At 42.0% G+C, this 57,671-nt stretch carries 49 protein-coding genes and 4 tRNA genes (1 of these 53 cut by a window edge); 38 read left to right on the top strand and 15 right to left on the bottom strand.

Features of this window, described 5'->3' with window-relative positions; genetic code table 11:
* Positions 1-1,398, bottom strand: the 5' portion of a protein-coding gene (locus ACU696_RS01460; protein WP_209102691.1) for a YifB family Mg chelatase-like AAA ATPase. The gene continues 129 nt to the left of window position 1, outside the view; the window shows 1,398 of its 1,527 coding nt (coding positions 1-1,398); it begins with the start codon at positions 1,396-1,398; the stop codon falls past the left edge of the window.
* Positions 1,399-1,877: 479 nt separating this feature from the next.
* Here ACU696_RS01460 and ilvL point away from each other — a divergent pair, with 479 nt between their 5' ends.
* The 6 genes from ilvL (at position 1,878) to ilvA (ending at position 8,457) form a co-directional block, all read left to right on the top strand.
* Positions 1,878-1,979 (top strand): ilv operon leader peptide, encoded by a 102-nt coding sequence (gene ilvL, locus ACU696_RS01455; RefSeq protein ID WP_071524553.1) that lies wholly within the window; start codon positions 1,878-1,880, stop codon positions 1,977-1,979.
* Positions 1,980-2,111: 132 nt separating this feature from the next.
* Positions 2,112-3,758, top strand: coding sequence for an acetolactate synthase 2 catalytic subunit (ilvG, locus tag ACU696_RS01450; protein ID WP_004907245.1), 1,647 nt, complete (start codon positions 2,112-2,114; stop codon positions 3,756-3,758).
* The gene (ilvM, locus tag ACU696_RS01445; RefSeq protein ID WP_004907250.1) at positions 3,755-4,024 is read left to right on the top strand and encodes an acetolactate synthase 2 small subunit; all 270 of its coding nucleotides are present in this window, start codon (positions 3,755-3,757) and stop codon (positions 4,022-4,024) included. The genes ilvG and ilvM overlap by 4 nt, the downstream gene beginning before the upstream one ends.
* Before the next feature lie 11 nt (positions 4,025-4,035).
* A complete protein-coding gene (locus ACU696_RS01440; RefSeq protein WP_209102690.1) occupies positions 4,036-4,962 on the top strand; it encodes a branched-chain amino acid transaminase in 927 nt (308 codons plus the stop codon).
* Positions 4,963-5,029: 67 nt separating this feature from the next.
* Complete coding sequence (gene ilvD, locus ACU696_RS01435; protein WP_109912169.1) at positions 5,030-6,880, top strand: dihydroxy-acid dehydratase; 1,851 nt, start codon at positions 5,030-5,032, stop codon at positions 6,878-6,880.
* Between the two features lie 2 nt (positions 6,881-6,882).
* Complete coding sequence (ilvA, locus tag ACU696_RS01430) at positions 6,883-8,457, top strand: threonine ammonia-lyase, biosynthetic (protein WP_110731572.1); 1,575 nt, start codon at positions 6,883-6,885, stop codon at positions 8,455-8,457.
* Here the strand turns inward: ilvA and ilvY are convergent.
* A complete protein-coding gene (gene ilvY / locus ACU696_RS01425) occupies positions 8,449-9,345 on the bottom strand; it encodes an HTH-type transcriptional activator IlvY (RefSeq protein WP_004906122.1) in 897 nt (298 codons plus the stop codon). The two genes, ilvA and ilvY, sit on opposite strands and share 9 nt — an antisense overlap.
* A 173-nt stretch (positions 9,346-9,518) precedes the next feature.
* Here ilvY and ilvC point away from each other — a divergent pair, with 173 nt between their 5' ends.
* Entirely contained in the window at positions 9,519-10,991 is a 1,473-nt protein-coding gene (ilvC, locus tag ACU696_RS01420) for a ketol-acid reductoisomerase (RefSeq protein WP_004907263.1), read from the top strand.
* Between the two features lie 11 nt (positions 10,992-11,002).
* Here the strand turns inward: ilvC and ACU696_RS01415 are convergent, their stop codons facing one another.
* Entirely contained in the window at positions 11,003-11,140 is a 138-nt protein-coding gene (locus tag ACU696_RS01415) for a hypothetical protein (protein ID WP_155242194.1), read from the bottom strand.
* Between the two features lie 233 nt (positions 11,141-11,373).
* On the opposite strand from ACU696_RS01415, the gene rep reads away from it, so the two are divergent.
* Positions 11,374-13,398, top strand: coding sequence for a DNA helicase Rep (gene rep, locus ACU696_RS01410; protein ID WP_109912167.1), 2,025 nt, complete (start codon positions 11,374-11,376; stop codon positions 13,396-13,398).
* A gap of 52 nt (positions 13,399-13,450) precedes the next feature.
* On the opposite strand, the gene gppA is transcribed toward rep, so the two are convergent.
* A complete protein-coding gene (gppA, locus tag ACU696_RS01405) occupies positions 13,451-14,953 on the bottom strand; it encodes a guanosine-5'-triphosphate,3'-diphosphate diphosphatase (protein ID WP_004907271.1) in 1,503 nt (500 codons plus the stop codon).
* Between the two features lie 11 nt (positions 14,954-14,964).
* Positions 14,965-16,251 carry an ATP-dependent RNA helicase RhlB gene (gene rhlB, locus ACU696_RS01400; protein ID WP_004907274.1) on the bottom strand — a complete coding sequence of 429 codons (1,287 nt, stop codon included), beginning with the start codon at positions 16,249-16,251 and terminating at the stop codon, positions 14,965-14,967.
* 117 nt (positions 16,252-16,368) lie between these two features.
* Between rhlB and trxA the strand changes: the two genes are divergently transcribed.
* The 19 genes from trxA (at position 16,369) to ACU696_RS01305 (ending at position 34,506) form a co-directional block, all read left to right on the top strand.
* Complete coding sequence (gene trxA, locus ACU696_RS01395; protein WP_004907277.1) at positions 16,369-16,695, top strand: thioredoxin TrxA; 327 nt, start codon at positions 16,369-16,371, stop codon at positions 16,693-16,695.
* Positions 16,696-17,414: 719 nt separating this feature from the next.
* Positions 17,415-18,674 (top strand): transcription termination factor Rho, encoded by a 1,260-nt coding sequence (gene rho, locus ACU696_RS01390; protein ID WP_004906109.1) that lies wholly within the window; start codon positions 17,415-17,417, stop codon positions 18,672-18,674.
* A gap of 629 nt (positions 18,675-19,303) precedes the next feature.
* Positions 19,304-20,389: a UDP-N-acetylglucosamine--undecaprenyl-phosphate N-acetylglucosaminephosphotransferase gene (gene wecA, locus ACU696_RS01385; protein ID WP_004907283.1), complete on the top strand. Its 1,086-nt coding sequence runs from the start codon at positions 19,304-19,306 to the stop codon at positions 20,387-20,389.
* 29 nt (positions 20,390-20,418) lie between these two features.
* Positions 20,419-21,477 carry an ECA polysaccharide chain length modulation protein gene (gene wzzE / locus ACU696_RS01380; protein ID WP_004907286.1) on the top strand — a complete coding sequence of 353 codons (1,059 nt, stop codon included), beginning with the start codon at positions 20,419-20,421 and terminating at the stop codon, positions 21,475-21,477.
* A 97-nt stretch (positions 21,478-21,574) separates the two neighbouring features.
* Positions 21,575-22,705 carry a non-hydrolyzing UDP-N-acetylglucosamine 2-epimerase gene (wecB, locus tag ACU696_RS01375; protein WP_109912166.1) on the top strand — a complete coding sequence of 377 codons (1,131 nt, stop codon included), beginning with the start codon at positions 21,575-21,577 and terminating at the stop codon, positions 22,703-22,705.
* Complete coding sequence (gene wecC, locus ACU696_RS01370; protein ID WP_004907293.1) at positions 22,702-23,964, top strand: UDP-N-acetyl-D-mannosamine dehydrogenase; 1,263 nt, start codon at positions 22,702-22,704, stop codon at positions 23,962-23,964. Before wecB ends, wecC begins: the two co-directional genes overlap by 4 nt.
* On the top strand, positions 23,955-25,028 hold the full coding sequence (gene rffG / locus ACU696_RS01365; RefSeq protein ID WP_181937065.1) for a dTDP-glucose 4,6-dehydratase: 1,074 nt from the start codon (positions 23,955-23,957) through the stop codon (positions 25,026-25,028). The genes wecC and rffG overlap by 10 nt, the downstream gene beginning before the upstream one ends.
* Positions 25,029-25,036: 8 nt before the next feature.
* Entirely contained in the window at positions 25,037-25,918 is an 882-nt protein-coding gene (gene rfbA / locus ACU696_RS01360; protein WP_109912165.1) for a glucose-1-phosphate thymidylyltransferase RfbA, read from the top strand.
* Positions 25,896-26,636 (top strand): dTDP-4-amino-4,6-dideoxy-D-galactose acyltransferase, encoded by a 741-nt coding sequence (rffC, locus tag ACU696_RS01355; protein WP_209102689.1) that lies wholly within the window; start codon positions 25,896-25,898, stop codon positions 26,634-26,636. Before rfbA ends, rffC begins: the two co-directional genes overlap by 23 nt.
* The gene (gene rffA / locus ACU696_RS01350; RefSeq protein WP_004907307.1) at positions 26,623-27,753 is read left to right on the top strand and encodes a dTDP-4-amino-4,6-dideoxygalactose transaminase; all 1,131 of its coding nucleotides are present in this window, start codon (positions 26,623-26,625) and stop codon (positions 27,751-27,753) included. The genes rffC and rffA overlap by 14 nt, the downstream gene beginning before the upstream one ends.
* Positions 27,753-29,003 carry a lipid III flippase WzxE gene (gene wzxE / locus ACU696_RS01345; protein ID WP_109912163.1) on the top strand — a complete coding sequence of 417 codons (1,251 nt, stop codon included), beginning with the start codon at positions 27,753-27,755 and terminating at the stop codon, positions 29,001-29,003. The genes rffA and wzxE overlap by 1 nt, the downstream gene beginning before the upstream one ends.
* Positions 29,000-30,082 carry a TDP-N-acetylfucosamine:lipid II N-acetylfucosaminyltransferase gene (locus tag ACU696_RS01340; protein WP_004907311.1) on the top strand — a complete coding sequence of 361 codons (1,083 nt, stop codon included), beginning with the start codon at positions 29,000-29,002 and terminating at the stop codon, positions 30,080-30,082. Before wzxE ends, ACU696_RS01340 begins: the two co-directional genes overlap by 4 nt.
* Entirely contained in the window at positions 30,079-31,434 is a 1,356-nt protein-coding gene (wzyE, locus tag ACU696_RS01335; protein ID WP_004907313.1) for an ECA oligosaccharide polymerase, read from the top strand. The genes ACU696_RS01340 and wzyE overlap by 4 nt, the downstream gene beginning before the upstream one ends.
* A 9-nt stretch (positions 31,435-31,443) precedes the next feature.
* On the top strand, positions 31,444-32,211 hold the full coding sequence (wecG, locus tag ACU696_RS01330) for a lipopolysaccharide N-acetylmannosaminouronosyltransferase (protein WP_109912161.1): 768 nt from the start codon (positions 31,444-31,446) through the stop codon (positions 32,209-32,211).
* Positions 32,212-32,502: 291 nt separating this feature from the next.
* Positions 32,503-33,879, top strand: coding sequence for a bifunctional threonine/serine APC transporter ThrP (thrP, locus tag ACU696_RS01325; protein ID WP_109912160.1), 1,377 nt, complete (start codon positions 32,503-32,505; stop codon positions 33,877-33,879).
* A gap of 167 nt (positions 33,880-34,046) precedes the next feature.
* A tRNA-Arg gene (locus tag ACU696_RS01320) sits at positions 34,047-34,123 on the top strand.
* A 79-nt stretch (positions 34,124-34,202) separates the two neighbouring features.
* Positions 34,203-34,278, top strand: a tRNA-His gene (locus ACU696_RS01315).
* A gap of 15 nt (positions 34,279-34,293) precedes the next feature.
* Positions 34,294-34,379: transfer RNA gene (locus ACU696_RS01310), tRNA-Leu, on the top strand.
* A gap of 50 nt (positions 34,380-34,429) precedes the next feature.
* Positions 34,430-34,506, top strand: a tRNA-Pro gene (locus ACU696_RS01305).
* 809 nt (positions 34,507-35,315) lie between these two features.
* Here ACU696_RS01305 and ACU696_RS01300 read toward each other — a convergent pair.
* The 5 genes from ACU696_RS01300 to hemC all read right to left on the bottom strand — a co-directional run bounded on the left by ACU696_RS01300 (position 35,316) and on the right by hemC (position 40,026).
* Positions 35,316-35,543 (bottom strand): hypothetical protein, encoded by a 228-nt coding sequence (locus tag ACU696_RS01300; RefSeq protein ID WP_004906084.1) that lies wholly within the window; start codon positions 35,541-35,543, stop codon positions 35,316-35,318.
* Positions 35,544-35,861: 318 nt separating this feature from the next.
* The gene (hemY, locus tag ACU696_RS01295) at positions 35,862-37,055 is read right to left on the bottom strand and encodes a protoheme IX biogenesis protein HemY (RefSeq protein WP_004907317.1); all 1,194 of its coding nucleotides are present in this window, start codon (positions 37,053-37,055) and stop codon (positions 35,862-35,864) included.
* A 2-nt stretch (positions 37,056-37,057) separates the two neighbouring features.
* Complete coding sequence (hemX, locus tag ACU696_RS01290; protein ID WP_109912159.1) at positions 37,058-38,326, bottom strand: uroporphyrinogen-III C-methyltransferase; 1,269 nt, start codon at positions 38,324-38,326, stop codon at positions 37,058-37,060.
* A gap of 3 nt (positions 38,327-38,329) precedes the next feature.
* Positions 38,330-39,085, bottom strand: a complete 756-nt coding sequence (locus tag ACU696_RS01285; protein ID WP_109912158.1) for a uroporphyrinogen-III synthase — start codon at positions 39,083-39,085, stop codon at positions 38,330-38,332.
* Positions 39,082-40,026 (bottom strand): hydroxymethylbilane synthase, encoded by a 945-nt coding sequence (gene hemC, locus ACU696_RS01280; protein WP_004907329.1) that lies wholly within the window; start codon positions 40,024-40,026, stop codon positions 39,082-39,084. The genes ACU696_RS01285 and hemC overlap by 4 nt, the downstream gene beginning before the upstream one ends.
* A 592-nt stretch (positions 40,027-40,618) precedes the next feature.
* Here hemC and ACU696_RS01275 point away from each other — a divergent pair.
* Entirely contained in the window at positions 40,619-43,195 is a 2,577-nt protein-coding gene (locus tag ACU696_RS01275) for a class I adenylate cyclase (protein WP_004907332.1), read from the top strand.
* A 51-nt stretch (positions 43,196-43,246) separates the two neighbouring features.
* On the opposite strand, the gene cyaY is transcribed toward ACU696_RS01275, so the two are convergent.
* Positions 43,247-43,564: an iron donor protein CyaY gene (cyaY, locus tag ACU696_RS01270; protein WP_209102695.1), complete on the bottom strand. Its 318-nt coding sequence runs from the start codon at positions 43,562-43,564 to the stop codon at positions 43,247-43,249.
* Between the two features lie 235 nt (positions 43,565-43,799).
* Here cyaY and lptM point away from each other — a divergent pair, with 235 nt between their 5' ends.
* The 9 genes from lptM (at position 43,800) to ACU696_RS01225 (ending at position 51,678) form a co-directional block, all read left to right on the top strand.
* Positions 43,800-43,985 carry an LPS translocon maturation chaperone LptM gene (lptM, locus tag ACU696_RS01265; protein WP_004906065.1) on the top strand — a complete coding sequence of 62 codons (186 nt, stop codon included), beginning with the start codon at positions 43,800-43,802 and terminating at the stop codon, positions 43,983-43,985.
* A 21-nt stretch (positions 43,986-44,006) separates the two neighbouring features.
* Positions 44,007-44,831, top strand: a complete 825-nt coding sequence (gene dapF / locus ACU696_RS01260) for a diaminopimelate epimerase (protein ID WP_004907339.1) — start codon at positions 44,007-44,009, stop codon at positions 44,829-44,831.
* Between the two features lie 24 nt (positions 44,832-44,855).
* The gene (locus ACU696_RS01255) at positions 44,856-45,560 is read left to right on the top strand and encodes a DUF484 family protein (RefSeq protein WP_109912157.1); all 705 of its coding nucleotides are present in this window, start codon (positions 44,856-44,858) and stop codon (positions 45,558-45,560) included.
* Positions 45,542-46,471, top strand: a complete 930-nt coding sequence (gene xerC, locus ACU696_RS01250; RefSeq protein WP_042851726.1) for a tyrosine recombinase XerC — start codon at positions 45,542-45,544, stop codon at positions 46,469-46,471. Before ACU696_RS01255 ends, xerC begins: the two co-directional genes overlap by 19 nt.
* Complete coding sequence (yigB, locus tag ACU696_RS01245) at positions 46,471-47,187, top strand: 5-amino-6-(5-phospho-D-ribitylamino)uracil phosphatase YigB (RefSeq protein ID WP_004907349.1); 717 nt, start codon at positions 46,471-46,473, stop codon at positions 47,185-47,187. The genes xerC and yigB overlap by 1 nt, the downstream gene beginning before the upstream one ends.
* A gap of 87 nt (positions 47,188-47,274) precedes the next feature.
* The gene (gene uvrD, locus ACU696_RS01240; protein ID WP_196719588.1) at positions 47,275-49,437 is read left to right on the top strand and encodes a DNA helicase II; all 2,163 of its coding nucleotides are present in this window, start codon (positions 47,275-47,277) and stop codon (positions 49,435-49,437) included.
* A gap of 231 nt (positions 49,438-49,668) precedes the next feature.
* Positions 49,669-50,370, top strand: coding sequence for a hypothetical protein (locus ACU696_RS01235; RefSeq protein ID WP_209102693.1), 702 nt, complete (start codon positions 49,669-49,671; stop codon positions 50,368-50,370).
* A gap of 246 nt (positions 50,371-50,616) precedes the next feature.
* Complete coding sequence (locus ACU696_RS01230; RefSeq protein WP_196724021.1) at positions 50,617-51,201, top strand: 2OG-Fe(II) oxygenase; 585 nt, start codon at positions 50,617-50,619, stop codon at positions 51,199-51,201.
* 207 nt (positions 51,202-51,408) lie between these two features.
* The gene (locus ACU696_RS01225; RefSeq protein ID WP_109912154.1) at positions 51,409-51,678 is read left to right on the top strand and encodes a hypothetical protein; all 270 of its coding nucleotides are present in this window, start codon (positions 51,409-51,411) and stop codon (positions 51,676-51,678) included.
* An 83-nt stretch (positions 51,679-51,761) separates the two neighbouring features.
* Here the strand turns inward: ACU696_RS01225 and prfH are convergent, their stop codons facing one another.
* Together prfH and ACU696_RS01215 are read right to left on the bottom strand one after the other, a co-directional pair.
* On the bottom strand, positions 51,762-52,373 hold the full coding sequence (prfH, locus tag ACU696_RS01220) for a peptide chain release factor H (RefSeq protein ID WP_209102692.1): 612 nt from the start codon (positions 52,371-52,373) through the stop codon (positions 51,762-51,764).
* Positions 52,370-53,506, bottom strand: coding sequence for an RNA ligase RtcB family protein (locus ACU696_RS01215; protein ID WP_196724023.1), 1,137 nt, complete (start codon positions 53,504-53,506; stop codon positions 52,370-52,372). Before ACU696_RS01215 ends, prfH begins: the two co-directional genes overlap by 4 nt.
* A gap of 543 nt (positions 53,507-54,049) precedes the next feature.
* On the opposite strand from ACU696_RS01215, the gene ACU696_RS01210 reads away from it, so the two are divergent.
* Positions 54,050-54,193: a Hok/Gef family protein gene (locus ACU696_RS01210; RefSeq protein WP_109912151.1), complete on the top strand. Its 144-nt coding sequence runs from the start codon at positions 54,050-54,052 to the stop codon at positions 54,191-54,193.
* 151 nt (positions 54,194-54,344) lie between these two features.
* Here the strand turns inward: ACU696_RS01210 and ACU696_RS01205 are convergent, their stop codons facing one another.
* Positions 54,345-56,063, bottom strand: coding sequence for an amidohydrolase (locus tag ACU696_RS01205; RefSeq protein ID WP_004907365.1), 1,719 nt, complete (start codon positions 56,061-56,063; stop codon positions 54,345-54,347).
* A gap of 101 nt (positions 56,064-56,164) precedes the next feature.
* On the bottom strand, positions 56,165-57,517 hold the full coding sequence (locus ACU696_RS01200; RefSeq protein WP_004907367.1) for an APC family permease: 1,353 nt from the start codon (positions 57,515-57,517) through the stop codon (positions 56,165-56,167).
* Between the last annotated feature and the right edge of the window lie 154 nt (positions 57,518-57,671).

The following is a 57,671-nucleotide window of genomic DNA, read 5'->3' as shown; positions in this document are numbered from 1 at the left end:
TATTCTGTGCCAAGCTCGGATGGAAAGACCTAACTTATTTAATGCATGTTCTAAGAATAATGCATCTTTTGCGGTTAGTAGGCAAAATTGTGTGGTTTCTCTTGGCGTTAGTAAACTATTAATTTTTCCGGCTCGCCTAAGTTGCCTATTTCTGGCTTCGATAACTCTTTGTCTGACGTGTTCACTTGTTTCACCTTGATTGGTTTGGCTACTCAATGAACCGAGAGGTAACAATGGAATTTCTATAGAGAGATCAAACCGGTCAATAAAAGGCCCTGATATGCGTGAAAGGTAACGTAGGATACGGGAAGGAGTTGAACGACTCATTTCTCCTTGGTAATGACCTGTTGGGCTAGGGTTTAGAGCTGCAACTAACTGAAAACTAGCGGGATAGCAAACTTTTGCTTTTGCTCGAGAAATACTAATTTTTCGGGATTCTAGTGGTTCTCGTAAAGAATCGAGTACTGAGCGGCTAAATTCTGGTAATTCATCTAAAAATAAAACACCGTGATGTGCAAGTGAGATCTCGCCAGGCTTGGGAAGAGAGTCACCGCCAATTAAAGCTGCAATTGATGCGCTATGATGGGGCGCTCTAAAAGGCCTTATCGGCCAATTCATGTCTTCTTTTGTATTTTCACTCAAGCTATGTAATGAAGCAACTTCTAACGCTTCCTGAGAGGTTAATGGGGGAAGTAAAGTCATTAGCCGACTGGCTAACATCGTTTTTCCTGTTCCTGGCGGACCCAATAAGAGTAAATTATGCCCACCAGCGGCACAGATTTCTAATGCTCGTTTACCATGTTCTTGGCCAATGATATCGTTAATATCACCTTCTTGCTTGATTGAGAGAGGTGCTTGGTGAATTTGTTGATTACAAAGCAATGTTTTTTTGTTATGTAAAAAATGACAAAGCTCCAATAAGGATGTTGCGAAATAAACGCTATTATCTGGGAGTAGGCCTAATTGATGTTGATTCTCCATAGATAGTATTAAGGAGCGTTGTTGTTTTAATGCTGATTGGGCGGCAGGAATAGCACTGCTGACATAGCGAACATCGCCAGATAAAGCAAGTTCACCTAAAAATTCATACTGTTTTAATGGCTCGTGGGGGAGCTGTCCTGATGATGCGAGTATGGCAATCGCGATTGCAAGATCATACCGACCACTTTCTTTTGGTAAGTCAGCTGGAGCTAAATTAACCGTCATTTTTTTAGCTGGATATTCAAATCCGCTATTTAGTAGAGCGCTTCGAACTCTATCTCTTGCTTCTTTTACGGCCGTTTCTGGTAGCCCAACGAGTGTTAAACCTGGGAGCCCATTACTAATATGTGCTTCAACAGTAACAAGAGGTGCTTCTAACCCAATTGATGCTCTAGTGTAAACAATCGCTAATGTCATGAGCCCTCCAATATTATTTACAGAGTAATATTCTGCTAAAAATAATTTGATTTATCTTGAATAGATAACATGTTTGCGAAGCCGATCGATAATTTAATTACTTAGTTACTGAGTTGTTTCAATTTACTACGAGTGGCTTCGAAGCTAGGTTATAACTGGGATTGTGTTAGTTTTATGAAGCGAGGATACTGTGCCGAGCTTGGTTATGCATAAGAAAAAGTAATTAGTTATGTGGGGTGAGTTTTAATGGTGCCAAATGACTAATATGGATGATGTAGCTGATTATGCTATGTATTCTATTGAATTTTACTGAGGAATGGCTATTTAAGTAGTTTATAATGCTAATTTCATTGTTATTATATGATTTTAAAGTAATTTAATGTTTTGAAAATAAATAAATTAAATAAAAGTTGTCAAAACGCCTTTAAAATGATAACTCTAAATAATAGATGATTAAGAATATTGAAAAAGTAAAACACATGAACGCATTTATCCAAGCAGTTAGCCTAATTATTATTAGCGTGGTGGTGATTATTATCCCACCGTGCGGGGCTGCACTTGGACGACGAAGGCTAAAATAACAGCCAGATCTCACGAGAACCCCGCACCGAAAGGCGCGGGGTTTTTTTTGACATAAATGTTGATTGATGCAAGCACACTAAATAAAACATAACAAATACAAATAGATAAAGTAGACAGACAGGAGATAAAGCATGAACGGAGCACAATGGTTAGTTCAAGCATTGCGAACACAGGGAGTTGATACCGTATTTGGGTATCCTGGTGGCGCAATTATGCCAGTTTATGACGCATTGTATGATGGTGGAGTTGAGCATTTGTTGTGTCGACATGAGCAAGGAGCTGTAATCGCGGCAATTGGTTATGCACGATCAACAGGAAAGACAGGGGTGTGTATTGCAACATCTGGGCCTGGCGCAACAAATGTTATCACGGGGCTAGCGGATGCATTATTAGACTCTGTTCCTGTTGTCGCCATTACCGGTCAAGTCGCTTCTGAATTTATCGGAACCGATGCCTTTCAAGAAATCGATGTCTTAGGGTTATCTTTAGCTTGTACTAAGCACAGTTTTTTGGTTGAAGACATCGAGGATTTACCTCGCATTCTTGCTGAGGCTTTCGCAATCGCAAATAGTGGGCGACCAGGCCCTGTACTGATTGATATTCCGAAAGATATTCAGCTACAACACGCTGAGTTGTCTCCGTTTTTAATGCCGGTAGAGCAAGAAGTCACGTCACCTTTATCAGAAATCCAACAGGCAAGAATGCTATTAGAACAATCAGAAAAGCCTATGTTGTACGTTGGTGGCGGTGTTGGAATGTCAGGTGCCGTAAAAGAATTACGCGAATTTATTGAGTTTACAGGTATTCCTTCAGTTGCAACATTAAAAGGGCTTGGTGCTGTGAGCCCTTTAGATGAAAACTATTTAGGCATGTTAGGTATGCACGGTACTAAAGCGGCCAATATTTCTGTGCAGCGCTGTGACTTACTCATCGCTGTTGGTGCTCGTTTTGATGATAGGGTAACAGGTAAGTTAAATACTTTTGCACCGAACGCCAAAGTGATTCATATCGATATAGACCACGTAGAATTGGACAAATTACGTCAAACGCATGTTGCGTTGCATGGTGATGCAAAAGTATTACTACCTGAATTAATGCTTAAAAAATCAATAGCACCTTGGCAGCAGGAAGTTCAGCAACTTAAAAAAGAATTCGGTTGGCGTTATGACCATCCTGGTGAGCCTATTTATGCACCACTGTTACTGAAACAACTGTCGGATAAAATGCAGCCAAATACGGTTGTTACTACCGATGTAGGGCAACACCAAATGTGGTCAGCACAACATATCACCGTTGATGGCCCTGAAAATTTCTTAACCTCAAGTGGGCTTGGAACCATGGGGTTTGGTATCCCTGCGGCAATTGGAGCACAGGTTGCTAGGCCTGAAGATACGGTTGTTTGTGTATCAGGAGATGGCTCATTCATGATGAATGTCCAAGAGCTGGGAACCATCAAACGTAAGCAACTTCCTGTAAAAATTCTTTTAATCGATAACCAGCGCTTAGGCATGGTTCGCCAGTGGCAAGAACTGTTTTTCGAACAGCGTTATAGCGAAACTATTTTAACAGACAACCCTGATTTTGTGGCATTAGCCAGCGCGTTTGGTATTAAAGGCCAACGGATCACAGATAAGTCGGAAGTTAATGCGGCATTAGATGAATTACTTAATAGCGAAGGTGCCTATTTATTACAGGTATCAATTAATGAACTAGAAAACGTCTGGCCGTTGGTTCCGCCTGGGGCTAGTAATGAAAAAATGATGGAGAAACCATTATGATGCAACACCAAATCTCGATATTGGCCCGTTTCCGTCCTGAGGTTTTAGAGCGTATATTAAGGGTCACTCGCCATCGTGGATTTCGTATTAATGCCATGAATATGGGACAATCGACAGACGGCGACAATGTTAATATTGAACTTACTGTAAGTAGTCAAAGGCCATTAACCCAGCTTTGTGCACAGTTAACCAAGCTTTCGGACATTACAGAAGTTGAAGTACTACAACAAGAATCACGACTATTACGCACACAAAGTGCAATGTAAGGAATATACAAATGACTAAGAAAGCTGACTTTATTTGGTTTAACGGTGAAATGACGCTATGGGCTGATGCAAAGGTTCATGTTATGTCTCATGCTCTGCACTATGGTACATCAGTGTTTGAAGGTGTCCGTTGTTATGACTCGCACAAAGGTCCTGTGGTCTTCCGCCACCGTGAGCATATGCAACGTTTGCATGATTCAGCAAAAATTTACCGTATGCCTGTCAGCTACAGCGTGGAAGAGTTAATGGAAGCATGTCGTGCAACTCTGCGTAAAAATAACTTAGTCAGTGCGTATATTCGTCCATTAGTGTTTATTGGTGATGTTGGTATGGGTGTTAATCCTCCAGACGGTTATAACACCGATGTGATTTTAGCCGCTTTTCCATGGGGAGCGTATTTAGGTGAAGAAGCGTTAGACCAAGGTATTGATGCGATGGTCTCTTCTTGGAATCGTGTTGCACCAAACACCATTCCTACAGGGGCAAAAGCAGGTGGCAACTATTTATCTTCTCTACTAGTTGGTAGCGAAGCTCGTCGCCATGGTTACCAAGAAGGTATTGCATTAGATGTTCACGGATATCTCTCCGAAGGTGCTGGGGAAAATATTTTTGAGGTGAAAGATGGCATCCTGTATACACCTCCGTTCACATCATCTGCATTACCAGGTATTACGCGTGATGCAATTTTAACTTTAGCAAAAGATTTGGGTATCGAAGTACGTGAGCAAACACTATCACGTGAATCTCTCTATCTTGCTGATGAAGTCTTCATGACAGGAACCGCTGCAGAGATCACTCCGGTTCGTAGTGTTGATGGTATCCAAGTTGGCATTGGCCGTTGTGGCCCAGTAACCAAGCAAATTCAGCAGGCATTCTTTGGCTTATTTGATGGTACAACAGAAGATAAATGGGGCTGGTTAGATCCAGTAAACCCTTAATAATTAAATTTAAATAGATGTTACAGGCGGACGTTCCCCGCCTGTTTTAAACACGGGAGTTAAAGATATGCCTAAGTACCGTTCAGCAACAACAACTCATGGTCGTAATATGGCTGGGGCTCGTGCATTATGGCGTGCAACAGGCATGACCGATGCTGATTTTGGAAAGCCCATTATTGCTGTTGTTAACTCATTCACACAGTTTGTTCCAGGCCACGTACATTTACGTGATTTAGGCAAATTAGTTGCAGAGCAAATTGAAAATGCAGGTGGTGTTGCGAAAGAGTTTAATACAATCGCTGTTGATGATGGGATTGCCATGGGACATGGCGGAATGTTGTATTCCTTACCTTCCCGTGAATTAATTGCGGATTCTGTTGAATATATGGTGAACGCACACTGTGCGGATGCCATGGTGTGTATTTCAAACTGCGATAAAATCACCCCAGGCATGTTGATGGCGTCATTACGTCTGAATATTCCGGTTATTTTTGTTTCGGGCGGTCCAATGGAAGCAGGTAAAACCAAGCTTTCAGATCAAATCATCAAGCTCGATTTAGTTGATGCTATGATTCAAGGGGCTAACCCTAATGTGAGTGATGCAGATAGTGAGCAAATAGAACGTTCAGCATGCCCAACGTGTGGCTCTTGCTCAGGAATGTTTACTGCAAACTCAATGAACTGCTTAACTGAGGCGCTTGGGTTATCTCAGCCAGGAAATGGCTCATTGTTAGCGACTCACGCAGACCGCGAAACTTTATTTATCAATGCAGGTAAGCGCATTGTTGAATTAACCAAACGCTATTACGAACAAGATGATGAAAGTGCGTTACCACGCAATATCGCTAATAAATCTGCATTTGAAAATGCGATGACGTTGGATATTGCCATGGGTGGTTCAACTAACACAGTCCTGCATTTACTTGCAGCAGCTCAAGAAGCAGAGATCGATTTCACCATGGATGATATCGACCGTTTATCACGTAAAGTCCCACATTTGTGTAAGGTTGCACCGAGTACACAAAAATACCATATGGAAGATGTTCACCGTGCTGGTGGTGTCATCGGTATTTTAGGTGAACTGAGCCGTGCAGGTTTATTGCAAGAAAACGTGACGAATATTTTAGGTCTGAGCTTCCAAGAAACATTAGCGCAATATGATGTGATGTTAACAAAGGATGAGGCCGTTAAATCAATGTTTTCCGCGGGCCCTGCTGGTATCCGTACAACAAAAGCCTTTTCACAGAATTGCCGCTGGCCGTCATTGGATACTGACCGTGAGAATGGGTGTATCCGTAGTATTGAGCATGCGTATAGTTTGGATGGGGGACTGGCTGTCCTGTCTGGAAATATTGCAGAAGATGGTTGTATTGTTAAAACCGCTGGAGTTGATGAAGGCAGTTTAACATTCCGTGGCCCTGCCAAAGTCTTTGAAAGCCAAGATGACGCAGTAGAAGCTATTTTGGGTGGCAAAGTCGTTGAAGGCGATGTGGTTGTTATTCGCTATGAAGGGCCTAAGGGTGGTCCGGGCATGCAAGAAATGCTGTACCCAACCTCATACCTGAAATCAATGGGATTAGGCAAAAGCTGTGCGTTGATAACAGATGGTCGCTTCTCTGGCGGTAGCTCAGGGCTTTCTATTGGCCATATTTCACCAGAAGCAGCGAGTGGTGGTTTATTAGCATTAGTTCATGATGGCGATATTATTGATATCGATATTCCAAAAAGAACGATGGTACTGGATGTTAGTGAAAGTGAGCTGAATCAACGCCGTGAAGCGGAATTAGCTCGAGGTGATAAAGCTTATACCCCACGTAATCGTCAGCGTGAGGTTTCTTTTGCTCTGCGCGCTTATGCTTCTTTGGCGACGAGTGCAGACAAAGGTGCTGTTCGTGACAAGTCGAAATTAGGGGGCTGATTGTGGCAGCAGCAAAACCATTACCGGTTGCCCCAACCGGAGCAGATTACTTAAAAGCGGCGCTGAGTGCGCCGGTTTATGAAGCTGCGCAAGTAACGCCTCTTCAACAGATGGATAAAATATCTTCACGCTTGGGGAATACCATTTTAGTCAAGCGTGAAGATAGGCAGCCAGTACATAGCTTTAAGCTTCGTGGGGCTTACGCCATGATTGCGAGTTTAACCGAAGAGCAAAAAAGCAAAGGTGTGGTGACAGCTTCTGCGGGGAACCATGCTCAAGGCGTTGCGTTATCAGCAAATCGTGTTGGTGTGAAAGCAAAAATAGTCATGCCAGTTGCGACAGCGGATATCAAAGTGGATGCAGTACGTAGCTTCGGTGGCGAAGCTATTTTACATGGTGCTAATTTTGATGAAGCGAAAGCAAAAGCCATTGCAATGGCCGCAGAGGATGGCTATACCTTCGTTCCACCTTTTGACCACCCTTCAGTGATTGCGGGGCAAGCTACGATAGCTCTCGAGCTATTGCAACAGGATGTGCATTTAGATCGAATTTTTATTCCTGTAGGGGGCGGTGGGTTAATTGCGGGCGTTGCTGTGATTATTAAGCAGTTAATGCCTGAAATTAAAATCATTGGTGTGGAGTCTGAAGATGCCGCTTGTTTAAAAGCCGCGTTAGAGGCTGGGCATCCTGTTGATTTACCACGTGTTGGCCTATTCGCAGAAGGAGTGGCAGTAAAGCGTATTGGAGATGAAACCTTCAGGTTGTGCCAGCAGTATGTTGACGATGTTATCACTGTTGATAGTGATTCCATTTGTGCTGCATTGAAAGATATTTTTGAAGATGTTCGCGCGATAGCAGAGCCTTCAGGCGCTTTAGCATTGGCCGGATTAAAAAAATACGTACAGCAGCATAACATTAAAGGTGAACGTTTAGCGCATATTTTGTCCGGTGCGAATATGAATTTCCATGGGCTGCGTTATGTTTCTGAACGCTGTGAAATTGGTGAACAACGAGAAGCTTTACTCGCAGTAACCATTCCTGAGCAAAAAGGCAGTTTCTTACGTTTTTGCCAGTTATTAGGCCATCGAGCCATTACGGAGTTTAATTATCGCTATACGGATGCGGACCCTGAACGCGCATGTATTTTTGTTGGGGTGCGTTTAAGTGGCCGTGATGGCGAGCGCTCGGAGATTATCCAAGAGCTTAGAAGTCACGGCTATGAAGTCGATGATTTATCAGATGATGAAATGGCAAAACTTCATGTGCGTTATATGATTGGTGGGCGTCCATCAAAGCCATTAGACGAAAGGTTATATAGCTTTGAATTTCCAGAGTCTCCAGGTGCATTGTTGAGATTCCTAGAAACCCTAGGGACTCATTGGAATATAACGTTATTTCATTACCGTAGCCATGGTACAGATTATGGACGTGTGCTGGCGGCATTTGAACTGGCTGGGCCAGAAGTGCGTTTTGATAGGCATCTTGATGCGCTAGGTTATGAATATCATGATGAAACAGGAAACCCCTCTTTCCGTTTTTTCTTAGCACCACAAGATAACCAAAGAACTTTAGATTGAATTGTCTGGGAGTAACTCCCAAAACGCTTTAATTAATGGTTCACTCAGGCGTTTGCTTAATAGGCAAACGCCGAGCTCAAAAGGTTCTACCATTGAAATATTATCGAGCTGTGAAATACGGCTGCGTACGGGTTCTGGGCTGTTATCAACAACCACACTGGGAATTAAGGCGATACCGCACCCCAAAGCGACCATTGATACAATAGCTTCATGGCCTGAGACCGTCGCATAAATGACAGGGTTATTGATATTATGGCGACGGAACCAGAGCTCGATACGTTTACGGGATGGGCCGTGCTCAGGCAGGATAAAAGGGACGGTAGACCAATCAGGTTCAGCCTCTGTTACCATGCTTCGTACTGCACAGGGTAGTGATGGGGCAATCAAAACGAGAGGGATTTCGCCGATTTTTGCAAAACGGACGTTATCGGGTAAGCGCTCAGGTTTCCCTGCAATACCAAGATCAGCCTCATGAGTTTCCACTTTTTCAACGGCATCAGCTGCGTCACCTGTCGTGAGTTTAATTTCAACTAGTGGATGTAGCGCACGGAATTTGTCTAAAACTTCGGGTAAATGACTATAAGCTGCCGTAACTGAGCAAAAAAGATGCAGTTCTCCACTAAGTGATGGGCTTTGCTGATTGAGAGCATGTTGTAGTTGTTGATATTGCAATAATGTTTGTTGGGCAAATTGCTTAAGGTGCTCTCCTGCTTGGGTCAATTTAACTGAGCGGTTATCGCGCACAAATAGCGGATGACCAAGCTGTTCTTCGAGGCGTTGTATTTGGCGAGACAATGTGGAAGGGCTGACATGCATCGCTTTAGATGTGCGCCCGAAGTGGCAACTTTGTGCTAAATGCAAAAAAAGCTTGAGATCACGAATGTCCATTTTGCCCTCTAATAACATAATTAATGATGTTGCAGATATTGCAATATTGTATTGTTAATATATCAATTTAAGCAATGCTAAACATCGCATATAGTAAATCCATAAACGCTGAAAAATGAGCGACAGACAGACTGTCTGACATAACGAACACAACAGAACAATGGAGTATGACAATGGCGAATTATTTTAACACATTGAATTTACGTGAGCAGTTAGCTCAATTAGGTAAGTGCCGTTTTATGCAGCGCGAAGAATTTGCGGATGAAGCGGGTTTCCTGAAAGGTAAAAAAATCGTCATCGTTGGTTGTGGGGCACAAGGTTTGAACCAAGGCCTGAATATGCGTGATTCAGGTTTAGATATTGCTTATGCATTACGTGATGAAGCAATTGCAGAGAAACGTGCTTCATGGCGTAAAGCGACAGAAAATGGCTTCAAAGTTGGCACTTATGAAGAATTGATCCCTACCGCTGATTTGGTTGTTAACTTAACGCCGGACAAACAGCATTCAGCCGTTGTTCGCGCTGTTCAGCCTATGATGAAACAAGGTGCAGCACTGGGTTATTCACATGGATTCAACATTGTTGAAGTTGGTGAAGAAATTCGTAAAGACATTACTGTTGTGATGGTAGCGCCAAAATGCCCAGGTACCGAAGTTCGTGAAGAATACAAGCGTGGTTTTGGTGTTCCAACTCTGATTGCAGTACACCCAGAGAATGACCCGAAAGGTGAGGGGATGGCGATTGCTAAAGCATGGGCGGCAGCGACTGGTGGCCACCGTGCCGGTGTTCTGGAGTCTTCGTTTGTTGCAGAAGTTAAGTCTGACCTGATGGGTGAGCAAACTATTCTGTGTGGTATGTTACAAGCAGGCGCATTACTGAGCTATGACAAAATGGTTGCTGACGGTGTTGAGCCGGGCTATGCAGGTAAATTAATTCAGTTTGGTTGGGAAACTATCACCGAAGCGCTGAAACAAGGTGGTATCACGCTGATGATGGACCGTTTATCTAACCCTGCAAAAGTTCGTGCTTATGCATTATCTGAACAACTGAAAACTATCATGGCGCCATTGTTCCAAAAACATATGGATGACATCATTTCAGGCGAATTTTCTGCAACCATGATGGCAGACTGGGCAAATGATGATAAAAACTTGCTGACATGGCGTGAAGAGACAGGCAAAACGGCATTCGAAAATTACCCTGAATATGAAGGGAAAATTGCCGAACAAGAATACTTTGACCACGGTGTTTTGTTAGTTGCTATGGTTAAAGCGGGCGTTGAATTAGCGTTCGATACGATGTTAGAAGCGGGTATCTTAGAAGAATCAGCTTACTATGAGTCCCTGCATGAGTTACCACTGATTGCAAATACCATTGCTCGTAAGCGTTTATATGAAATGAACGTGGTTATTTCAGACACAGCAGAATACGGTAACTATCTGTTCTCATTTGCAGCTGTGCCAATGCTGAAAGAATTCATGACGAAATTACAAGCGGGCGATTTAGCGAAGCCAGTTGCAGATAATGGCACTGATAACGCACAGTTACGTGATATCAACGAAGCTATCCGTAACCATCCGATTGAGAAAATCGGTAAGACGTTACGAGGTTATATGACGGATATGAAGAAGATTGCGGTCGGCTAACTCATTTTTCGTCACTCTTCGCGTGATAGGCGCGTTGGCTGCACTCGGTTACCCAAGTCACATACTTGTGTATTCTCTTTGGGATAACCTAATTTTTCGTCGCTCTTCGCGTGATAGGTGCGTTGGCTACACTCGGTTACCCAAGTCACATACTCGTGTATGCTCCTTGGGATAGCCTCCTTTGCCGCCTTCCTCTAACGCGAATAGTTTAGAAAAATGTATTGGTGGTATAAAAGAAAAAGAACAAAACCACATCTTTCTGATGAATGATGTGGTTTTTTGTTTTTTATAAATAGAGAAGATCGTTGCTCAAGAGTTGGGTCGGTTTCTGCTACAATCTGTAGCGAATTCCTTTTTGAATAACTAAGTGATGTAGAAAACCATGCGATTAAACCCAAGCCAGCAGCAGGCAGTTGAATATGTAGAGGGTCCATGCCTTGTGTTAGCCGGGGCTGGGTCAGGTAAAACGCGTGTTATCACGAATAAAATTGCGCATTTAATTCGCCAATGCGGTTATCAGCCTCGACAAATTGCAGCGGTGACTTTCACCAATAAAGCGGCGCGGGAAATGAAAGAGCGCGTGGCTCAAACCTTGGGGAAAAAAGAAGCACGCGGTTTGATCATATCCACCTTCCATACATTAGGGTTGGAAATCATTAAGCGTGAATATAAAGCGCTGGGTATTAAAGCCAATTTTTCGCTATTTGACGACCAAGATCAGATGGCATTATTGAAAGAACTTACCTTTGATTTATTGGAAGAGGATAAAGACTTACTCAAACAATTGATCTCAGCGATCTCAAATTGGAAAAATGATCTTATCTCGCCACAACAAGTGATAGGCCAAGCACGGAGTGAGAAAGAGCATCACTTTGCGGAGTGTTATCGCCGCTATGAACTTCATCTGAAAAGTTGCAATGTGCTGGATTTTGACGATTTAATCAGCAAGCCTACCTTGTTGTTATACCAAAATGAAGAAGTTCGCGAGCGTTGGCAGCAAAAAATTCGTTACTTGCTGGTGGACGAGTACCAAGATACCAATACGAGTCAATATCAGTTGGTTAAATTGCTTGTGGGGCAGCGAGCAAGGTTTACGGTTGTGGGCGATGACGATCAGTCAATCTATTCATGGCGTGGAGCAAGGCCACAAAACTTGGTTTTATTGAATCAAGATTTCCCTAAATTAAATGTCATTAAGCTTGAGCAGAATTACCGCTCATCAGAACGAATTTTAAAAGCGGCGAATATTTTAATTGCCAATAATCCTCATGTATTTGAAAAAAAATTATTTTCTGAATTAGGGTATGGAGCGCCACTTAAAGTCCTGACCGCGAATAATGAAGATCATGAAGCTGAAAGAGTGATTGGGGAGCTTATCGCACATCACTTTATTAATAAGACGGAATATAAAGATTACGCCATTTTGTATCGTGGCAACCATCAATCACGTATTTTTGAAAAAATGTTGATGCAAAACCGTATTCCGTATCGGATTTCAGGGGGGACTTCATTTTTCTCTCGCCCTGAAATCAAAGACTTGTTAGCTTATTTGCGAGTGCTTACTAACCCCGAAGATGATAGTGCATTCTTGCGTATTGTTAATACTCCGCGTCGAGAAATTGGCCCTAAAACTATCCAAAAACTTGGGGAGTGGGCAAACCAGCGGGGTAAAAGTTTATATCAAGCCAGCTTTGATTTAGGGCTTGAACAAATCTTAAAAGGCAAAGGATTAGAAGCATTACAGCGTTTCACTCATTGGATGGACAGTATTGTACGAACGTCGGAGCGTGAGCCTTTAATTGCGGTGCGTGACTTACTGCGTGAAATGGATTATGAAAGCTGGCTATATGAAACGTCGACCAGTACTAAAGCTGCCGAAATGCGAATGAAAAACGTCAACCAACTATTCACATGGATGAGTGAAATGGTTGAAGGCGATGAGCTCAATGACCCAATGACATTGAGCCAAGTGGTTACACGTTTTACGCTGCGCGATATGATGGAGCGTGGTGAGGATGATGAAGAATCAGACCAAGTTCAGCTCATGACGTTACATGCCTCTAAAGGCCTTGAGTTTCCTTATGTTTTTTTGGTTGGCATGGAGGAAGGGCTGCTACCACATCAAAGTAGTATTGATGAAAACAATATTGATGAAGAACGCCGTTTAGCTTATGTAGGAATTACGCGGGCGCAAAGAGAGCTATTCTTTTCTCATTGTCGTGAGCGTCGCCAATATGGTGAATTGATCCGTCCTGAATTAAGCCGTTTTCTCCTTGAATTGCCTCAAGATGATTTACAATGGGAGCAGCAGCGTAAAGTGGTTAGTGCGCAGGAACGTATGCAGAAGGGGCAATCAGCTTTAGCCGATATTAAAGCGCGTTTAGGGTTAAATAAAAAAAGTGAGTAACCGCAACTAATTGAATTTCCACACTAGAGTAGGTCTAGTGTGGAAAATATTATCAATTTGAACTATTACGTTCTTCCAACTCTAAAGCCCAATTTACATAGCCCTGCCATTGAACTTCTTGCTGTAAATTTTCCGCTCGTAGAGGGTGATCGGATAACCAACGATAAGGCAGCGTGATGGTTAACCTTTGTGCATTCACATTAAGCCTTAGTGCTGGCAAGGTGTCATCACGTCTACGGCTCGCAAAAATAATGGCAAGGCGAAGTAAACGACATAAATTATATGCATGCTGCATAGGGAGCGCATTTTGTTGGCTTAATGGCGTTAAATCAACAGGGCCTTGCTGGTTTATCAATAATGCAGCAAGTAACCGCTTTTGAGCTGGGGTAAAACCAGGTAAATCAAGGTGTGTTATGAGGTAGCTAGCGTGCTCGGGGCCTTTACGGAAATCAACACTCAAGCCAATTTCATGTAACGCGCATGCACTGGATAGTAAATCACGACAACGTGTATCTAAGCCCCAATCTTTCGCGACTTGTAAATAAAAATATTCTGCAAGTTGACGAACTCGGCTTGCTTGTTCGATATCGACTTGGAAGCGCCGCTGAATATTGCGAACGGTACGAGCGCGAATATCCTGCTCAATAGGAAGCTGTAGCATGCCATAGACAAGCCCTTCACGAAGTGCTCCGCCAGCGAGTGTCATGTTATCAATTTCTAATGCTTCAAAGATAGCGATCAAAATAGATAATCCGCTTGGAAAAACAAGAGCACGTTCGAAGGTTAGGCCATCAATTTCAAGCTCTTCAAGTTTTTGGCATTGAATGGCTTTACGCTTAAGCTGTTGTAATTTAGAAAGTGTGATCAGTTCATCCATGCCTTGGGCAATCATGATTTCCTGAATCGCTTGTACGGTGCCGGATGCACCAACACAAATCTTCCACCCATGTGTCTTAAGTGCATCTGCAATAGGGGCGATGACATTATGGGCAGCGGCTTGAGCTGCTGAGAAGTTTTCTTCTGTTAAACTTCTATCGCCAAAGTAGCGCTCAAGCCAAGTTACACAACCCATTTCAAGACTATAGAGTTGCTCCGCTTTTGCGCCTGTACCTGTAACGAGCTCAGTACTTCCTCCGCCAATATCAACTACTAAACGTTGGTCTGGCCCGCCAGTTGTATGTGCAACACCTTGATAAATTAAGCGAGCTTCTTCTTCTCCTTGAATAACTTTTACAGGGTTTCCTAAAATTTGGCTGGCTTTTTCGATGAAAATATCGGCATTTTTAGCTAAACGCAAAGTCGCAGTTGCGACAACACGAATTTGTGTATTCGGAATATCTTGTAAGTGTTCCGAAAACAGGCGTAAACATTGCCAGCCTCGCTCCATTGCTTGCTCAGAAAGCAGGTTGTTGTTGTCTAAACCTGCGGCAAGACGAACTTTGCGCTTAACCCTAGAGATTACCTGAATGCTACCAGCAGTTTCACGTACGACTAGCATATGAAAACTGTTTGAGCCTAAATCGATGGCGGCATAAAGAGAAGAAGATTTCAGCATATCGTTTTTACTCAGCCTGGACGTTTATGGTTGTTACGTGGGCCATTGTGGCGACGCTGCGAATTCGAATTACGACGTGGGCCTCCAGGGCGTGGGCGATGGCGGCGTTTTGGCGCAGGTAAATCACTCAATAATGCATCACTGTTATATTTACTAACAGGGATTGAGTGTTGGATATACTCTTCAATAGCAGGCAGGTTAAGTGAATATTCTTCACACGCTAAGCTAATTGAGTTTCCACTTTCACCCGCACGACCCGTACGGCCAATACGGTGTACGTAATCTTCGCAGTCATCAGGTAAGTCGTAGTTAAATACATGAGTTACTGATGGAATATGTAAACCACGAGCTGCAACATCAGTTGCCACTAAAATATCTAAATGGCCTTGTGTGAATTGCTCTAATATACGCAGTCGTTTTTTCTGTGCGACATCGCCAGTTAATAAACCTACACGATGGCCATCGGCAGCTAAATGCGCCCAAATATCATCACAACGGTGTTTTGTATTGGCGAAAATAATACAACGCTCTGGCCACTCTTCTTCAAGAAGCGTTTGGAGCAGGCGCATTTTTTCTTCATTAGAAGGGTAAAATAGCTCTTCTTTGATACGGTGACCTGTTTTTTGCAAAGGTTCGACCTCAACATATTCAGGGTTGTTCATTTGTTCGAAGGCTAATTCTCTGACTCGGTAAGATAAAGTTGCAGAAAACAGCAAATTAAGCCTTTCTGCGGCACCTGGCATACGACGGAAAATCCAGCGGATATCTTTAATAAATCCAAGGTCATACATGCGGTCGGCTTCATCAAGTACCACAACCTGAATCGCACTTAGGTCGACATGGCCTTGTTTTGCGTAGTCGATTAAACGGCCAGTTGTACCAATGAGGATATCAACACCGTTTTGTAAAACCTTAAGTTGCTCATCATAGCCGTCACCACCGTATGCTAGCCCCATTTTCAGGCCAGTGTACTCAGCTAGCTCTTTAGCATCCGAATAAATTTGTACTGCGAGTTCGCGTGTCGGCGCCATGATTAGTGCACGAGGCTGGTTCGCTTTTTTACCCTCGATAGCTGGGTGAGTTAATAAATAATGAAATGTAGACGTTAAAAAAGCTAACGTTTTACCTGTACCTGTTTGCGCTTGACCCGCCACGTCTTTGCCTTCGACAGTAAAAGGCAAGGTGGACGCCTGTATAGGCGTGCAAAAATTGAAGCCTTTTTTATTCAGAGCTTCAATGACTTTAGGGTGCAATGCGAAGTCGGAAAACTTCTTTTCTGTCAAGTGTGCTTTACTCATAGTATGTTAGAATATCAGTTAACGGTTGGTTTACGAAAGTGTATCTTTTGAAATAAAGCATACTGCTGCCAATAATGTTACACTAAGTCTGCAAAAGATGATCCTTTGGAGTACAACATGAGCGATAAAATTATACATATAACTGATGCAAGTTTTGCAACTGAAGTTCTGAACGCAAGTTCACCTGTTCTCGTCGATTTTTGGGCAGCATGGTGTGGTCCTTGTAAAATGATCGCGCCTATTCTTGATGAAGTTGCTGAAGAATATACAGGCAAACTGACTATCGCAAAACTGAATATTGATGAAAACCCAGGTACCGCTCCAAAATATGGAATTCGTGGTATCCCGACCTTGCTTTTATTCAAAAATGGTGAAGTCGCAGCAACGAAAGTCGGTGCATTATCAAAAACGCAACTGAAAGAATTTTTAGACGAAAATCTGTAAGTTATCGTTATATGTAAGCTAAAACGTTTAGCGGTATATCTATTTTATCTAGAGAGCCGCTAGACGTCTTCACTTAAGCATGATAAGTTATCCTCATTCCTCGTATAGCACCCATATGAATTACCTTGTATTCCATTGCTCTTATCTTACATATATAGCTTGTTAGTTTAGTATTGTGATGATTGTTTCGTAATGATTGTTATTGATCAAAAACTGATGGCGTAATGATTTTAAATATGAAAATTGAAAGTTTAGACATTGAGTTATAGTCGTATTCAATATCTTTGATTTCAATGTATCTCTCATATGAATTAAAGATAGTGCGTAAACGAACATAATGAAATTCAATATTTTTATATCATAGGGATGTAAAAATGAAGTGGGAGAAGGTTGGCACTTAGCAGTTATGTGTTTTTTAATGCTAATCTGCCATTAAATTTGCGATATTGGGATGGATGTTGTCCTAAATGTACAAAAAACTATTGCTAATATTGCGTGTGTTTCTAATAATATGTCACACATCATCAAGATGAGATGCAGTCAGATGTTAGAGCAATCTTAGTAACGGCTAGCACAAGATTTTTTTGCATTGTTGTTTGCTTTTGGTAAAAATTAGTGAGCAACAGGGCAGTATAAAGTTAAACTGGCACTTAATAATAAGCTGCCGTCAATTTACGTTCATAGTTCGAGAATTACCCCGAGTTAAAGAACCCACCATTATGAATCTTACCGAATTAAAAAATACGCCAGTATCAGAATTGATTACGTTAGGCGAAAACATGGGGCTAGAGAACTTAGCCCGTATGAGAAAGCAGGATATTATTTTCTCTATCTTGAAGCAGCATGCGAAAAGTGGCGAAGATATTTTCGGCGATGGCGTACTGGAAATATTGCAGGATGGATTTGGTTTCCTCCGTTCAGCAGACAGTTCTTACCTCGCAGGTCCTGATGATATCTACGTTTCTCCTAGCCAAATCCGCCGTTTTAACCTACGCACAGGTGACACAATCTCAGGGAAAATTCGTCCACCTAAAGAAGGTGAACGTTACTTTGCTCTCCTGAAAGTCAATGAAGTTAACTACGACAAACCTGAAAATGCCCGCAGTAAAATTCTATTCGAAAACCTAACCCCATTACATGCAAACCGTCGTCTGCGTATGGAACGTGGTAATGGTTCAACTGAGGATTTAACTGCACGTGTATTGGACCTTGCGGCTCCAATCGGTCGTGGTCAACGTGGTTTGATTGTTGCTCCACCGAAAGCGGGTAAAACAATGTTACTGCAAAATATTGCAGCAAATATTGCACACAATTACCCTGATTGCGTTCTGATGGTTCTGCTAATTGATGAGCGCCCAGAGGAAGTGACAGAAATGCAACGTTTGGTCAAAGGTGAAGTTATTGCTTCAACATTTGATGAGCCTGCTGCACGTCACGTTCAAGTTGCTGAAATGGTAATTGAAAAAGCAAAACGTCTAGTTGAACATAAAAAAGACGTTATCATTTTACTCGACTCTATTACGCGTCTAGCCCGTGCATATAACACCGTAGTACCTTCGTCTGGTAAAGTATTAACCGGTGGTGTGGATGCGAATGCATTACACCGTCCAAAACGTTTCTTCGGTGCTGCTCGTAATGTTGAAGAAGGTGGAAGCCTGACAATCATTGCAACGGCACTGGTTGATACCGGTTCGAAAATGGATGAAGTTATTTACGAGGAATTTAAAGGTACAGGTAACATGGAACTGCACCTTTCTCGTAAAATTGCAGAAAAACGTGTGTTCCCTGCAATAGACTACAATCGTTCAGGTACGCGTAAAGAAGAGTTACTTACATCGCAAGATGAATTACAAAAAATGTGGATCTTACGTAAGATTATTCATCCAATGGGCGAAATCGATGCGATGGAGTTCCTCATTAGTAAGTTAGCGATGACGAAAACCAACGAAGAGTTCTTTGACTTTATGAAAAGAGCCTAGCCGTTAAGGTTCGCTGTGTTTTATAAATAGGTGCCAGTTATGGCACCTATTTTTTTGTTTTTATACACCGCGTTAGTTCATAAAAATTAAAACATATCATATTAAATCAGGCCTAATATTTTGCCGATTTAGTTTCAATAGATTAAGATGATGTTTTATTACTTTGTTTATAAATAACGTTAAATAAATAGGCGAAGTTTTTATTAAAAATTAATAATGCACTATAAAAATATCAGTAATATGGTGTTAACATTATGAATCAAAAGAAAAATGTTATGTTTATATTTGTTTTGTGACTAGTGTTAAATTTATTTTCATCACTTTATTATTTAATCATCGAGTGCTTATTTAAGCACCAGTCGATTAACTCGATTCTAGAGTGTTGTTTTTATGGCATGCATATTGCAGCTATTCAGTATAAAATTACGGGATGTTTCGTTATTAAATCAAACACCCTAATAAAGTGTAAGAACTAATAATGTTGCAGGAATTTCTTTATGAATAAAGATTCGTCTTATAGCAGATTTCAGTACCAAGATGATAATGCATTGGCTCCTGCTTGTTTATCGGCATTTGCCAAAAAAAATTTAGTTTTGAAAGTTAAATATAAAGATTAAGAGAGTCGAACAGTGGACACCATACACTTTGTAACCAATCTCTTCTACGTTTTCTTGTTTTCATTAGTTTTTATTTTTCTGGCTCGAGTTGTTGCAATAAAAATCGGGTTGGTTGATAAGCCTAATTTCAGAAAGAAACATGTAGGATTAGTTCCCCTTGTTGGGGGAATTTCCGTTTTCTTTGGGATCTGTTTTGCATTTTATATTACAGGTGAATACATTCCTCATAAGTGGCTATATATCGCTTGTGCGGGGTTATTGGTCTTTATTGGCGCATTAGATGATAGGTTTGATATCAGTGTGAAATTAAGGGCTGGTATTCAAGCAGTCGTTGCCGTTGTTATGATGACAGCGGCAGGATTGAAACTTGAGTCACTCGGTCATGCCTTTGGACCATGGGAACTCGTACTTGGCCCATTCGGTTATATCGTTACCTTATTTGCAGTATGGGCAGCAATCAATGCTTTTAACATGGTTGATGGTATTGACGGGTTACTCGGTGGTTTATCTTCTGTTTCTTTTGGTGCTCTCGGCTTTTTGCTATATCAAAACGGTAACTATGCGTTAGCATTTTGGTGTTTTGCCTTTATTGCAGCTATTCTTCCTTATATTCTTTTAAATTTAGGCGTGTTAGGTCGCCGTTTTAAAGTCTTCATGGGGGATGCGGGAAGTACACTGATTGGGTTCACGATTATTTGGATCCTTGTGGCTTCGACGCAAGAGGAAGTCCATCCGATTAACCCAGTTACGGCTTTATGGATTATTGCGATCCCTCTAATGGACATGGTTGCCATTATGTATCGCCGTATTCGTAAAGGTATGAGCCCATTTTCACCTGATCGCCAGCACATTCATCATTTAATTATGCGTTCTGGTTTTACACCAAAAGGGGCATTTGTGCTGATTACATTATCAGCGGCTGCTTTAGCGTGTGTTGGTATTATTGGTGAGCACTTAACATTTGTACCTGAATGGGTAATGTTGGCATTATTTTTGCTTGTATTTATGATGTATGGTTACTGCATCAAACGAGCTTGGAAAGTCGCCCGTTTTATTAAGCGAGTGAGACGTAGAGCACGTAGAGGAGCAGTACGGTAACGACAAAACGAAAATAGAGGTTCTGTGCAGTGAATAACTCAGAAACACAACCGAGTCAGCATCAATCGCCAATAGAGCCGGAATTGGATATCCGTGGTTTATGTCGCTCATTGTGGCAAGGTAAAATTTGGATCGTTGCATTTGCCGTTATTTTTGCTGCAATTGCCTTGGGAGCGTCCTATTTTATGCAGCCTAAGTGGAGTGCGACAGCAATTACGGATTTACCAACCGTCAATAATCTGGGAAGTTATTATTCTCAGCAGCAGTTTCTGCGCAACCTCGATTCCCGTATTAATAATACGGGACAAGAAGGGCAATTACCGACAATTGCAAAAGAAGCTTATCAAGAATTCACAAAGCAGCTCGGCTCTTATGATACACGTCGTCAGTTTTGGCTAACTACGGATTACTATAAGCAGCGCTTAGAGAATGACCCTAAAGCAGATGCCGCATTATTGGATGAGCTCATTAACGATATTGAGTTTACGCCAGCAGATGAAGTCAAAAATTTAACCGATAGCATTAAATTAGTGGCGGAAACATCCGCAGATGCGAACCAGCTATTACGTCAATACACTCAGTTTGCTAACCAACGTGCCACAACTAATCTTAACGATGAAATTAAAGGTACTTGGGCAACGAAGATGCAATCCATGAAAGCATTGGTTAAACGCGAAGATATGGTGGCAAAGGCCGCTTACGAACGACGTTTAAACGCGCTGGAGCAAGCACTAAAAGTTGCTGAAAAACAAGGTATTGTACGTAATCAAAGCGCAACACCTGTGGATGAAATTCCAGATTCTAAAATGTTTATGTTAGGTGCCCCTTTATTACAAGCACAGATTGAAACATTGAAAGCAACCGGGCCCGATCACGACAGTGATTACGACCAAAATATTGCCATGTTATCAACATTGAGCGTAGGGCCCACCCTCCAAGATAATTTTCAAGCATATCGCTATTTACGAACTCCAGAAGAGCCTGTTAAACGCGATAGTCCTCGTCGAGCCTTTATGATGGTTCTGTGGGGAGCCATAGGGATGTTAGTAGGTGCCGGAGTGGTACTTGCTCGCCGCCGCCCATCTTGATTTTGGGATAAGCCACTGGTGAATTCATCAGTGGCATATAAAGTTATTAAGATTACAAAAGCAGCTCACTGCGAAAGATAAATATAAGAGAGTCACTGTGAAAGTATTGACTGTATTCGGCACACGACCTGAAGCCATTAAAATGGCACCACTGGTTCATGCATTGGCTGGGGATGCAGACTTTGAAGCCAAAGTCTGTGTTACAGCGCAGCATCGTGAAATGCTAGATCAAGTACTGAAACTGTTTGAGATCACGCCAGATTACGATCTCAATATTATGAAACCAGGGCAAGATTTAACGGATATCACTTGTCGTATTCTAGAAGGGTTGAAAAGCGTTTTTGCTGATTTTCAACCGGATGTTGTTCTCGTTCATGGCGATACAGCGACAACGATGGCAACTAGCCTTGCGGCATTTTACCATCGTATACCCGTTGGGCACGTTGAAGCTGGGTTACGTACCGGAGACCTGTATTCTCCATGGCCTGAGGAAGCAAATCGTAAAATTGCAGGGCATTTAGCGATGTACCACTTTGCCCCAACCGAAAATTCACGCCAAAATTTGTTAAAAGAATCAATCCCTGACAGCCATATTTTTGTCACCGGTAATAGTGTGATTGATGCGTTATTGTGGGTACGTGATAAAGTCATGAGCGACCAGTATATGATGGAAAAACTGGCCGCAAATTATCCGTTTATCGACTCAAATAAAAAAATGATTTTAGTCACAGGCCACCGTCGTGAAAGTTTCGGTGGTGGCTTTGAACGTATTTGTCATGCTTTGGCAGAAATTGCACAAGCGCATCCAGACGTGCAAGTTGTCTACCCTGTTCACTTAAATCCAAATGTGAGTGAACCTGTTAAGCGTATATTGCATGATATTGATAATATTATTTTAATTAGCCCTCAAGACTACCTACCGTTTGTTTATTTGATGAACCATGCTTATTTGATTCTAACAGACTCAGGTGGTATTCAAGAGGAAGCGCCTTCTCTCGGTAAACCTGTTTTGGTGATGAGAGATACCACAGAACGACCTGAAGCTGTTGATGCAGGTACTGTTCGTCTTGTGGGAACAGATACACAAAAAATTGTGAAAGAAGTTAATCGGTTACTGACAGATGACGCGGAATATCACGAAATGAGCCGCGCACATAACCCATATGGGGATGGTCATGCTTGTCAGCGTATTCTTGCAGCATTGAAAAGTAATCAGGTGAAATTATGAGTTTTGAAACTATTTCTGTTATTGGCCTTGGTTATATCGGTTTACCAACAGCAGCCGCCTTTGCATCACGTAAAAAACAAGTGGTTGGTGTCGATGTGAACCAACATGCCGTTGATACTATTAATCAGGGAAAAATCCACATTGTGGAGCCAGAACTGGATATCGTGGTCAAAAAAGCGGTTGAAGAAGGCCACCTGAAAGCCTTTACTAAGCCACAACCTGCGGATGCTTATCTGATTGCTGTGCCTACGCCATTTAAAGGCGAGCACGAACCTGATCTCGCCTATGTGCGTGCAGCCGCAGAATCCGTTGCTCCCGTGCTGAAGAAAGGCGATTTAGTCATTCTTGAGTCGACATCGCCAGTAGGTACAACAGAGCAAATGGCCGAATGGATGGCCGCAGCTCGTCCTGATTTAACTTTCCCTCATCAAGCTGGCGAAGATGCAGATATCGATGTGGCATACTGCCCTGAGCGTGTGTTACCGGGCCAAGTGATGGTCGAATTAATTAAAAATGACCGTGTTGTTGGTGGTATGACGCCAAAATCCTCTTTGCGCGCAAGTGAGCTATACAATATTTTCCTTGAAGGTGAGTGTGTAATTACTAACTCAAGAACCGCGGAAATGTGTAAGTTAACGGAAAATAGCTTCCGTGATGTGAATATTGCTTTTGCGAATGAATTATCATTAATTTGTGCTGAGCAAGACATCAATGTGTGGGAATTAATCAGCCTCGCGAACCGCCATCCACGTGTTAACATTTTGCAGCCAGGTCCGGGTGTTGGTGGGCACTGCATCGCGGTTGACCCATGGTTTATCGTCGCACAAAATCCAAAACAATCACGCCTTATTCATACCGCTCGTTTAGTCAATGATGGCAAACCAATTTGGGTTGTTGATCAAGTAAAAGCGGCTGTAGCCGATTGCTTAGTGGAAACGGGTAAAAAAGCCAGTGAAGTGACAATCGCCTGTTTTGGCCTGTCATTTAAACCCAATATTGATGATTTACGTGAAAGCCCAGCGATGCACATCACCAAAATGGTGGCGAACTGGAACCCAGGTAAAACGTATGCAGTTGAGCCACACATTCACGAATTACCAACCTCTTTAAAAGGTATTTCTGAGCTAGTTTCGATTGAAAAAGCCGTTAATGAAGCGGATGTGATCTTAATGTTAGTTGACCACAATATGTTCAAAGGCATCCAAGGTTCTGCAATCCCACAAAAATGGGTTGTGGATACAAAAGGAGTATGGCGTTGAAACGCATTTTAATCACTGGAGGCGCCGGGTTTATCGGCTCTGCTGTTGTTCGTCATATTATTGAAAATACTGACGACAGCGCAGTGGTTCTGGATTGTTTAACCTATGCAGGTAACTTAGAGTCCCTCGCAACGGTTGCGAGCAACCCGCGCTATGCTTTTGAGCAGGTGAATATTTGTGATAGAGCTGCATTAGATGCGGTTTTTGAAAAATATCAACCCGATGCAGTGATGCATTTAGCGGCAGAAAGCCATGTTGACCGCTCTATCGATGGTCCAGCGGCATTTATCGAAACGAACATTGTGGGCACTTACACACTGTTAGAGGCGGCACGCCATTACTGGTCCGCATTGAATGATGAGAAAAAAGCAGCTTTCCGTTTTCATCATATCTCAACAGATGAAGTATATGGTGACTTAGAAGGACCTGATGGTTTCTTCACAGAAACAACGCCTTATGCACCAAGTAGCCCATATTCAGCATCGAAAGCATCGAGTGATCATTTAGTTCGTGCTTGGCAAAGAACTTATGGCCTGCCAACGATGATCACTAATTGTTCAAATAACTACGGGCCGTATCATTTTCCAGAGAAATTGATCCCATTAATTATTTTGAACGCCTTAGCGGGTAAGCCTCTGCCTGTTTATGGTAAAGGTGAGCAAATTCGTGACTGGTTGTTTGTTGAAGACCATGCACGAGCACTACATTTAGTTGCTACAACCGCGCAACCTGGCACCACCTATAATATCGGTGGCCATAATGAGCGCCGTAATATTGACGTTGTAGAAACGATTTGTGAACTGCTTGAAGAGCTACGTCCGCAAAAGCCTGAAGGTGTGGCGCACTACCGTGACTTAATCACGTATGTGAAAGACCGGCCGGGCCACGATATGCGTTATGCGATTGATGCTGCGAAAATTGAGCGCGAATTGGGGTGGACGCCACAAGAAACCTTCGAATCAGGTATTCGCAAAACGGTGCAGTGGTATTTGAACAATGAAACGTGGTGGCGTCGCGTACAAGACGGTTCCTATGCGGGCGAACGTTTAGGTCTAGGAAATTAGGTGACAGTATGAAAGGTATTATATTAGCTGGAGGGTCGGGAACGCGTTTGCATCCTATTACTCGCGGTATTTCTAAACAGTTATTGCCTATCTACGATAAGCCGATGATTTACTACCCGCTTTCAGTTTTGATGTTAGCGGGAGTTCGTGAGATTTTAATTATCTCTACCCCTGACGACTTGCCGATGTTTAAACGTTTATTAGGGGATGGCCATGAGTTTGGGATTGAGCTGAGCTATGCGGAACAGCCATCACCAGACGGCCTTGCGCAAGCGTTTATCATTGGTGAAGAGTTCATTAATGGTGATTCATGCTGCTTAGTATTGGGCGACAATATCTTTTTCGGCCATTCATTTAGCCCAAAATTAAAATCTGTTGCTAAACGAGTAAATGGCGCAACCGTTTTTGGTTACCAAGTGATGGACCCTGAGCGCTTTGGTGTTGTGGAATTTGACGATAATTTTAAAGTACTGTCTATTGAAGAAAAACCGCTTAAACCTAAATCCAATTGGGCGGTGACAGGGTTGTATTTCTATGATTCACAAGTGGTTGAATTTGCAAAACAAGTTAAACCTTCTGAACGCGGTGAATTAGAAATTACGTCAATTAACCAAATGTATTTAGAACGTGGTGAATTAAACGTTGAATTGCTCGGTCGTGGCTTTGCTTGGTTGGATACAGGCACTCACGATAGCCTCATTGAGGCGGGTACTTTTGTACAAACCGTTGAAAAACGCCAAGGCTTCAAAGTGGCTTGTTTAGAAGAAATAGCATGGCGTAATGGCTGGTTGACAGACGAACAAGTCGCTTTTTCAGCGCAACAGCTGAAAAAAACAGGTTATGGGCAATATTTAGAGGATTTATTACGTGTCCGTCCACGCCAGTATTGAGAGCTTGCCATGGGAGAGCGAATTTTTTCATCGCTCAACAGCAAAGTTGAATTTTACAGGGGATAACCTCGAAACTCTCCTTGCTTATCAAATGGATGAATACGATATCGTGCAAGCAAAAGTCGCAGCGTCTGAAACGCAGCTGATTGATGATTTAGCTGGTATGGGGTTTTCATTTGTTGAAGGTGAAATCGATTTCGCTCTTACTATTGGCACAGAAAATGCTTATTTAAAGTCTGGTTTAACAGCGGAAGACCACGTTATTGTTGCACAAGTGGATGATATCCCTACGTTGCGGCAAGCCGCTGAGTCTGTCTTTAGCAAAAGCCGCTTTAGAGCACCTTGGTACCGTGATGGTGATAGCGGGCAGTTTTATGCGTTGTGGATAGAAAAATCAGTTCTGGGTACGTTTGACCACACTTGTTTACTGGTTAAAGATGCGTCTGGTGCGGTATTGGGCTTCGTGAGTTTGCGGCACCTTGATGCAGAAACGGCACGGGTTGGCCTACTAGCGAAAATGCCAGAAGCGAAAGGGCAAGGTGTGGGGCGTAAGTTGATGTCAGCAGCATTTAATTGGTGTGTGGAACACCAAAAAAGACAGTTAAATGTGGCCACGCAAATCAGTAATGTTGCGGCATTAAATCTTTATTCACGTAGCGGTGCAGCAATTGCCAGTACCGCCTATTGGTTATACAGGGGACAACATGATTCCATTTAATAAACCACCCGTTGTAGGTACTGAATTAGAGTATATGAGACAAGCCATGGAAAGTGGCAAACTGTGTGGTGACGGTGGCTTCACGAAACGTTGTGAAGAATGGATGGAAAAACGATTTAATTGCCCAAAAGTGCAGTTAACGCCATCTTGTACGGCCTCATTAGAAATGGCAGCGATCCTGATTGATACTAAGCCAGGTGATGAAATTATCATGCCAAGCTTTACTTTTGTATCGACCTCTAACGCATTCGTATTACGTGGCGCTAAAATCGTGTTTGTTGATATCCGTCCGGATACCATGAATATCGATGAAACTAAAATTGAAGCTGCAATCACTGAGCGTACACGTGCCATCGTTCCTGTCCACTATGCAGGTGTTGCTTGCGAAATGGACACCATCATGGCTATCGCAAAAAAACACAATTTATTCGTGATTGAAGATGCGGCGCAAGGTGTGATGTCGACGTATAAAGGCAAAGCACTGGGGACTATCGGCCATATTGGCTGCTATAGCTTCCATGAAACTAAAAACTACTCTTCAGGCGGTGAAGGTGGAGCTACGCTTATCAATGATAAAGACCTGATTAGCCGTGCCGAAGTGATCCGTGAAAAAGGGACAAATCGTAGCCAATTTTTCCGTGGTCAAGTCGATAAATACACGTGGCGTGATATCGGCTCAAGCTACTTGTTGTCTGATTTGCAAGCGGCTTACTTATGGGCGCAGTTAGAAGAAGCAGACAAAATTAATGACCGCCGTTTACTACTATGGAAACGTTATGATGAAGCGTTGCAGCCACTGGTTGATGCAGGGCGTTTAGTCCTAGCAACTGTGCCGGAAGGCTTAAAACATAATGCTCATATGTTCTATATCAAACTCAAAGATATCGAAGAGCGTACTGAATTCAACGATTACATGAAATCTCATGGTATTTTGACGGTATTCCACTACGTTGCATTGCACACGAGCCCTGCAGGTATTGAGTTTGGCCGTTTCCATGGTGAAGATAAATACACGACATCAGAAAGTGACCGCTTAGTGCGTTTACCGATGTTCTACAACATGACTGATGACGAGCAGCAGACAGTCATTGAGCGAATCAAAGCGTTCTTTGCCTAATGTCTCTCGCTAAAGCATCGGTTTGGACTGCTGGGTCTACCCTGATTAAAATCGGGGTGGGCCTGTTAATTGTTAAATTATTTGCAGTCTCATTTGGCCCCAGCGGTGTGGGGCTGGCGGGTAACTTCCGCCAATTGATTACTGTACTAGGGGTATTATCAGGTGCAGGAATTTTCAATGGCGTCACAAAATATGTAGCAGAGCACCACCAAGACTCACAAAAATTACGTGCAGTACTGGGAACTTCATCGACGATTATTCTTGGGTTTTCAGCGCTACTTGCGCTTATCTTTTTGCTTTGCAGTGCGCCAATCAGCATGGCGTTATTTGATAGCGAAAAATACAGTTCGGTTATTCAAATTGTTGCCTTAATTCAAATGGGTATCGCGTATGCGAACTATTTTTTGGCTATTTTGAAGGGTTACCGAGACGCATCAGCAAACGCATTAGCCATTATTTTTGGTAGTGTAATTGGTGTAATTGCTTATTATTTATGCTATCTAGTTGGCGGGTATGAAGGTGCATTAGCAGGGTTAGCATTAGTCCCTGCGCTAGTGGTACTGCCTGCGGCTGGGATGATAATTAAACGCAAGCAATTTGCGTTATCGTCATTGAAGCCAGCATGGGACAAAGCGATTGCGACTAATTTAGGCAAATTTACGGTCATGGCGATGCTAACCGCAGTCACACTGCCAGTCGCTTATATCATGATGCGAAATCTGCTCGCCCAAACCTATAGTTGGGATGAAGTGGGGTTATGGACCGGTGTGACCACCATTTCAGATGCCTATTTGCAGTTTATTACCGCGACATTTTCAGTGTATTTATTGCCGACGCTATCGCGTTTGCAGCATAAAAATGAAATTTCCGCAGAGATTGTTAAGGTATTGAAATTTGTTTTACCTGCCGTTGCCGTTGTGAGTTTTACGGTTTGGTTACTACGTGATTTTGCGATTTGGTTGCTGTTCTCAAAAGAATTTACCGGAATGAGAGACCTGTTTGCATGGCAGCTAGTCGGTGATGTATTGAAAGTGGGGGCGTACGTATTTGGCTATTTGGTCATTGCCAAAGCCGCATTGCGTTTTTATGTCCTCACTGAAGTTAGTCAGTTTATATTATTAACGGGCTTTGCGCATTGGCTTATCCCTGAACATGGTGCAGTAGGCGCAACTCAGGCTTATATGGCCACTTATATTGTCTATTTTACTTTATGTTGTTGCGTATTTTTGATTTACCGTAGGCGAGCATGACAACCTTAATACATGTACTGGGATCGAATCTCCCACACCACAACCAGACGGTACTGACGTTTTTTAATGACGTCATTTGCCAAGAAATGGCTCCGTCATCAAAGCCGCATTTTATGGTGGTAAGCGATGATGCGCAGCTTGCTGACGCTTATCCTCAGCTAAAAATAGATGTTTTTGCGAATAAACAGGCCATTGCTAATAGTGTTATACAGCGTGCCAAGGCAGACCGCCGTACTCGCTTTTTCTTTCATGGGCAATTTAACGCCCCTATTTGGCTAGCACTATTATTTGGGCAAATTAAATCCCACCAGTTTTGGTGGCATATATGGGGAGCTGACCTCTATGAAGAGTCTAGCGCTCTAAAATTTAAGTTATTCTATATTTTGCGTCGTTTAGCGCAGAAAAAAGTAGGGCATGTGTGTGCAACACGTGGGGATTTGTGCTATTTCCACCAGTCGAACCCTAAAGTGCCTGCGTCAGTGTTGTATTTCCCAACCCGAATGGACCCTGCATTGACAATAAGCGAGCCTAAGGTACGTGAAGGCTCTCAATTGACTATTTTACTGGGTAACTCAGGTGACCGTTCTAATCGCCATGTAGAGGCTCTGAGTGCGATTAAACAGCAATTTGGTGATGAGGTTAAGGTTATTGTCCCTATGGGCTATCCTGCCAATAACCAAAGTTATATCCAACAAGTTGAACAGGCTGCGAGTAGTGAGTTTACCTCAGGGCAAGTGGAAATCCTGAAAGAGCGCATGGAATTTAGCGAGTACCTTAATTTGCTCAAAACCTGTGACCTTGGCTATTTTATTTTTAATCGCCAGCAAGGTGTTGGCACCGTTTGTTTGCTAATCCAATTTGGCATTCCATTTGTAATTAGCCGTCAAAATACCTTTTGGCAGGATTTAACTGCTCAAAATGTCCCAGTCTTTTTCTATGGTGACAACCTGACGACACCGCTAGTGGATGAAGCTCAGCGCCAAATGAGCCTATTAGATAAACACCATATTGAATTTTTTGCTCCCAACTTTATTGAGGGCTGGAAAGCCGTTCTCAGTGCCGTGGAGGAGCGAGCATGACGCTGACGGAATTGGGCGGCTTAGCACTGGTCTACCTGATATCAATTATTTTTATTGGTACTTTGTTATACAAAGAGTTTTTACGGGCTCGGTTTAACTTCAATATTTTCTTTTCCATGCTGTATTTATTGACGTTTTACTTTGGTTTCCCATTAACCTGCGCGTTAGTTTTTCAATTTGATGTTGCCGTTGTGAAGGCTGATTATTTACTTTACGCTCAACTAGCAGCGACTAGTTTTTATGCGATTTATTATGTTGCCTATAAAACTCGACTTTCTAGGCAACCAGACGCACCACGGCGTGCGTTGTTTAGCATGAACAAAGTGGAAACGAATCTAACCTGTCTGTTATTGATACTGGTTGCAGTCGTGACAGTAGGTATCTTTTTCATGCAGAACGGTTTTTTGCTATTTAAGCTAAAATCCTATAGCCAAATTTTCTCCAGCCAGGTTTCTGGCGTGGCATTAAAACGCTTTTTCTATTTCTTCATACCGGCAATGTTGATTGTTTATTTCTTGCGACCAACACAGAAACGCTGGATTTTCTTCCTCGTTAGTACCGTCGCATTTGGTTTCTTGACCTATGTTATTGTCGGAGGAACGAGAGCGAACATCATCATTGCTTTCGCACTCTTCTTATTTATTGGGATTGTCAGAGGTTGGATTACGCTGTGGATGCTAGCCGCGGCTGGGGTCGCCAGTATTGTAGGGATGTTCTGGTTAGCCTTAAAACGCTATGGCTTAGATGTCAGTGGTGCTGAAGCATATTACACTTTCTTGTATTTAACGCGGGATACATTCTCCCCGTGGGAAAACTTAGCATTACTACTAAGCCATTATGATGAGATGGATTTTCAAGGTCTAGCTCCGATTATCCGTGACTTTTATGTTTTCATTCCTTCTTGGGTTTGGCCTGAACGCCCAGACACGGTATTGAACTCTGCCAATTATTTTACGTGGGAAGTACTGAACAACCATTCTGGGCTGGCAATTTCTCCAACACTGATTGGTTCATTGGTGGTGATGGGCGGAGTGATTTTTATACCCCTCGGAGCTATAGTTGTGGGGCTTATCATCAAATGGTTTGATTGGATCTATGGCATGAGCCTGAAAGAACCAAATCGCTATAAGGCAGCCATTATGCAGGCATTTTGTTTTGGCGCCATTTTCAACATTATTGTTTTGGCTCGTGAAGGCGTGGATTCTTTCGTCTCACGGGTGGTTTTCTTCTGCTTAATATTCGGACTGTGTCTGGTGTTAGCAAAATTACTGTATTGGTTATTTGAAAGTGCAGGGCTTATTCGCACAAAAACAGCTTCTTTTTTAAGAAGCCAACAGCGTGAAAGCCGCTAAAGGAGTATCATGGAATCGTCATCAACTCAGTCTTCATCCGTTACACAGTCATCTATTCCACAATATAGTATTCGTGGTCATAATATTTGGGGTTTTAAAAATATGGCCCATTTTTTAGACTATTTATTTGCTGGTGGAGAAACAAAAACGGGAACACTTGTTGCGATTAATGCAGAAAAAGTGATGATCGCTGAACAAGATACGGCTTTAAATACATTACTAGGCCAAGCTGAATATTTATATGCTGACGGAATTAGTATTGTCCGTGCTATCCGTCGTAAATACCCACAAGCTGAAGTTTCTCGTGTCGCTGGTGCTGACTTATGGGAAGGGCTAATGGAAAGGGCCGGTAAAGAAGGCACGCCAGTTTTCTTAGTGGGTGGTAAACCCGAGATTCTAGAGCAAACAGAAAGCAAACTACGCTCGCAGTGGAATGTGAACATTGTTGGCTCGCAAAACGGCTATTTTACCGCTGAAGACCGAAGCGCATTATTCGAACGTATTCGCGCAAGTGGCGCTAAAATTGTCACCGTTGCGATGGGGTCGCCGAAACAAGAAATTTTTATGCGGGATTGCCGAAGTGTGTATCCAGATGCGTTATATATGGGTGTTGGTGGGACTTATGATGTGTTTACAGGGCATGTTAAACGCGCCCCGAAAGTGTGGCAAAACTTAGGTCTAGAATGGTTATATCGCTTATTATCTCAACCTTCCCGTATTACTCGACAGTTTAAATTACTGAAATTTTTAGGCTACTATTACGGTGGTAAGCTGTAGTTTTTGTAGTAGTTTGATTTATATTGTTATTTTCAATGAATTTAACTCACTGTAAGTAGGCTTAACAGGCTTACTTACAGTTCGCACGGTTCCGAATAGCTGGTCTCTTCCTTCAAATATTCCTATAATCCCTCAAAAATAAGTATGTTCGCATCAGTTTGTGCTCAATCTTGCGGCTATGGCATTTTTTTAATCGCCTAATTGATACTTTTCGAATAATTGCAGTGATTATTACTAACTGAGTTTCAATTAAAACTGCATTTTAATTATCTAATTTTGACAGGGGTATGTATGGGAAATCCACAGCAGGGGCTTCAACGTGGGTTAGAAGCGCGCCATATCGAGCTTATCGCGCTCGGGGGAACCATTGGCGTTGGTTTATTTATGGGGTCGGCCAGTACGCTGAAATGGGCGGGGCCTTCGGTTTTACTGGCATATATCATCGCTGGGATTTTTGTTTTCTTCATTATGCGTTCAATGGGGGAAATGCTATTTCTTGAGCCTGTAACGGGTTCTTTTGCTTCATTTGGTTATAAATACTTAAGTCCGTTTTGGGGGTGCCTGACTGCTTGGGGCTACTGGTTTATGTGGGTGGCTGTTGGTATTTCAGAGATCACTGCGATTGGTGTATATGCCGAATATTGGTTCCCTGATGTGCCTCAATGGATTTTTGCCATTATCGCGGTGGTATTAGTGGCATTAGCGAACTTAGCCGCTGTACGGCTGTATGGCGAGCTTGAGTTTTGGTTTGCCATGATCAAAGTCACTACGATTGTGGTGATGATTTTAATTGGTTTAGGGCTGATTTTTTTTGGTCTGGGTAATAACTTTGAGCCGATTGGGCTTGCGAATCTCACTGAACATGGCGGTTTCTTTGCCGGGGGCTGGAAAGGCTTTTTATTTGCTTTGTGTATCGTTGTGGCCTCTTATCAAGGGGTTGAGCTGGTTGGGATCACCGCGGGTGAAGCGAAAAATCCGCAAGTCACGTTAAAAAAAGCGATCAATAATATTTTATGGCGCATATTAATTTTTTATGTAGGCGCCATTTTTATTGTAGTGACGCTATTTCCGTGGACGGAAGTGGGTTCACAAGGTAGCCCGTTTGTCCTTACCTTTGCGAAAGTGGGAATTGTGTCCGCAGCGGCGGTAATTAACTTTGTGGTGTTAACTGCGGCGTTATCTGGTTGCAATAGTGGCATGTATAGTGGCGGGCGCATGCTGTACGCTTTAGCACAAAATAAACAATTGCCTCGCTCATTATTGAAATTAACAAAAAATGGCGTACCGGCACGTTGCGTGGGCTTTACTATCCTATGCTTAGTCGCGGGATCAAGCTTGAATTACATTATACCGAATCCAGAGAAAGTCTTTGTTTATGTCTATAGTGCGAGTGTGTTACCAGGAATGGTGCCTTGGCTGGTGTTATTGACTAGCCAAATCCGTTTTCGTCAACAAAACAAAGAAAAACTTGTAGGGCATCCTTTCAAATCGATTCTTTTTCCATGGGTTAACTATGCGACCTTGCTCTTTTTAGCCTGCGTCTTGATTGGAATGGCGATTAACCCAGATACTCGCTTATCTTTAATCGTTGGAGCCATCTTCTTAGGGGGTGTTTCTCTCCTTTATTTCATCATTCGCCTGTTCAATAACCGTAACGGAAAAGTTTAACGTCAAAGTTTTGATAGATTTTTATTAGGTGCATAGCGAAAAAGAGGGTAAATATGCTCTCTTTCTCAACGAAATGGATAAAAGGCAAGCAATCGATATTTTTATTTCAAAAAGGACTAGACAGCGGGAGGATAAATCCGTACTATCCTCTCCCGCAACGGCGTTAAGCGCCCGTAGCTCAGCTGGATAGAGCGCTGCCCTCCGGAGGCAGAGGTCTCAGGTTCGAATCCTGTCGGGCGCACCAGTTTTAGCGCTTCGCTACGGTTGGCAAAATGACGTTGTATGTAGTAATATAGCAACGCTTTGAAAAAAGTGAAGTTATGGTGGCTATAGCTCAGTTGGTAGAGCCCTGGATTGTGATTCCAGTTGTCGTGGGTTCGAGTCCCATTAGCCACCCCATTTTTTTGTGACATTGCGAGGGTGGCGGAATTGGTAGACGCGCTAGCTTCAGGTGTTAGTGTCCTATGGACGTGGGGGTTCAAGTCCCCCCTTTCGCACCACGAAGAAATGTAATAGTACTATTCACTATTAATAAGTACTACAAAAATTTCGGCGAGTAGCGCAGCTTGGTAGCGCAACTGGTTTGGGACCAGTGGGTCGGAGGTTCGAATCCTCTCTCGCCGACCAATTTAAAGAAACCCGTCTTAATCGACGGGTTTTTTGCGTTTTATACTCTTCACTCTTCACACTTCAAACCGTAGCGTTATTGGCTTCGTTCATCTACCCAAATCACATACTTATTCGTACTCATCGGAATATCTTTACTTGCCACTTAGCCATAACTTGAATTGCTTAGAGTATACTCGGGGGCGTTTCTTCAACGAATGACAGGGGTATGGTTAATTGCTTGTTTTTATTTGTAATTTAGCAGCTTATCTTACTTATGTCGTAAAATAGATACAACCCATCATATCAATGTCGTCAAAAGGTGACACTTTACTAGTTGATTTATAAGGAAATATAAATAACTGTTTTATGATGTCTCTAAACTGCGACAAAATAGAGTGGTAAGTTTCGGGCAACATATTAGTGAATTTTTTAAAGATAGAGCGGTTTACTACCAAGAAGAAAAATAGTTGTGTAAAACCGAGGGATAGGAAAGAAACCAAAAGAGTGAGCTAAAAAAATACTGTTTTAAAAAAGTTGGCACGTATTGTGCATTATTGTATATGTAGATGCTCATCTCACTTCTTATGACAGCGAAGCTTCATAAACCCAGAGATGACGCAAAGCCGATTATCGGTGCCTATTGTCCACTTTAGATGATCAAGAGCTCATCCTCTTACCATCAACGAACGGGCGAAACGTTGAGTGAGGCACCATCCGTCTGTAGACCTGATTGTATTTTACACCTGCCTTGTGCAGGTGTTTTTTTTGTCTGTACAAAACACTTAGCCCCCTAGAAAATGACTAAGAGGCTGAAAATAAGATAGCTATTAGCTTCTACCTTTACTAAACCATTTACTGAACCAGCGAGTAATATAGGTATAGCAGAGGATAATGAATGTAATAATGAAAATGTCTTTACTAAGATCTTCGGTATTAAAACCAATAATCATAATAAAAACAAAAGGTGATAATACTAACAGCAGAAGATCAAAGAATATTTGTAAACGGTTTGGGGTTGCAATAATCCAGCGCCAAATAGTTTTAATTACATTCATATCGATATCCCTAATTCATGCAAAGCAAAGATGTATATAAAGCTTTATACACTATGTGTTTATTTTATAACATAGCGAAGTGTGTTTTCCTTATCCTTAAATAATGATTATTGATTAAACATTGAATTATTTACCTGCAATGTTGCCAATTATAAACCTCATATTTTCCTTTTATGATGATTTAATACGATTAACGCGATGTATTTAAATTGTTTTTACGTTTTTATTGGGGAAGGTCAGATTAGTCGCCGTTAAGCTTATGAATAAAAAAACTCCACCAAAATGAGTGGAGTTTTTAGATGAGGCCAAACAAGAATATTATTTCCGTTCTTGTTTTAATGAATGGTTTAATGCATCTTGGCGAATTTTTGCGGCATCGCTAGGCTTATGCTGCCGGTCAAAAGCATCAGCTAACCATGATGCATCTTGTACATCAAAACGTTGAGCTAAAGCGGCTTTAAAGTAATTTTCAGCTTTGTCCCATTGGGCATGCTGTAGCGATAAAACGCCTAATGTACTGTTAAGTAACGGGGTGGCACCGTTCTGCTTCTGCAGATGTAAAAGGGTTTTTTCTATAACTTCAGGGCGTTCGCTATTCAGTTTTGGCACCAACAGGATCAAGCGTTCATCATATTGCTGTTTTAAACCGTCAATAATCATTTTTTCTGCACTTGCAGTATCGCCACATTCAATCAAATGCTCTGCTAAGAAAGCTTGCAATGCGGTTTCATGACGAACTCGGCGAGGTTGTGCTTTCCACCAAGCTTTTAGCCCATCACTACCTCCTTCAGCCATATATTGGTTCATCAACCCTTTGTAAGCCTTTAATTTCAATGCATCGAGCTCATCTTCATTGTGTAACTGTACTTTAGCCATGACAGGAAGTAATTCAATCAGCGACTGATAGGCGCCTGAGCGTAAGTAAGCTTGTTCTGCTAGGCGCAGCACCTCAGGGTGCCTTGGAGCTTTGTCGAGAAGTTTATCAATGCCATTACGGGCAGCATGGACTTCTCCTTCCGCTAATTGGATACGGACACGGCTGATATCAACGGGGAGCTGGTCACTTCCTGCGGCTTCGGCAGCTCTATCCAAGTATTGGTGAGTGCGATATTCATCACCACGCTGTTGAGCAGCTTCGGCTGCCATGAGGTAGTTAATAACCGGCTGTTGAGAAAAATCAGCATGTTTGCTCATTAATTTTTCAACTTGCTCGAAATCACCTTCTGCTAATTTCAGCAGCGCTTTTTGTGTTTGGGTATGTGCTTTGTGGTATTTACGACCACTTACCCAACCTCGGGTACGTGATGTCGTGCTGATAAAGCGGCGGTAGCACCAACCAAGGAATAACAGCACAAACTGGAGCAAGATAAAGCCCAAAACGAGGCTGGTTACACTGGTCGTAATGTCATAATTATCTGTACGGATAAAAACATAACCTTGGTGACCCGCTAATAATGGGCCTAAGATTATCCCTGCAATAAGTACTATAAATAGGATCAAGACTTTTATCATAATTACCCCCTATTACCAGCAGGGTCTGCTGATTCAAAAGGGTGTGCATTGTCAGCTGACTCCGCTTTTTGCGTATCCGTGGCGGGAACTGCGGCATCTGCTGCGGCTTCTGTTGGCGCTTCAGTTGCATCCGCTGCGGCATCAACGGCACCATCGCTAACTTTTGCATTGTCAGACGACTGAGAAAGTAAGCTACGAACCCGTGTTTGCATGATTTTTTCTAGCTTTTCTTGGCTTTCTAAAGTATCAGGCATATCAATATCAATCGGCTGATTGATTAGGTCATCAATGGTTGATAGAAAAGCTTTAGTTTCAGGCGCCTCAGTATCAAAATAGGCTCTTACCCAAGTCGAAGCCTGCTCTAATGACTGTTTGTAAGTGGCTTCTTGATAACGTGGCACGGCTTGTGCTGCGATTAATAGTTGAGAGCGAATGTTTTCTCGTAGATAAATATCCTGATTTGGAGCTAAAAGCGGGGCTTCTGAGCCATCACGAGCGCGTACGGTGACGAAGTCATTTGCGAAACTTTTCCAGCTACGAGCCAAATTTTGTTTCCAATCCGAAATATCCTCGCTGACATCCGCGTTATCTTCATTTTTCGCATCGCCGCTGTTTAAATCCGCTAAACGTAAGTTGTCCACTTCATTACTGAGCTGGTTTAAACGTAAGATAATACCGTCATAGTCAATTTGATTGATTGCGGCTAATTTAGCCATATCACTGTTAATTGATTTACGAATGTCGAGTAGGCTCGGGTCATTCATTTCGGCTAAACTTGAGTCAGCACTTTTTAATAGAACCGCTGCGGTCACAGGGTCGCGATCATTCCACAGCTTTCTTCCCGCCATTTTAACCATAAAGTCAGCTTGTGCGAGAAGCCAACTTTTAACATCAGCGCTGGATAATGCCGTGACGTGCGCTTGTAGCTCTTGCATGCGACGGTTGAGATTCTCTTCATATTCACGAGAATGGCTTTTTATTTCAGTATTAGCCGCAACTAAAGCGTTTAACCGTTGCCTGTCTGAATTTTGCTGTTCGATTAAATCACTTAATTTTTGTTTTAATTCATTGTTTTCATTTACTAAAGTGGCAGTGCTTTGTTGGGTGAAATAGTATAATCCGCCACCAATAGCGATGATAATAGCAATAGCAATTACACCGCCTATTAGACCAGAACGTTTTTGCTCCGAAGAAGGTTTAGTTTTTGGGCGCTGTTGTTCTGCACCAGCTTCTGGGGTAACCGTCTCGGTTGTTTTATCGTGTTCCGTCATAAATTAGCATCCCATATCGATTGAAATTAATGCTTCTAATAAAGCATTATTATCTGCGCTATTAGCTACACAGACCTTTTGCCATCCGCCTCTGCGGGCTTGGTCTGCAATCCGTTCACTGACGACAAGTAGGCGGCGGGAAAACCACCAAGTTTGGTATTCTTCAGTGATTAATTCGTCTAACAAGGCTAACATTTGACCACTCGTGATCACAACATCTGTAATACCCGTTTGAAACCATTGCTGATTGAACAGGGCTCTATCATAGTAAACAGGATGCCTTGTATAACATTCACAATAGCTGACTTTTGCGCCCCTAGCCCTTAATGTTGATGCGAGAAGCTCTCGTCCGCCATTTCCTCGTAATAATAGAGCGTTTTTCCCTTCGAGAAATTGAAGTTCAGGGTGTGTCAGTAGTACTTCACTGGTTTCACCTTGTTCAGCCCAACTTATGTTTTTTCCTGTTACTTGTTGAAAATACTGCCCTGTAGAGCGGCCAATTCCATAGTAAGATAACTTATCTGACCAGCTACGCGCCATTTGTTCAAGTGTTAAATTTGCATATTCGACTGCATTTTTAGATAAAAGAAAGACTAAATCATTCGCAGTAAGGCTATCAAGTTGAGGTATAAGGGTATTTAACTCAGAGCCAGGTCCAATGCGAATTAAAGGAGAGGAGAAGGCTTCCCCCCCTTTGGCGGTGATTGCTGTGATCAGCTCCGAACCTGCTGGTTCAGGGCGAGTGACAAGCACCTTCATGCAGGCGGGTTTCCTTGGTAAACATCCGCCAGAATTTCCCTTGCACCACGCTCAAGTAATTCTTCAGCCAATGATACACCCGCTTGATTAGCTTCACTCGGAGAAACGAGTCGTTCCCCTCGAATAATCACACTACCGTCTGGCGCTCCTACCAAGGCCCGTAGCCATATTTTGTCATCTTGCCAAATAGCGTAACTGCCAATCGGAACTTGGCAACCGCCTTCAAGGCGCATATTCATTGCTCGTTCAGCCAGAACACAGGTTGATGTTGAGTCATTATTGAGTTTCGCGAGTAATTCGCGGGTTTTACTATCATTTAAACGGCATTCGATACCGACAGCACCTTGGCCAACTGCAGGTAAGCATTGCTCAGGTGCAAGAGCCGTTTTAATTCGAGTGTCTAACTCCAAGCGTTTTAACCCAGCAACGGCTAAAATAATGGCATCATATTCACCGTTATCTAATTTTGATAGGCGTGTACCTACGTTACCACGTAAGTCGCGAATGACTAAATCAGGGCGGAGTTCCCTTAATTGGCATTGACGACGTAAACTCGATGTTCCGACGATACTGCCTTTTGGCAATGCATCAAGATTATCGTAGTGGTTTGAGACAAAGGCATCTCGAGGGTCTTCACGTTCACAAATCGTGACTAATCCTAAGCCTTCAGGGAATTCAACAGGGACATCTTTCATCGAGTGAACGGCAATGTCTGCGCGTCCTTCCAACAAGGCAAGTTCTAATTCTTTGACGAATAAACCTTTCCCGCCGACCTTAGCAAGAGGGGTATCAAGAATGATGTCGCCTTTTGTCACCATAGGCACTAATTCAACCTGTAAGCCCGGGTGAAGCTGCTCTAATTTATCTTTGACAAAGTGCGCTTGCCATAGGGCTAAAGGGCTTTTGCGCGTCGCAATACGCACGATATTTGTTGATGTCATTTTACTGTTTTCTCTGGCTAAGAATGCCGCAGATTAACCATACAATTGGCATTAGTTTTAACATGTTAAGGATATTTTTTCCAGCTGGGTGCAAAACCGCGCTCTGAATTGTTTATAGCCGATTTACTTTTTCTACCATGATGCAAGAAAGTGATTCAAAATGAGATGACCTAGAATAGCTATTAAGCAATTTCTTTAGCTTATCGTGCTATTTTTTGTGTGGAACAATCTGTGTTTTCTATTAATTCGTGTTGAAGCGTGTAAGCACAGACGCTGTGCGTATTGTACTTAATATCGTTTGGTTTTGCTGTTTTACTAAACAACAGAGTAAAAAGAAATTATTCCATTGAAAAACAAGGGATATTTTACAGATTAAAAAATAAAAAGCCTTTTTATACAATATGTTGAAAAGCATTTTGTATCAAAAATAAGCGCGTAAAATTATGTGATCTACTTTACCCTTTTGATGCAAGGTGTTAAATTGATCACGTTTCCGACAATCCATTTGAAAATTATTTTAAATCTATCTCTATCTGTTGGGTGCTGGGAAATTCTCAGGTTTGTATTACTTTCATTCAATCAGGCGTAACCTTTGTATCTCTATATTGAAACCTTAAAACAAAGACTGGATGCAATAAACCAATTACGGTTAGAACGTGCAACAGCTTCTATGAGTGAAACCTTCTCGAAGGTTTATAGCTTGCTGCCTGTCTTGTTTCATTATCATCATCCCATGATGCCTGGTTTTATTGAAGGTAATGTCCCTCATGGTGTCTGCTTTTTCTCTCCTGATGCAGAGCAAAAAAAATGGTTGGCACCTTTTGAACGTTTTTTACCCGCGATTGAAACTGAAGCGAACGGTGAATTACCGATTACAGGCATTTATTCGATGGGTAGCACTTCATCTGTTGGGCAAAGCCAGTGTTCAGATATCGACGTTTGGGTTTGTCATCCGTCTTGGTTGGACCACGAAGAAAAACGTTTTTTGCAAAAAAAATGCACCTTAATTGAACAGTGGGCAGCATCTTTAGGGATTGATGTCACTGTGTTTTTAATCGATGAAAATCGTTTTCGCCATCATGCCAGTGGGCATATTGGTGGGGAAAACTGTGGTTCAACGCAACACATCCTATTGTTAGATGAATTTTATCGAACCGCTGTACGTATGGCGGGTAAACGTTTGCTGTGGACCATGGTGCCGGTTGAAGAAGAGCAGCATTACGATGAATATGTTATGGGGTTATATGCACAAGGAGTGCTAACACCGAACGAATGGCTTGATTTAGGCGGGTTAAGTGAGCTTTCTGCCGCGGAATATTTCGGTGCAAGCCTATGGCAGTTGTATAAAAGTGTTGATTCCCCTTATAAAGCGGTATTGAAGAGTATTTTGCTGGAATCCTATTCATGGGATTACCCTAACGGTAAATTATTAGCCATGGAGTTTAAGCGTCATTTACATGCAGGCGAAATTGTGTGTTATGGCTTGGACTCATACTGCTTAATGTTAGAGCGTGTGACACGTTACCTGACTGAAATTAATGATTTAACCCGTCTTGACCTTATCCGCCGTTGTTTCTACCTGAAAGTATGCGAAAAACTATCTGAAGAAGAGGGGAATACTTGCGCAGGTTGGCGCCGTGATGTGTTGTCTCAATTGGTTGAATCATGGGGGTGGGGATCAGAGCGTTTGTCGATACTCGATACACGCAATCAATGGAAAATTGAGCGTGTCCGTGAAGCACATAACGAGTTACTTGATACGATGATGCAAAGCTATCGTAACCTCATTCGCTTTGCCCGTAGAAATAATTTAAGTGTTAGTGCAAGCCCACAAGATATTGGAGTATTAACCCGTAAATTATATGCGGCTTTCGAAGCTCTCCCGGGTAAGGTGACGTTAGTTAATCCACAAATCTCACCTGATTTGAGCGAAGCGCATTTAACCTTTATTTATGTGCCAGAGGGGCGAGCTAACCGTAGCGGCTGGTATTTGTATAACCAAGCGCCAAATATTGATGCCATTATTGGCCATCAACCTCTTGAATATAACCGCTATTTAAATAAATTAGTGGCATGGGCTTATTTTAATGGTTTGCTGACTGAAACCACCCAGGTTTACATGCATAATGGGAAATCCCAGTGTGATGAACGAAAATTGCTTGAACTGATGCACGATGTTTCAAGCCATTTCCCTATCAGGTTACCAGCCCCAACGCCAAAAGCGCTTTATAGTCCATGTGAAATTCGCCATCTTGCAATCATTGTTAACTTAGAAAAAGATCCAACACAGGTATATTCTGAGCAAGTTGTCCATGTTGATTTTAGAAAACTGGATATTTTCAGTTTTGGAGAATCACAACAGTGCCTGATTGGTAGTATTGATTTGTTGTATCGTAATTCGTGGAATGAGGTAAGAACGCTACATTTCAGCGGAGAACAGTGCATGTTAGAAGCACTTAAAACCATTTTAGGGAAAATGCATCAAGATGCATCGCCTCCTGAAGCGGTTGAGGTGTTTTGTTATAGTGAGCACTTACGTGGGTTGATCCGTACTCGTGTACAACAGTTGGTATCTGAGTGTGTTGAATTGCGTTTGTCAAGCAACCGAAATGACCCTGGGCGTTTTAAAGCATTGCGTATCGCGGGGCAGACGTGGGGGTTATTCTTTGAGCGTCTGAACGTATCGGTACAAAAACTTGAGAATGCGGTTGAGTTCTACGGGGCTATTTCCCATAACAAACTACATGGCTGGCCCGTTAAACTTCAGGCGAAGAGTGATAACCATTTACCTGCAGTTGTTGATGGCTATGCGAGTGAAGGGATTGTACAGTTTTTCTTTGAAAATACGGCAGATAATACCGGTTTTAATATTTATGTTTTAGATGAGGCGAATCGGGTTGAAATTTATTCTCACTGTGAGGGGTCGAAAGAAGATCTTGTTCGTGACGTGAGTAAATTCTATTCTTCTTCCCATGACCGGTTTACCTATGGCGCAAACTTTATCAATTTCAATTTACCGCAATTTTACCAAATCATTAATCAAGATGGTAAAAATCAAGTTGTTGCATTTTCCGGGGCAACATGGCCATTCACAGCGGAAGAAGATGATGACGTTGGGTATGAAGTGCATTCGAACCAATCACCGCACCCACAAGCGCACTATTATTGATATTAATGGCAGGCAGTATAGCGTGCTGCCCACCTTCGAAACTTGTAATGCTTAAAATGAAAAGAGCTCTTGGCTTTGAAAGGCAATTGCCTCGGCTAATTTAGCTTTAAATTCATGCCCAGAGCGGTCACAAACCCAATTACCTTGTTGATAATCATAATGGTACCCACCCTGTTTAGTCGCTAGCCATATTTGGTGGAATGCTTCTTGCTTGTTGATAATAATTTTACTGCCATCTTCAAAGCTAAGAGTCATCACACCCCCATTGATTTCACAATCAATATCGGCATCACCCTCATAATTATCTAAATGCTCTTCGATGGTGCTCAGTAGCGTTTCTGCTAGCTGATGAAATTCGCTGTCATTCACGATTAATTTCCTGTTTGCTCACAATGGGTTAATTGAAATTATTATTGTTAGCTGAAATTATAGGAGGGAATCTGCATCAGGGTCAATCTAAGCATGCCCACTAAAAACTTCAGACTAAATTTAGCCTAAAGTATATAATATCCGCATGCTAGATAAACAGGCGTGATTTGCAAGGCCACTCCTGTTATTGTGTAAATTATCAGATGTCAAAAGTGAGCAATACGGGCGAAAAAGAATGAAAAAAAGTTTAATTGGGCTTAGTGCACTAGTTGTTTTATTTACCCTTTCTGGCTGTGGCTTAAAAGGCCCGTTGTATTTTCCGCCGGAAGAAACTGCAGCACCGGCTAAGGCATCTGATGTGCAACCTACCGCACAAGACAGCACTGCCAAAGAGCCTGCTCAAACAACAAATAATCAGTAAGCCACCTCTATGGAGCGTGAAATGCAATTTTCTAAAATGCATGGCTTAGGCAATGACTTCATGGTTGTCGATGGCGTTACACAAAATGTATATTTTTCGCCTGAATTGATTTGTCGGTTAGCGGATAGACACACAGGAGTTGGGTTCGATCAACTACTATTGGTTGAAGCACCTTATGACCCTGACCTTGACTTCCATTATCGTATTTTTAATGCAGATGGTAGTGAAGTTGCACAATGTGGCAATGGTGCGCGTTGTTTTGCTCGTTTTGTCAGGCTTAAAGGTTTAACGAATAAGCAAAAAATCAAAGTCAGTACTCAGTCCGGCCGTATGACATTAACCATAAATGAGAATGATGATGTCTGCGTTAATATGGGCGTGCCTGATTTTGAACCACAGAGAGTACCATTTCGCGCAGTTAAAGAAGAAAAAACCTATATTATTCGAGCACAAGAACGTACAGTTCTGTGTGGGGTGGTCTCAATGGGTAACCCGCATTGTGTCATTCAAGTTGAAAGTATTCATACGGCAGAAGTCGAAGTTTTAGGTCCCGCTTTAGAAAATCATGAGCGCTTTCCAGAACGTGCCAATATTGGCTTTATGGAAATTATCAGTGCTGACCACATCCGCTTGCGCGTTTATGAACGTGGGGCTGGGGAAACTCAAGCTTGTGGTAGCGGGGCATGCGCCGCTGTCGCGGTTGGAATTAGTCAAGGATTACTGGCGAAGCGGGTCAAAGTTGATTTACCAGGGGGCTCATTAGATATTTCCTGGGAAGGTCCTGGGGCGCCACTTTATATGACAGGCCCTGCAACGCATGTTTATGACGGAGTCATTCAACTATAATTTTGAATAGCTGAAGAGGGAAAAATGGATAAAACCAAAAAAGCACAGGAATTGGCTCATCAAATTGATGAGGTCGATGTCGTGCGCTACTTAACGGAAAACCCCTATTTTTTTCTTCGTAATGCGCAACTGTTGGAACAGCTAAAAGTACCCCATGTTGTGCGGGAAGCTATCTCATTACCTGAGTTAGTGATGAGTCGTCAACGGTTGAAAATCAAAGAGCTCGAACAAGATATTCGTTTTATGGTTGAGCAAGCTCACGAAAATGTGGAGCTTTTTGATGAATTGTTAGTGTTGGTGATTGAAATGTCATCAGCAGAAAGTTTACAGCAAATGCTGCTAGCGCTAAATCGTTGGGCAAAAAAACTGGGTTTATCCGGTGCTCAAGTGCGTTTGTTTAGTGACAGCTGGCATTTATCCGCTCCTTTGGATGCGCATCAATTAGTTATTTCGCGTCGTGTATTTGAACCCGTGAGAATTCAACGATTTGGCGATAAACGTAACTACCTCGGTCGGTTGAATGGCCCTGAAATTCAATTACTTTTACCTGATGCATTAAATGTCGGTTCAGTCGCTATTTCACTGTTTGGTCAGCATGGTGAATCCGGTATGGTCATCTTTACTAGTCGGGATCGTGAACATTATCAACATGGTATGGGAACGGTCATGTTGGAGAAAGTCGCTCAGATTCTACCGAGGTTATTATGCCAATGGATAGAACGCCTATAAAAAATCAGCCTGAAGGGCTGATGACCCAAATTGAGGCCTTTCTGTATTATCTGCGTGTTGAACGTCGGCTAAGCCCTGTCACGATAACTAATTATCGTCGCCAATTGAGTGTTATTGTGGAAATGTTAGTCTCACTAAATATCCACGAATGGCAAAAAGTTGATGCAACGATTGTGCGCAACGTTGCCGCTAAAAGTCGTAAATCGGGCTTACAAGCCGCAAGTATGGCGTTGCGGTTATCATCACTGCGCAGTTTTTTTGATTGGATGGTGCACCAAGGGGAATTACCCGCAAATCCCGCAAAAGCCGTTCATGCCCCTAAATCCAAAAAGCGTCTTCCTAAAAATATGGATGTGGATGAAGTCTCCCAACTTTTGAATATGGAGAGTGGTGACCCGCTCGTCGTACGTGACCGAACGATGCTTGAAGTGATGTACGGCGCAGGGTTACGTTTATCTGAGCTAGTTGGGCTAGATGTTCGCCATCTTGATTTAAATACGGGTGAAGTGTGGGTTATGGGGAAAGGGAGTAAAGAACGCAGGGTGCCAATGGGAAAAACTGCCGTGAGTTGGCTACAGCGTTGGCTTGAGATGCGAGAGCTCTATGAGCCAGAAGATGACGCTGTTTTTATTTCAACCCAAAGTGGTAAACGTATTTCGAATCGGAACGTACAGAAACGTTTTGAGCAATGGGGTATAAAGCAAGGGGTTAATAGCCACATTAACCCGCATAAATTACGCCACTCTTTTGCGACACATATCCTTGAATCAAGTGGGAATTTACGTGGAGTGCAAGAACTTCTTGGGCATGCAAATTTATCGACAACACAAATCTATACGCACCTTGATTTTCAGCACTTAGCAAATGTTTATGATGTGGCTCATCCAAGAGCAAAGAGGGAGAAACCTTAATGCATTTTTACCGTCCGTTATCACCCATTCTGGCGATCACGTTTGATTTGGATGACACGCTTTACGATAACCATCCAGTTATTGATAAAACGGAAGAAGAAGTTTTACGTTTTGTCCGTGAATATGACCCGCGTTTTAATCATTTTAGTAATGAAGATCTTTATGCTTTTCGTCGTCTTGTCGAAGAGCAAGAACCTGATATCTATCATGATATTTCACGCTGGCGTTGGCTTTCTTCCAAAATGATGTTTTGCCATTATGGCTACTCAAAAGAAGCCGCACAAAAAGGGGCAGATGACATCATGGCGCATTTCACTTATTGGCGAAATAGAATTGATGTCCCAAAGTCTACTCATGAAACACTGTGCCAACTGGCAGAAAAAATTCCGCTGGTGGCGATCACTAATGGAAATGCAGAACCGGAAGCGTGCGGGTTAGGTCAATATTTCCAATTTGTCTTGAAAGCAGGGCCTGACGGGCGCTCTAAGCCATTTTGCGATATGTATCGTTTAGCCGCGAAGCGGCTTGAGATTGAGCCACAATTTATTCTTCATGTTGGTGACAACTTGCTAACAGATGTTGAAGGTGCAATTAACAGTGGCATGCAAGCTTGCTGGATCAACACAAACCAAAAAACACTGATGGAAGAGAAAGAGGTGCGTTTATTACCGCATGTGGAAATTTCGCGGTTGGATTCTCTCTTATCATTGGTATAATCATTTACTGTATAAAAAAACAGTGGCATTCGCCATTGTCAACAACCTCACAGTGGTGTTAGCCACTGTTTTGCTTTGATGGTAACTATGGACGTCTCTTATCTGCTTGAAGGTCTTAACGACAAACAGCGCGAAGCGGTTGCCGCACCGCGTACCAATTTACTTGTCCTTGCGGGGGCTGGTAGTGGTAAAACTCGGGTGCTAGTGCATCGAATCGCATGGCTGATGTCTGTGGAAAATGCTTCTCCATTTTCAATTATGGCAGTGACATTCACGAACAAAGCAGCGGCAGAAATGCGCCATAGAATCAATCAATTGATTGGTACTAGTGAAGGCGGTATGTGGATAGGAACATTCCACGGCTTAGCGCATCGTTTATTGCGCCAACATTACATGGACGCCAATTTACCACAAGACTTCCAAATTCTAGATAGTGATGACCAATACCGTTTAATTCGTCGTTTACTTAAGGCGATGAATTTAGATGAAAAACAATGGCCGCCACGTCAGGGGATGTGGTACATCAACGGCAAAAAAGATGAAGGTCTGCGACCTCAGCACATTGAAGCCTATGGTAACCCAGTTGAAGCCACATGGTTAAAGGTATACCAAGCTTACCAAGAAGCTTGTGATAGAGCCGGGCTGGTGGATTTTGCGGAATTATTGTTACGCGCCCATGAACTGTGGCTGAATAAACCCCATGTCTTGCAGCATTATCGTGAGCGCTTTACCAATATTCTTGTCGATGAATTTCAAGATACCAACAATATCCAGTACGCATGGATCCGTGTACTCGCTGGGGATACAGGCAAAGTCATGATTGTTGGTGATGACGACCAGTCAATCTATGGCTGGCGTGGTGCGCAAGTCGAAAATATCCAGCGCTTTCTCAATGATTTTCCTGGCGCAGAAACTATCCGTCTAGAGCAAAACTACCGTTCAACGAATAATATCTTAAAAGCGGCGAACGCATTGATCGCGAATAACAGTGACCGCTTAGGGAAAAATCTATGGACGGAAGGCGGAGATGGCGAGCCAATATCCCTCTACTGTGCGTTTAATGAGTTAGATGAGGCGCGTTATGTGGTTGGCCGCATCAAACAATGGCATGAAAATGGTGGAGCCTTACAAGATTGTGCCATGTTGTACCGTAGTAATGCCCAGTCTCGTGTATTGGAAGAGGCGCTCATTCAAGGTGCAATGCCATATCGTATTTATGGTGGGCAACGTTTCTTTGAGCGCCAAGAGATTAAAGATGCACTTTCTTATTTAAGATTAATAGCAAATCGTAATGATGATGCCTCCTTTGAACGAGTGGTAAATACACCAACCCGTGGCATCGGAGATAGAACATTAGATACTGTTCGCCAAACTGCACGGGATCAACAGCTAACACTATGGGAAAGTTGTGAGTACTTACTTCGCGAGCAGGTGTTGGGAGGTCGTGCAGCTGCCGCAATTGAACGTTTCTTAGAATTAATCGATGCATTAGCCAAAGAAACCCAAGATATGCCATTACATGTTCAGGCAGATAGAGTGATCAATGACTCAGGCTTGCGTGCGATGTATGAGCAAGAAAAAGGCGAAAAGGCGCAGGCTCGAATTGAAAACTTGGAAGAGTTAGTCAATGCAACCCGTGATTTTAGCTATCAAGACGAAGACCAAGACTTAATGCCATTGCAGGCTTTTCTTTCTCATGCGGCATTGGAAGCTGGGGATGGGCAAGCGGATGTCAGCCAAGATGCTGTTCAATTGATGACTTTGCATTCAGCTAAAGGCCTAGAGTTTCCAGTTGTATTCATTGTGGGCATGGAAGAAGGCATGTTCCCAAGTCAAATGTCGATGGATGAAAGTGGTCGTCTTGAAGAAGAGCGTCGTCTTGCTTATGTCGGTATTACCCGTGCAATGGAAAAACTCACGATTACTTATGCAGAAAGCCGTCGTTTATATGGCAAAGAGGTTTATCACAGGCCTTCTCGTTTTATTGGCGAGTTGCCGACAGAGTGTGTTGAGGAAGTTCGCTTGAGAGCGCAGGTTTCAAGACCCGTTAGCCATCAGCGCCTTGGTACACCGGTTAGTCAAAATGATTCGGGTTATGCCCTAGGCCAGCGTGTTATGCACCCTAAATTTGGTGAAGGCACGATTATTAACCTTGAAGGCAGTGGGGAGCACTGTCGCTTGCAAATCGCCTTCCAAGGTCAAGGGATTAAGTGGCTGGTAGCGTCTTATGCGCGGTTAGAAAATATATAAAAATCATATTACCAATAATAAATATCACTGATAGTTAATTCAGTGATATTTTGCATAGCAATAATAAGTAATTAACTCGCTAATTATTTATTATTGTTATGATAATTAAATTAGGTCTATGTCTGTTGTATTATATAAATACTAAATTAGTTATTTATTACCTGCTCATGTATCATTTTTTTGCGGTACATATCAGTTTTATAGTATTAATACACTAAGGGATATAAAAATATGGGTGCTAATTTTGATATTAAAAATAATGAAAAGCATAAAGAAATTGAGTCATTACTTCTATCAATAGAAAATCGAATAAAAAAAACAAAAGGTGCAGAGAATTCATTAAGGAAGGAAATTAATGAGTTGAAAGCGAAAAAATACACAGATGATGGGGTGTCGTCAGCGCCATTAGTAAGAGAAATGAAAAAAAAATTAAGTGAGATTACAATTAGTCGAATTAAACATGAAAGGATGTTAGATTCTATGAATGAAACAATTCAAACCAGAACTAATAAGATGATAGATAATTTGGAATTAGATTCTGTAAATGAGTCTAAGATGAATGAAAGAATAAATGTGGTTAATTTAATTTCAAAAATCTCACATAACACAAACAATAAAATATCTGATTCAGCAAGAAGTAATATTATTAATGCTAATAATCAGACTATTAAAATAAAACAGGCTATAACAAGGGTTGCAGAACTGACTAAGCAAATAAATAGCGAATATAAAGAAGCTAGATTGAAGCTATTAGTCCAGACTAGTAACCAGCAAGCTATTAGCGAACAAATAGCTTCTTTCTCTATGCCTGATGAAGTGAGTTCTGTAATGGATAATGCAATAGAATCACCAACAAAAATGAATAGTATTGCTCACCATAACTGTGGTGGTTTAGGCAGAACAGGATTTTGTTTATCAGGGCATTTAAGCTAATCAATCGTTTTATTTATTGAATTCAAGGTATTCAACAAAGAGTTGAATGCCTTTTTTAATTTTAATGTAAGGTTGGATGACAAGTGTGATTTCTGTGATTTTTTCTTACTCTATGATAATTAATATTATATTTTCAGTGATTAGTATTGATGGAATGTTTTAATCATCAGGATTTGAGTTTTTAATTTTATTTTTTTGTTTTCTTGCCGTATAAAGTTTTACCGAATAACCTTCCTAGCACTCATCATGTCAATTAATAAACTTATTGATTCACTTTCCTCACAAGGTTGGTATGTGTGGGACGATTTCTTGACTCTGTCCGAAGTTGAAGAAATAAAACAATGCATTCCGAATACATTACAAGACGCACGTATTGGACATCGGGACTCATTACAAGGCAATAAAGCGATTCGCGGCGACCAAACGGTTTGGTTGGAGCCCGGAATGGGGAGTTCTATAGTTCATTATCTCGATAAAATGGAGCAGGTCAGGCAAGAACTTAACTGTCAGCTTTATCTTGGTCTACGTGATTTTGAAACACATTTTTGCCGTTATCCAAATGGCGGTTTTTATAAGAAACACGTGGATAACCCAAGAGGTGTCGGTCGACGAAAAATTACGACAGTTCTATATATGAATGAACAATGGCACCCTAGCGATGGTGGTGAATTGGTTGTCTATGACCAAGAAGATAATCAATTGTTTAAGTTAGAACCCATTGCAGGTCGTATGATCTTTTTCATGTCAGAAGAATTTCCTCATGAAGTGCTCCCGACAGAACAAACTCGCGAAAGTATCGCGGGGTGGTTTTTAACTGAAAAAATACTTTAACCCGTTCAGGCTATTACCACCTCTTATAGAGGTGGCTGATAGAAGTATTCTCATTATTTATACACATAACAAATTTTATAATAGTTATTTTAATATATTTATTTGATTTTCTGTTTTTCTTGATGTTAACTTTATTTGAACTTTGGTTTTTTTATATTAAATTATATTTTCTGCTGTGTGACTAAATTATATAAAAGGAGTTTATAAATGAACAGCACTGATAAGTTCGGTTATGGTTCTAAACAATTTCAACAAGGTGTTAGTATAACGGAGTATAATCGCCAATTAGAAAAAGCTTTGAAGGAATTAAGCGAAAAAAATATTGGTGATACCGTGATGATTAATTCTAATAATGATATGTCATCATTAATACAAAGTGTAAATTATTTCCCAGTACCAAAAGACCATTGCTCGGTTATTGAGGTGGGTTGCTACTCCTCTAAATTGAATAATTCGATTCTTTATGATTTTAAATAATCTACTTTAGAAATCGAATCATTAAATATTGTCTAATGTTGGATTAAATTATGTGCCACCTCTAATTCGAAGTGGCACTAATTTTATATTAATCGTTTAAATTCATTTCCTACAAAAGTTATAGCTGCATTTCCTCGCTCAATTTGATAGTGAGATTGATGGCGCTGTTTATCTAATGCATTTGATTGTTTCGATTGATACTCATCAAGCTTCCATTGTATTAATTGTTTTGCGAGTTTTTTATTTGCATGTTGGCTACGTTCAGATTGAACTTTAACTGTAATTCCCGTAGCAGCATGCTTAGCTCTAACCGCTGAGGACGTTTTATTAACATGCTGCCCTCCAGCCCCTTGCGCTTTGGTGAACTCAAATTCAATTCCACTCTCTTCAATTGGTTTAATGGGAGAGAAACGGGTGACACTCAAAAACCAATTTTTACGTTTATGTCGCGGCCTAATAGGGCTTTGGCATTGCCATTGGACTGTACCGCACCAAGACTGGGCCAATATTTCTGCATCTTCACCTTCTAGGCAAACTAAGGCAGATTTTAGCCCTTTTTTAGAGGGAAATGACTCCAGTACGTCATAAGCGATATGATATTTTTTAGCCTCTTGTAGAAAGCGGGCAAGGGCCTTTTCAACAGCAATACAACATTCTTCAGGCCCCTGAGCAGCGGAAAATTGTAGCAATATCATGAGCAATCTCCACTGGTTTTATAGGTGATAACCGGCTTAAGGCGTGCAACGACTTTAATAACACCAATATTCACCATGCTTTCAATTACAGTATCAATGGATTTATAAGATTGAGGGGCTTCTTCGTAAATCAATTGTTTGTTTGCACAAATAACACGGCTACCTAGTGCCGTTCTTGATAATTGAATCGGTGTATATTTATGAGATAAGCGCCCTTTACACTCAGTTCGCATCCACTTGCGGCCAGCTCCGTGAGCAAGAGAATTCAGACAAACTTCACTTGGCTGTGGGGATACCAGATAGCTGTAATCACCTCGAGAACCAGGGATAACAACTAGCCCGCGATCTGATGGCGTGGCGCCTTTTCGATGTATCCACCCATCAATGCCATTGATTTTACAAGATTCAACTAGGTTATGATTAAGGTCGAGAACGCATTTACCTTTTGACTTTACTTGTTGCAGCATACGTAAACCGATCATTTGGCGATTTAGTTGGGCAAAATCTAAGGCATTTTGATGCGCTTCTAAGTAATTTTTAGCATCTTGAGAGCTATCTATAAGCCCATCATGACTATGATTTTCTACATGTTGACGAAGGATTGATTGGCCTAAACCACGAGAGCCACTGTGAACTAATAACAGTAATTGTTGTTTATTCAAACCACTCATACCGAATAATTCTGGGTTTAATATTTCGTCAACGGCTTGAAACTCAGCAAAATGATTCCCGCCACCAATAGAACTTAATGATGGCATAAAGTCATGTGATTGCATGTTATCTGGGACATGTTCTTCAAGCCAAGATAGAGGCGCATGATCTGACATTTCAAAAAGTTGTTTTTCGAGTTTATCGAGGTTAACTTTCGATTTTTTAATATCCGTTTGAAACAGCGCCATTCCACAACCGATGTCATTACCAACCAGCGCAGGGTAAAAACGCTTGGTAGAGAAAAATGCAGCACCAATTGGATAGCCGCGGCCTGGATGAAGGTCAGGCATGCCGACAACGGATACCATATCAGGTAAGTTTGCGGTTGTTTGTAATTGTTGGATTGCTTTGCTTTCAATCCATGTTGATTCTGTGGCGATGTAGCTAACTTGCTGATCCACAGTATGTAAGGTATTGCCCATAAGCTATTAACTCATTTTTAATTGAAAAATAAGGTGATTAGCAGGCAAATTTAAGAAAATAGATTAACTAACGAGAGTGACTATTTCTGAGAGTGCCCGCAAAGAGTTTGATTAATTGTTGTCATGGTAAACCTCCTTGCAGTTAGTAGATGAATATAAAACGCTGCGGATACTAATGGTAACTTTTTTCTTTTGCAAGCGCTATTTTTAGCATTACGGATTTTTAGTCATTTTCTGAGATAAAAATATAAGTAAATAATTTAAACCTATTAATGATTATTTACCTAATAATTATTTAAATAAACTATTAGATAATTAAATTTATATTTTTATTTATTTTTATGGAATTAAACGTGAGTGAGATATAAAACTTTGTTATTATTTTGGCGGGTGCTTGAGCCTTTCTGGTTTAAGCATATTAAGTTGGAAGAAATGTTTGGATTAGAAAGGAAAAAGCCCCGTTAGTTATTATTAACCAACGAGGCCCGATCTAAACCTGAACAGTTGAGATTGTGCCTCTTAACCATTAAGAGGTCAAGGGAAATGAGCAAGTTCGCAGTGGTGGCGTTTGTTTTTGCGTGTATTACCGTGTTTGGTATTTCAGTATTAATGCGAGATAGGCTTTGTCTAATCGTGATTAGTCATGGAAATACAGTTGTTCAAACAACGTTTTCTTACGAAGAGTAATGTTGCTTTACGAGGGAAGTTATTCCCTCGTAATTTCCCGATTTAATTGTGCGTATTCAGGTTTGGAATTAAATGCCCAATTAAAAACACCCCAAGATATTATTTAATCTTTGGGGTGTTTATTTAATTAGCTATCTAAATAATTAAATTATTAAGCAATATGTACAGTTTTTCCGCCAATAATAGTACGTAATACTTTTACATTCTCAATATCATCTGCAGGGATCTCAAAGACATTGCGATCTAGCACAATCATATCTGCAAATTTTCCTGCTTCTAATGAACCAAGTACATCTTCACGGTGCTGTGCATAAGCTGAGTCTATCGTCGCAGAGCGTAAAACCTCAATGACCGTTAAGTCTCGGTCATTATCAAGTCTTGGCGCTTTTTGCCCATTTATGTCACGGCCACGGCGTGTTGCAGCCACTTTTAAATCATACCACTCGTCGAAATCATCAATTGGCCAGTCACTACCAAACGCAACAACCGCACCAGCGTCGACAAATTTAGCGATGGGTTCAAGTTGCTCAAAGCGTTCATCACCGAGCATTTTTTTCTCAAAAGCGGCGAGTTCTGGCGTTGGGGCGGCCCACTGGAAAGATAAGCAAGCGATGGTTTTTAAGCGCGCAAAGCGGGCATAGTCATCAGCATGGACTAATTCATTATGAGCAAGCCCTGGGCGAATATCTTTTTCTGGGTGAGCAGCACGCATTTTTTCAATCGCATCTAAAACGATAGAAACGGCACCTTCACCAACGGTATGCAAGTGTGGGTCATAGCCCGCTGCGGCAATTTTTTCCATTAATTCATCTAGAATTTCAGCCGTGAAATAGAGATCACCGTAGTTATCGGTTTCTACCCAATTCGGAGCGTCATCCGTGCCTTGATTGATACGGTATGGCTGCAATAACGATGCTGTCATTGTTGGAAATTGCATCACACCATCAACAAACATTTTAATATTATTTAAGCCAATGCCAGGGGCTGGCGTCCAATCGGCTTGGTGCCATTTTTTGGCAAATGCAACGGCTTTATCAACAGCTGCCGCTACTGAGGCAACATCCGGTGTTTCATCAGGGGTTATTTCACGGGCAGCTTGGAAACGGATCGTAAGGTCGCCACGTTGTTGTAATTGAGAAAAGGCTTCAAGCTGTTGTTCTGAAACGCGTGCATCCATCACCATTGTCACACCTTGCTGATTAAGTACTTTCTGTACTAATTCAGCAACTTCAATAGCTTGGTCGTCACGAATCGAAGGAATGCTATCGGCAGCACGCATAGCGGGAGCATCTTCTAAAATACCGTTTAATTCACCATTCTCGTATTTACCAATCTTACCATCAGTTGGTTCAGGCGTATCTTTGGTGATACCGAATAATTCGAGGGCTCGGCTATTTGCTAGCAATGTATGGCAGTCATTTGAAAACAAGACGACAGGGCGTTTCGTATTGAGTTTGTCCATATCTTCACGGTACATATCAACACCTGCAGGGATCATACCTTGGCGCAGCCATGCAGTGACTTTGAGCCAATCATTTTCCCCGGTACGCGGGTCTTTATCGAGGTGATCTTGTACGCGTGCTAAAATTTGGTCGATAGTTAACGATTCATAATTTAAATGGCAACCGAAGAGTTGAATACCGCCCCAAAAAGGGTGCATATGACCATCAATGATGCCAGGCATCATCATTTTGCCTTCGAGATCGATACTCTCTGTCTCAGGACCAACATATTGATGAAGTTCATCAGAGGTGCCTGTGGCAAGAATATAGCCATCACGAACAGCAACCGCATCGACAACGCGATTTTTATCATCTGCGGTATATATATAACCGTTAAAGTAAATAACGTCAGCTAATTGATTATTCATTGTAAACCGTCTGTATCAGTGGTGCTTTGGTGGCACCAACGCTAAAAAAACAACGGGGAAGGCAAGTGCTCCCCCGTAATCATTTATAAGACTTGAAATGCTTAGTTAATAATCATTTCAGTTTCATCGTCAGAGATTGCAGGTGGACGACGAGTAAAACCATGGGTCAGAAGTGCTAAGTAAATTGCACCTGCAGCTAACCACCATAAACCCACTTTAAAGGCTTCGCTATCAAGACTTGTCCATAACCATAATGTTAGGATAACACCAATAGAAGGCATAATCAGGCAAGTGATAATTTTTGTATTATCCAGTGGTGCTTTACGGTCAATATAAAAATGTTTAATGACCGATAAATTCACAAAAGTGAACGCAATTAAGGCACCAAAACTGATCATTGAAGCGACCATGCTGAGCGAAAGCACTAATGAAAGCAGTGATGCTAGCGCAACAAAAATAATCGAGTAAATCGGTGTATTGAGCCTTGGATGTAGATAAGCAAACAGCGAACGAGGTAATACACCTTCACGACCCATCGCATAGAAAATGCGTACAATACTGGCTTGTGAGGTCATTGCTGAGGCAAATACACCAATAACATAAGCGGTGATAAAGCTAGATGCCATCATCGCTCCACCAACTTGTTTCATTACCGCAAGGCTAGCAATATCGGTATTAGGAATAAAATCTTGCCACATCGGATAAACCAGATGCGCACCATAGGAAATGATGACAAACAGCGTACCTGCGATAAACACGGTGTATAAAATCGCTTTTGGTAGCGCACTACGTGCATCTTTGGTTTCTTCTGCCATGGTGGAGATCGCATCAAAGCCAAGGAAGGCTAAGCAAAGTACCGCTGCACCTGCAAATAACCCTGATACTTGTTCTGACATGACCGTAATCGGCGCCAATAAAGCGTCCGTATCCAATACAAATGAAGTTTTAAAACTCAAGTATAGGAACACGGCAATAAATACAAATTGCATTAAAATGATTAGCATATTCATTGAGGAAACTAATTTAATTCCCAAAATATTCATGATGCTAACAATTGTAATTGTGCTGCAAATAATGACGTACATTGGGATATCGGGGAACGCTTCGTGAACAAAGATCCCAATCGCAATGTAGTTAATAATAGGTAGAAAGAGGTAATCGAGCAGTTGTGCCCAACCCACTAAAAACCCGAGTGTGCCGCCAAAGGTTTTTTGCACGTATGAATAAGCAGATCCTGAAAGCGGAAGTGCGCTTGTCATGCGGCAATAGCTCATGGCAGTGAAAAAGACGGCAGCTAATGTAATTAAATAAGCGACAGGCAGATGGCCTTCACTTAATACAGTTACTTGTCCATAGGTGGTGAAAATTCCGAGTGGCACCATATAAGCCAGCCCGAAAAAAACTAACGCAGGTGTGGTCAGTACGCGTTTCATTTGAACGGTATTCTGTTGCATTTTTAAGCCCTTCCCAAAAGCCCTTAAACAACGTTAACTCTGTCTGAATGCACAGGCCGAGTGAACCTAAAATGCAGCCGTACTCGTCATACTTCGAATCACAACGTCGTTGGCTTTGCTCGCTCGCACTAGTCACATACGCTCCTAGCGACTC

It is taken from the genome of Providencia sp. PROV_01 (assembly GCF_053098325.1).
This window is presented reverse-complemented; position numbering and strand designations above follow the sequence as displayed.

What these genes read in the sequence shown, in the direction of transcription:
- ACU696_RS01225 (WP_109912154.1), top strand. Translation starts at nt 51,409, where the DNA reads ATGAACAGCACTGATAAGTTCGGTTATGGTTCTAAACAATTTCAACAA.
- hemX (WP_109912159.1), bottom strand. Translation starts at nt 38,326, where the DNA reads ATGACGGAACACGATAAAACAACCGAGACGGTTACCCCAGAAGCTGGT.
- uvrD (WP_196719588.1), top strand. Translation starts at nt 47,275, where the DNA reads ATGGACGTCTCTTATCTGCTTGAAGGTCTTAACGACAAACAGCGCGAA.
- ACU696_RS01300 (WP_004906084.1), bottom strand. Translation starts at nt 35,543, where the DNA reads ATGAATGTAATTAAAACTATTTGGCGCTGGATTATTGCAACCCCAAAC.
- gppA (WP_004907271.1), bottom strand. Translation starts at nt 14,953, where the DNA reads ATGCTGAAATCTTCTTCTCTTTATGCCGCCATCGATTTAGGCTCAAAC.
- wzyE (WP_004907313.1), top strand. Translation starts at nt 30,079, where the DNA reads ATGACGCTGACGGAATTGGGCGGCTTAGCACTGGTCTACCTGATATCA.
- wecC (WP_004907293.1), top strand. Translation starts at nt 22,702, where the DNA reads ATGAGTTTTGAAACTATTTCTGTTATTGGCCTTGGTTATATCGGTTTA.
- lptM (WP_004906065.1), top strand. Translation starts at nt 43,800, where the DNA reads ATGAAAAAAAGTTTAATTGGGCTTAGTGCACTAGTTGTTTTATTTACC.
- ACU696_RS01235 (WP_209102693.1), top strand. Translation starts at nt 49,669, where the DNA reads ATGGGTGCTAATTTTGATATTAAAAATAATGAAAAGCATAAAGAAATT.
- ACU696_RS01340 (WP_004907311.1), top strand. Translation starts at nt 29,000, where the DNA reads ATGACAACCTTAATACATGTACTGGGATCGAATCTCCCACACCACAAC.
- dapF (WP_004907339.1), top strand. Translation starts at nt 44,007, where the DNA reads ATGCAATTTTCTAAAATGCATGGCTTAGGCAATGACTTCATGGTTGTC.
- rep (WP_109912167.1), top strand. Translation starts at nt 11,374, where the DNA reads ATGCGATTAAACCCAAGCCAGCAGCAGGCAGTTGAATATGTAGAGGGT.
- ilvY (WP_004906122.1), bottom strand. Translation starts at nt 9,345, where the DNA reads ATGGACATTCGTGATCTCAAGCTTTTTTTGCATTTAGCACAAAGTTGC.
- xerC (WP_042851726.1), top strand. Translation starts at nt 45,542, where the DNA reads ATGGATAGAACGCCTATAAAAAATCAGCCTGAAGGGCTGATGACCCAA.
- wzxE (WP_109912163.1), top strand. Translation starts at nt 27,753, where the DNA reads ATGTCTCTCGCTAAAGCATCGGTTTGGACTGCTGGGTCTACCCTGATT.
- rho (WP_004906109.1), top strand. Translation starts at nt 17,415, where the DNA reads ATGAATCTTACCGAATTAAAAAATACGCCAGTATCAGAATTGATTACG.
- ACU696_RS01230 (WP_196724021.1), top strand. Translation starts at nt 50,617, where the DNA reads ATGTCAATTAATAAACTTATTGATTCACTTTCCTCACAAGGTTGGTAT.
- wecG (WP_109912161.1), top strand. Translation starts at nt 31,444, where the DNA reads ATGGAATCGTCATCAACTCAGTCTTCATCCGTTACACAGTCATCTATT.
- hemC (WP_004907329.1), bottom strand. Translation starts at nt 40,026, where the DNA reads ATGACATCAACAAATATCGTGCGTATTGCGACGCGCAAAAGCCCTTTA.
- ilvG (WP_004907245.1), top strand. Translation starts at nt 2,112, where the DNA reads ATGAACGGAGCACAATGGTTAGTTCAAGCATTGCGAACACAGGGAGTT.
- ACU696_RS01440 (WP_209102690.1), top strand. Translation starts at nt 4,036, where the DNA reads ATGACTAAGAAAGCTGACTTTATTTGGTTTAACGGTGAAATGACGCTA.
- ACU696_RS01285 (WP_109912158.1), bottom strand. Translation starts at nt 39,085, where the DNA reads ATGAAGGTGCTTGTCACTCGCCCTGAACCAGCAGGTTCGGAGCTGATC.
- ACU696_RS01205 (WP_004907365.1), bottom strand. Translation starts at nt 56,063, where the DNA reads ATGAATAATCAATTAGCTGACGTTATTTACTTTAACGGTTATATATAT.
- rffA (WP_004907307.1), top strand. Translation starts at nt 26,623, where the DNA reads ATGATTCCATTTAATAAACCACCCGTTGTAGGTACTGAATTAGAGTAT.
- ACU696_RS01210 (WP_109912151.1), top strand. Translation starts at nt 54,050, where the DNA reads ATGAGCAAGTTCGCAGTGGTGGCGTTTGTTTTTGCGTGTATTACCGTG.
- ACU696_RS01200 (WP_004907367.1), bottom strand. Translation starts at nt 57,517, where the DNA reads ATGCAACAGAATACCGTTCAAATGAAACGCGTACTGACCACACCTGCG.
- prfH (WP_209102692.1), bottom strand. Translation starts at nt 52,373, where the DNA reads ATGATATTGCTACAATTTTCCGCTGCTCAGGGGCCTGAAGAATGTTGT.
- hemY (WP_004907317.1), bottom strand. Translation starts at nt 37,055, where the DNA reads ATGATAAAAGTCTTGATCCTATTTATAGTACTTATTGCAGGGATAATC.
- rfbA (WP_109912165.1), top strand. Translation starts at nt 25,037, where the DNA reads ATGAAAGGTATTATATTAGCTGGAGGGTCGGGAACGCGTTTGCATCCT.
- ACU696_RS01215 (WP_196724023.1), bottom strand. Translation starts at nt 53,506, where the DNA reads ATGGGCAATACCTTACATACTGTGGATCAGCAAGTTAGCTACATCGCC.
- rffG (WP_181937065.1), top strand. Translation starts at nt 23,955, where the DNA reads ATGGCGTTGAAACGCATTTTAATCACTGGAGGCGCCGGGTTTATCGGC.
- thrP (WP_109912160.1), top strand. Translation starts at nt 32,503, where the DNA reads ATGGGAAATCCACAGCAGGGGCTTCAACGTGGGTTAGAAGCGCGCCAT.
- rhlB (WP_004907274.1), bottom strand. Translation starts at nt 16,251, where the DNA reads ATGAGTAAAGCACACTTGACAGAAAAGAAGTTTTCCGACTTCGCATTG.
- yigB (WP_004907349.1), top strand. Translation starts at nt 46,471, where the DNA reads ATGCATTTTTACCGTCCGTTATCACCCATTCTGGCGATCACGTTTGAT.
- ilvL (WP_071524553.1), top strand. Translation starts at nt 1,878, where the DNA reads ATGAACGCATTTATCCAAGCAGTTAGCCTAATTATTATTAGCGTGGTG.
- ACU696_RS01255 (WP_109912157.1), top strand. Translation starts at nt 44,856, where the DNA reads ATGGATAAAACCAAAAAAGCACAGGAATTGGCTCATCAAATTGATGAG.
- trxA (WP_004907277.1), top strand. Translation starts at nt 16,369, where the DNA reads ATGAGCGATAAAATTATACATATAACTGATGCAAGTTTTGCAACTGAA.
- ilvC (WP_004907263.1), top strand. Translation starts at nt 9,519, where the DNA reads ATGGCGAATTATTTTAACACATTGAATTTACGTGAGCAGTTAGCTCAA.
- ilvD (WP_109912169.1), top strand. Translation starts at nt 5,030, where the DNA reads ATGCCTAAGTACCGTTCAGCAACAACAACTCATGGTCGTAATATGGCT.
- ilvM (WP_004907250.1), top strand. Translation starts at nt 3,755, where the DNA reads ATGATGCAACACCAAATCTCGATATTGGCCCGTTTCCGTCCTGAGGTT.